General features: G+C 65.7%; 53 protein-coding genes (1 of these 53 cut by a window edge). 16 read left to right on the top strand and 37 right to left on the bottom strand.

The window, feature by feature from the left end:
• From ABY44_RS20260 to ABY44_RS20140, 25 genes are all read right to left on the bottom strand, one after another.
• A protein-coding gene (locus ABY44_RS20260; protein WP_060174951.1) for an AMP-binding protein crosses the window boundary here: on the bottom strand, window positions 1-1,332 show its 5' portion. It extends 396 nt beyond the left edge of the window; the window shows 1,332 of its 1,728 coding nt (coding positions 1-1,332); the start codon lies at window positions 1,330-1,332; the stop codon falls past the left edge of the window.
• A gap of 253 nt (window positions 1,333-1,585) precedes the next feature.
• Window positions 1,586-2,011 carry a F0F1 ATP synthase subunit epsilon gene (locus ABY44_RS20255; RefSeq protein ID WP_006477288.1) on the bottom strand — a complete coding sequence of 142 codons (426 nt, stop codon included), beginning with the start codon at window positions 2,009-2,011 and terminating at the stop codon, window positions 1,586-1,588.
• A 153-nt stretch (window positions 2,012-2,164) separates the two neighbouring features.
• Window positions 2,165-3,559: a F0F1 ATP synthase subunit beta gene (gene atpD / locus ABY44_RS20250; RefSeq protein ID WP_431641671.1), complete on the bottom strand. Its 1,395-nt coding sequence runs from the start codon at window positions 3,557-3,559 to the stop codon at window positions 2,165-2,167.
• A 66-nt stretch (window positions 3,560-3,625) separates the two neighbouring features.
• Window positions 3,626-4,501, bottom strand: a complete 876-nt coding sequence (gene atpG / locus ABY44_RS20245) for a F0F1 ATP synthase subunit gamma (protein ID WP_060174950.1) — start codon at window positions 4,499-4,501, stop codon at window positions 3,626-3,628.
• A 69-nt stretch (window positions 4,502-4,570) separates the two neighbouring features.
• Window positions 4,571-6,112 carry a F0F1 ATP synthase subunit alpha gene (atpA, locus tag ABY44_RS20240; protein ID WP_031397081.1) on the bottom strand — a complete coding sequence of 514 codons (1,542 nt, stop codon included), beginning with the start codon at window positions 6,110-6,112 and terminating at the stop codon, window positions 4,571-4,573.
• Between the two features lie 44 nt (window positions 6,113-6,156).
• Window positions 6,157-6,696: a F0F1 ATP synthase subunit delta gene (locus ABY44_RS20235; RefSeq protein ID WP_006482713.1), complete on the bottom strand. Its 540-nt coding sequence runs from the start codon at window positions 6,694-6,696 to the stop codon at window positions 6,157-6,159.
• 2 nt (window positions 6,697-6,698) lie between these two features.
• Complete coding sequence (locus ABY44_RS20230) at window positions 6,699-7,169, bottom strand: F0F1 ATP synthase subunit B (RefSeq protein ID WP_021160443.1); 471 nt, start codon at window positions 7,167-7,169, stop codon at window positions 6,699-6,701.
• 129 nt (window positions 7,170-7,298) lie between these two features.
• Window positions 7,299-7,571: a F0F1 ATP synthase subunit C gene (gene atpE, locus ABY44_RS20225; protein WP_021160442.1), complete on the bottom strand. Its 273-nt coding sequence runs from the start codon at window positions 7,569-7,571 to the stop codon at window positions 7,299-7,301.
• A 75-nt stretch (window positions 7,572-7,646) separates the two neighbouring features.
• A complete protein-coding gene (gene atpB / locus ABY44_RS20220) occupies window positions 7,647-8,498 on the bottom strand; it encodes a F0F1 ATP synthase subunit A (RefSeq protein WP_012492242.1) in 852 nt (283 codons plus the stop codon).
• Between the two features lie 109 nt (window positions 8,499-8,607).
• The gene (locus ABY44_RS20215; protein WP_021160441.1) at window positions 8,608-9,132 is read right to left on the bottom strand and encodes an ATP synthase subunit I; all 525 of its coding nucleotides are present in this window, start codon (window positions 9,130-9,132) and stop codon (window positions 8,608-8,610) included.
• Window positions 9,133-9,700: 568 nt separating this feature from the next.
• Window positions 9,701-10,831 (bottom strand): SLC13 family permease, encoded by a 1,131-nt coding sequence (locus tag ABY44_RS20210; protein ID WP_027788712.1) that lies wholly within the window; start codon window positions 10,829-10,831, stop codon window positions 9,701-9,703.
• 10 nt (window positions 10,832-10,841) lie between these two features.
• The gene (locus tag ABY44_RS20205) at window positions 10,842-11,735 is read right to left on the bottom strand and encodes a ParB/RepB/Spo0J family partition protein (RefSeq protein ID WP_027788713.1); all 894 of its coding nucleotides are present in this window, start codon (window positions 11,733-11,735) and stop codon (window positions 10,842-10,844) included.
• A gap of 31 nt (window positions 11,736-11,766) precedes the next feature.
• Complete coding sequence (locus tag ABY44_RS20200; protein ID WP_027788714.1) at window positions 11,767-12,546, bottom strand: ParA family protein; 780 nt, start codon at window positions 12,544-12,546, stop codon at window positions 11,767-11,769.
• A gap of 56 nt (window positions 12,547-12,602) precedes the next feature.
• On the bottom strand, window positions 12,603-13,289 hold the full coding sequence (gene rsmG / locus ABY44_RS20195) for a 16S rRNA (guanine(527)-N(7))-methyltransferase RsmG (RefSeq protein ID WP_048023976.1): 687 nt from the start codon (window positions 13,287-13,289) through the stop codon (window positions 12,603-12,605).
• On the bottom strand, window positions 13,286-15,256 hold the full coding sequence (gene mnmG, locus ABY44_RS20190; RefSeq protein WP_060174949.1) for a tRNA uridine-5-carboxymethylaminomethyl(34) synthesis enzyme MnmG: 1,971 nt from the start codon (window positions 15,254-15,256) through the stop codon (window positions 13,286-13,288). Before mnmG ends, rsmG begins: the two co-directional genes overlap by 4 nt.
• A gap of 578 nt (window positions 15,257-15,834) precedes the next feature.
• Window positions 15,835-16,590: an ABC transporter ATP-binding protein gene (locus ABY44_RS20185; protein WP_027788717.1), complete on the bottom strand. Its 756-nt coding sequence runs from the start codon at window positions 16,588-16,590 to the stop codon at window positions 15,835-15,837.
• Window positions 16,590-18,374, bottom strand: a complete 1,785-nt coding sequence (locus tag ABY44_RS20180; protein WP_060174948.1) for a branched-chain amino acid ABC transporter ATP-binding protein/permease — start codon at window positions 18,372-18,374, stop codon at window positions 16,590-16,592. Before ABY44_RS20180 ends, ABY44_RS20185 begins: the two co-directional genes overlap by 1 nt.
• A 4-nt stretch (window positions 18,375-18,378) precedes the next feature.
• On the bottom strand, window positions 18,379-19,434 hold the full coding sequence (locus ABY44_RS20175) for a branched-chain amino acid ABC transporter permease (protein WP_027788718.1): 1,056 nt from the start codon (window positions 19,432-19,434) through the stop codon (window positions 18,379-18,381).
• 200 nt (window positions 19,435-19,634) lie between these two features.
• Complete coding sequence (locus ABY44_RS20170) at window positions 19,635-20,792, bottom strand: ABC transporter substrate-binding protein (protein WP_021160432.1); 1,158 nt, start codon at window positions 20,790-20,792, stop codon at window positions 19,635-19,637.
• Window positions 20,793-21,921: 1,129 nt separating this feature from the next.
• Window positions 21,922-22,896 (bottom strand): branched-chain amino acid ABC transporter permease, encoded by a 975-nt coding sequence (locus ABY44_RS20165; protein ID WP_027788719.1) that lies wholly within the window; start codon window positions 22,894-22,896, stop codon window positions 21,922-21,924.
• Window positions 22,896-23,780 (bottom strand): branched-chain amino acid ABC transporter permease, encoded by an 885-nt coding sequence (locus ABY44_RS20160; protein WP_021160429.1) that lies wholly within the window; start codon window positions 23,778-23,780, stop codon window positions 22,896-22,898. The genes ABY44_RS20165 and ABY44_RS20160 overlap by 1 nt, the downstream gene beginning before the upstream one ends.
• A 130-nt stretch (window positions 23,781-23,910) precedes the next feature.
• Window positions 23,911-25,110 carry an ABC transporter substrate-binding protein gene (locus ABY44_RS20155; RefSeq protein ID WP_027788720.1) on the bottom strand — a complete coding sequence of 400 codons (1,200 nt, stop codon included), beginning with the start codon at window positions 25,108-25,110 and terminating at the stop codon, window positions 23,911-23,913.
• A 76-nt stretch (window positions 25,111-25,186) separates the two neighbouring features.
• Window positions 25,187-25,942 carry an ABC transporter ATP-binding protein gene (locus ABY44_RS20150; protein WP_021160427.1) on the bottom strand — a complete coding sequence of 252 codons (756 nt, stop codon included), beginning with the start codon at window positions 25,940-25,942 and terminating at the stop codon, window positions 25,187-25,189.
• On the bottom strand, window positions 25,939-26,718 hold the full coding sequence (locus tag ABY44_RS20145) for an ABC transporter ATP-binding protein (protein ID WP_021160426.1): 780 nt from the start codon (window positions 26,716-26,718) through the stop codon (window positions 25,939-25,941). The genes ABY44_RS20150 and ABY44_RS20145 overlap by 4 nt, the downstream gene beginning before the upstream one ends.
• A 447-nt stretch (window positions 26,719-27,165) precedes the next feature.
• Window positions 27,166-28,851, bottom strand: coding sequence for a GMC family oxidoreductase (locus ABY44_RS20140; RefSeq protein WP_060174947.1), 1,686 nt, complete (start codon window positions 28,849-28,851; stop codon window positions 27,166-27,168).
• A 183-nt stretch (window positions 28,852-29,034) separates the two neighbouring features.
• Here ABY44_RS20140 and ABY44_RS20135 point away from each other — a divergent pair, with 183 nt between their 5' ends.
• Together ABY44_RS20135 and ABY44_RS20130 are read left to right on the top strand one after the other, a co-directional pair.
• Window positions 29,035-29,934: a LysR family transcriptional regulator gene (locus ABY44_RS20135; protein WP_059694483.1), complete on the top strand. Its 900-nt coding sequence runs from the start codon at window positions 29,035-29,037 to the stop codon at window positions 29,932-29,934.
• Between the two features lie 170 nt (window positions 29,935-30,104).
• Entirely contained in the window at window positions 30,105-30,638 is a 534-nt protein-coding gene (locus ABY44_RS20130) for a class IV adenylate cyclase (protein WP_027788723.1), read from the top strand.
• 74 nt (window positions 30,639-30,712) lie between these two features.
• Here the strand turns inward: ABY44_RS20130 and ABY44_RS20125 are convergent, their stop codons facing one another.
• Window positions 30,713-31,198, bottom strand: coding sequence for an Lrp/AsnC family transcriptional regulator (locus ABY44_RS20125; protein WP_006408082.1), 486 nt, complete (start codon window positions 31,196-31,198; stop codon window positions 30,713-30,715).
• Window positions 31,199-31,337: 139 nt separating this feature from the next.
• On the opposite strand from ABY44_RS20125, the gene phhA reads away from it, so the two are divergent.
• Window positions 31,338-32,231 carry a phenylalanine 4-monooxygenase gene (gene phhA, locus ABY44_RS20120; RefSeq protein ID WP_059676020.1) on the top strand — a complete coding sequence of 298 codons (894 nt, stop codon included), beginning with the start codon at window positions 31,338-31,340 and terminating at the stop codon, window positions 32,229-32,231.
• A gap of 65 nt (window positions 32,232-32,296) precedes the next feature.
• Window positions 32,297-32,674, top strand: a complete 378-nt coding sequence (locus ABY44_RS20115) for a 4a-hydroxytetrahydrobiopterin dehydratase (RefSeq protein WP_260433370.1) — start codon at window positions 32,297-32,299, stop codon at window positions 32,672-32,674.
• A gap of 92 nt (window positions 32,675-32,766) precedes the next feature.
• Here ABY44_RS20115 and ABY44_RS20110 read toward each other — a convergent pair whose 3' ends face one another.
• On the bottom strand, window positions 32,767-32,997 hold the full coding sequence (locus ABY44_RS20110) for a DUF3717 domain-containing protein (protein WP_021160419.1): 231 nt from the start codon (window positions 32,995-32,997) through the stop codon (window positions 32,767-32,769).
• Window positions 32,998-33,119: 122 nt separating this feature from the next.
• Here ABY44_RS20110 and ABY44_RS20105 point away from each other — a divergent pair, with 122 nt between their 5' ends.
• Both ABY44_RS20105 and ABY44_RS20100 read left to right on the top strand, forming a co-directional pair.
• Complete coding sequence (locus ABY44_RS20105; protein WP_006401494.1) at window positions 33,120-33,812, top strand: response regulator; 693 nt, start codon at window positions 33,120-33,122, stop codon at window positions 33,810-33,812.
• Between the two features lie 118 nt (window positions 33,813-33,930).
• Complete coding sequence (locus ABY44_RS20100) at window positions 33,931-35,415, top strand: sensor histidine kinase (RefSeq protein ID WP_060174946.1); 1,485 nt, start codon at window positions 33,931-33,933, stop codon at window positions 35,413-35,415.
• Window positions 35,416-35,542: 127 nt separating this feature from the next.
• Here ABY44_RS20100 and ABY44_RS20095 read toward each other — a convergent pair whose 3' ends face one another.
• From ABY44_RS20095 to mnmC, 7 genes are all read right to left on the bottom strand, one after another.
• A complete protein-coding gene (locus ABY44_RS20095) occupies window positions 35,543-36,076 on the bottom strand; it encodes an SET domain-containing protein (RefSeq protein WP_027788727.1) in 534 nt (177 codons plus the stop codon).
• A 178-nt stretch (window positions 36,077-36,254) separates the two neighbouring features.
• A complete protein-coding gene (locus ABY44_RS20090; RefSeq protein ID WP_060174945.1) occupies window positions 36,255-37,367 on the bottom strand; it encodes an NADH:flavin oxidoreductase/NADH oxidase in 1,113 nt (370 codons plus the stop codon).
• A gap of 215 nt (window positions 37,368-37,582) precedes the next feature.
• The gene (locus ABY44_RS20085; RefSeq protein WP_027788729.1) at window positions 37,583-38,293 is read right to left on the bottom strand and encodes a glutamine amidotransferase; all 711 of its coding nucleotides are present in this window, start codon (window positions 38,291-38,293) and stop codon (window positions 37,583-37,585) included.
• A 28-nt stretch (window positions 38,294-38,321) separates the two neighbouring features.
• A complete protein-coding gene (locus tag ABY44_RS20080) occupies window positions 38,322-38,960 on the bottom strand; it encodes a MarR family winged helix-turn-helix transcriptional regulator (RefSeq protein ID WP_027788730.1) in 639 nt (212 codons plus the stop codon).
• A 508-nt stretch (window positions 38,961-39,468) separates the two neighbouring features.
• The gene (locus ABY44_RS20075; RefSeq protein WP_021160413.1) at window positions 39,469-40,584 is read right to left on the bottom strand and encodes a YbdK family carboxylate-amine ligase; all 1,116 of its coding nucleotides are present in this window, start codon (window positions 40,582-40,584) and stop codon (window positions 39,469-39,471) included.
• A 14-nt stretch (window positions 40,585-40,598) separates the two neighbouring features.
• Window positions 40,599-41,813, bottom strand: coding sequence for a cation:proton antiporter (locus ABY44_RS20070; RefSeq protein ID WP_027788731.1), 1,215 nt, complete (start codon window positions 41,811-41,813; stop codon window positions 40,599-40,601).
• 670 nt (window positions 41,814-42,483) lie between these two features.
• Window positions 42,484-44,454 carry a bifunctional tRNA (5-methylaminomethyl-2-thiouridine)(34)-methyltransferase MnmD/FAD-dependent 5-carboxymethylaminomethyl-2-thiouridine(34) oxidoreductase MnmC gene (gene mnmC, locus ABY44_RS20065; RefSeq protein WP_060174944.1) on the bottom strand — a complete coding sequence of 657 codons (1,971 nt, stop codon included), beginning with the start codon at window positions 44,452-44,454 and terminating at the stop codon, window positions 42,484-42,486.
• 388 nt (window positions 44,455-44,842) lie between these two features.
• Between mnmC and ABY44_RS20060 the strand changes: the two genes are divergently transcribed.
• Window positions 44,843-45,121 (top strand): HU family DNA-binding protein, encoded by a 279-nt coding sequence (locus ABY44_RS20060; RefSeq protein ID WP_006401505.1) that lies wholly within the window; start codon window positions 44,843-44,845, stop codon window positions 45,119-45,121.
• A 118-nt stretch (window positions 45,122-45,239) separates the two neighbouring features.
• Here the strand turns inward: ABY44_RS20060 and ABY44_RS20055 are convergent, their stop codons facing one another.
• On the bottom strand, window positions 45,240-46,553 hold the full coding sequence (locus ABY44_RS20055) for a GTP-binding protein (RefSeq protein ID WP_027788733.1): 1,314 nt from the start codon (window positions 46,551-46,553) through the stop codon (window positions 45,240-45,242).
• A 159-nt stretch (window positions 46,554-46,712) separates the two neighbouring features.
• Complete coding sequence (locus tag ABY44_RS20050; RefSeq protein WP_027788734.1) at window positions 46,713-47,162, bottom strand: lytic transglycosylase domain-containing protein; 450 nt, start codon at window positions 47,160-47,162, stop codon at window positions 46,713-46,715.
• 367 nt (window positions 47,163-47,529) lie between these two features.
• Between ABY44_RS20050 and gspD the strand changes: the two genes are divergently transcribed.
• From gspD to gspF, 3 genes are read left to right on the top strand one after another with little or no spacing between them, the layout of a single operon-like run.
• On the top strand, window positions 47,530-49,875 hold the full coding sequence (gene gspD, locus ABY44_RS20045) for a type II secretion system secretin GspD (protein WP_027788735.1): 2,346 nt from the start codon (window positions 47,530-47,532) through the stop codon (window positions 49,873-49,875).
• Window positions 49,872-51,371, top strand: coding sequence for a type II secretion system ATPase GspE (gene gspE / locus ABY44_RS20040; RefSeq protein WP_027788736.1), 1,500 nt, complete (start codon window positions 49,872-49,874; stop codon window positions 51,369-51,371). The genes gspD and gspE overlap by 4 nt, the downstream gene beginning before the upstream one ends.
• A 4-nt stretch (window positions 51,372-51,375) precedes the next feature.
• Window positions 51,376-52,593, top strand: coding sequence for a type II secretion system inner membrane protein GspF (gspF, locus tag ABY44_RS20035; RefSeq protein WP_021160406.1), 1,218 nt, complete (start codon window positions 51,376-51,378; stop codon window positions 52,591-52,593).
• 30 nt (window positions 52,594-52,623) lie between these two features.
• Here gspF and ABY44_RS20030 read toward each other — a convergent pair whose 3' ends face one another.
• A complete protein-coding gene (locus tag ABY44_RS20030) occupies window positions 52,624-53,034 on the bottom strand; it encodes a type II secretion system protein N (protein ID WP_027788737.1) in 411 nt (136 codons plus the stop codon).
• A gap of 175 nt (window positions 53,035-53,209) precedes the next feature.
• Between ABY44_RS20030 and gspG the strand changes: the two genes are divergently transcribed.
• The 6 genes from gspG to gspL form a co-directional block, all read left to right on the top strand.
• Window positions 53,210-53,662, top strand: a complete 453-nt coding sequence (gene gspG, locus ABY44_RS20025; RefSeq protein WP_027788738.1) for a type II secretion system major pseudopilin GspG — start codon at window positions 53,210-53,212, stop codon at window positions 53,660-53,662.
• A gap of 39 nt (window positions 53,663-53,701) precedes the next feature.
• Window positions 53,702-54,271 carry a GspH/FimT family pseudopilin gene (locus ABY44_RS20020; protein ID WP_060174943.1) on the top strand — a complete coding sequence of 190 codons (570 nt, stop codon included), beginning with the start codon at window positions 53,702-53,704 and terminating at the stop codon, window positions 54,269-54,271.
• 2 nt (window positions 54,272-54,273) lie between these two features.
• Entirely contained in the window at window positions 54,274-54,708 is a 435-nt protein-coding gene (gene gspI / locus ABY44_RS20015; RefSeq protein ID WP_027788740.1) for a type II secretion system minor pseudopilin GspI, read from the top strand.
• The gene (locus ABY44_RS20010) at window positions 54,686-55,375 is read left to right on the top strand and encodes a PulJ/GspJ family protein (RefSeq protein ID WP_080982182.1); all 690 of its coding nucleotides are present in this window, start codon (window positions 54,686-54,688) and stop codon (window positions 55,373-55,375) included. Before gspI ends, ABY44_RS20010 begins: the two co-directional genes overlap by 23 nt.
• Window positions 55,376-55,377: 2 nt before the next feature.
• A complete protein-coding gene (gene gspK, locus ABY44_RS20005; RefSeq protein WP_059694514.1) occupies window positions 55,378-56,511 on the top strand; it encodes a type II secretion system minor pseudopilin GspK in 1,134 nt (377 codons plus the stop codon).
• Between the two features lie 26 nt (window positions 56,512-56,537).
• Window positions 56,538-56,965, top strand: a 428-nt coding sequence (gene gspL, locus ABY44_RS20000; protein ID WP_431641654.1) for a type II secretion system protein GspL, incomplete at its 3' end; no start/stop codon positions are given.

Below are 56,965 nucleotides of genomic sequence, written 5' to 3'. Positions count from 1 at the left end.
ATGCATCCAGCCGTCCACGAGCACCTCGCGCGTCTTCGTGTCATCGTCCCAGTAGCCGAGCATCACCGAATAGCCCTTCGTGCACAGCTCGCCCGTCGCGCCGACCGGCACGATATCGCCGCCCGGATCGACGATCTTCACTTCCAGGTGCGGCTGGATGCGGCCGACCGTCGTCGTGCGCTTCTCGAGCGGGTCGTCGGTCGAGCTCTGGAACGATACGGGGCTCGTCTCCGTCATCCCGTACGCGATCGTGATCTCGGACAGGTGCATCTGCGACACGACGCGCTTCATCGTCTCGATCGGGCACGGCGAGCCGGCCATGATCCCGGTGCGCAGCGTCGACAGGTCGAATTGCGCGAATGCCGGATGATCGAGCTCCGCGATGAACATCGTCGGCACGCCGTGCAGCGCGGTGCAACGCTCGTCGGCCACCGCCGCGAGTGTCGCGACCGGGTCGAATGCTTCGCCCGGGAACACCATCGCCGCCCCCTTCGACACGCACGCGAGCACCGCGAGCACCATCCCGAAGCAGTGATACAGCGGCACCGGGATGCACAGCGTGTCCTGTTCGGTGAAGCGCATCGCGGTCGCGATCGAGCGGCCGTTGTTGACGACGTTGCGATGCGTGAGCGTCGCGCCCTTCGGGCTGCCCGTCGTGCCGCTCGTGAACTGGATGTTGATCGGCTCATGGGCCTCGAGCGTCGCGCCGATCGCATCGAGCAGCGCGGGATCGACGGCCTGGCGGCCGCGCGCCATCACGTCCGCGAAGCGGAACATGCCGGCCGGCGCGACGTCGCCCATCGACACGACCGTGCGCAGGCTCGGCACGCGCGCCGCATGCAGGTCGCCCGGCGTCGCGGTCGCGAGTTCCGGCGCGATGGTCTGCAGCATCTCGACGTACGCGGACGTCTTGAAGCGCTCGGCGGCGATCACGGCTTTACAGCCGACCTTGTTCAGCGCGTATTCGAGCTCCGCGAGCCGGTAGGCCGGATTGATGTTGACGAGCACCGCGCCGATCCGCGCGGTCGCGAACTGCGTGAGCAGCCATTCGCTGCGGTTCGGCGACCAGATGCCGACGCGATCGCCCTTCACGATGCCGAGCGAGGCCAGCCCGGCCGCCAGCACGTCGACCTCGTTCGCGAACTCGCGCCAGGTCCAGCGCACCTGCTGCTCGCGGAACACGACGGCCGGCCGATCGGGAAAGCGGCCTGCCGTGTCGAGCAGGAACCGGCCGATCGTCGCTTCGGAGAGCGGCACGTCGGTCGTGCCGCGCACGTACGACAATCCGTTTTCGGGCGCGATCAGCGCCCCCACGCCAAGGTCTGCTGCCATGAATGTCTCCGTCCGTTTTTGTCTGACCGGCCCGACATGCGGCTCACGCGTGTCTGCTCCGCCGCCGTCGCGACGGATAGCCTCTCCGGGATGATGCCGTGCGCGGCTGACGACACTCTGACATCGAATTACTGCGGACGGGTGAAATAGCACGACCGGACGGTATGATCCGACCCGTAAAAACAGACGAAAACGACGGGCGAAAAAAAAGCAGCCCGAAGGCTGCTTTCTTTCGCGGGACACGCGGCGCGGCTCAGTGCCGGCTGCGGATCTTCGCCAGACGCTGGATCGCTTCGAGCTGCGCCATCGCGGTCGCGAGCTCGGATTGCGCCTTCGCGAGGTCGAGATCCGACTTCGCGTTCTGCAGCGTTTCCTCGGCACGCTTGCGTGCTTCCTCGGCTTTCGCCGCGTCGAGGTCCTTGCCGCGGATCGCGGTGTCGGCGAGCACCGTCACGGCACCCGGCTGCACTTCGAGAATGCCGCCCGCGACGAACACGAATTCGTCGTTGCCGCCCTCGACTTCGATGCGCACCGCACCCGGACGAATCCGCGTGATCAGCGGCGTGTGACCCGGCAGAATACCCAGCTCACCCGTTTCGCCCGGCAGCGCGACGAATTTCGCCTCGCCCGAGAAGATCTGCTCTTCCGCGCTGACGACGTCTACTTTGATGGTTGCCATATCGACTCCTGTCGATCGGAACGAGCGCTTCAGCGCCTGCTCCGATCCCATGCACGGCGGGTTGAGCGTATTACGTGAGCGCCTGTCCGCGAACGGATACCATCAAGGTATCCCTCACGGACGTAGCGGCGCCCGCTGCGTTACGCCTGACCCTTACGAGATCTTCTTGGCCTTTTCGAAGGCTTCGTCGATCGTGCCGACCATGTAGAACGCCTGTTCCGGCAGGTGGTCGCACTCGCCGTCGACGATCATCTTGAAGCCACGGATCGTTTCCTTCAGCGGCACGTACTTGCCCGGCGAGCCCGTGAACACTTCAGCGACGTGGAACGGCTGCGACAGGAAACGCTGGATCTTACGCGCGCGTGCGACCGACAGCTTGTCTTCCGGCGACAGTTCGTCCATGCCCAGAATCGCGATGATGTCGCGCAGTTCCTTGTAGCGCTGCAGCGTCTGCTGAACACGGCGGGTGATCGAGTAGTGCTCTTCACCGATCACGTTCGGGTCGATCTGGCGCGACGTCGAGTCGAGCGGGTCGACCGCCGGGTAGATACCCAGCGAAGCGATGTCACGCGACAGAACGACGGTTGCGTCCAGGTGGCCGAAGGTCGTAGCCGGCGACGGGTCGGTCAAGTCGTCCGCAGGGACGTACACGGCCTGGACCGACGTAATCGAGCCCTTCTTGGTCGACGTGATGCGCTCTTGCAGCTTGCCCATTTCTTCAGCCAGCGTCGGCTGATAGCCCACTGCCGACGGCATACGGCCGAGCAGTGCCGACACTTCGGTACCGGCCAGCGTGAAACGGTAGATGTTGTCGACGAAGAACAGCACGTCGAGGCCTTCGTCACGGAAGTGCTCGGCCATCGCCAGGCCGGTCAGCGCGACGCGCAGACGGTTGCCCGGCGGCTCGTTCATCTGGCCGTACACCAGCGCGACCTTGTCGAGAACGTTCGAGTCCTTCATTTCGTGGTAGAAGTCGTTCCCTTCACGGGTACGCTCGCCCACGCCCGCGAACACGGAGTAACCGCCGTGCTCCTTCGCGATGTTGTTGATGAGCTCCATCATGTTGACGGTCTTGCCCACGCCAGCACCGCCGAACAGGCCAACCTTACCGCCCTTTGCGAACGGGCAGATCAGGTCGATAACCTTGATACCCGTTTCGAGCAGTTCGGTCGACGGCGACAGTTCGTCGAACGCCGGAGCCTTCTGGTGGATCGAACGCGTCGTTTCGCTTTCGATCGGGCCGGCTTCGTCGATCGGACGGCCGAGGACGTCCATGATTCGGCCGAGGGTCGGCTTGCCGACCGGCACCGAGATCGGCTTTGCCGTGTTCTTCACGGTCAGGCCGCGGCGCAGGCCGTCGGATGCACCCAGACAAATGGTACGGACCACGCCGTCGCCCAGCTGCTGCTGGACTTCGAGCGTCAGTTCCGAGCCATCGAGAATGAGCGCGTCGTAGATCTTCGGCATGCTGTCGCGCGGGAATTCCACGTCGATAACGGCGCCGATGCACTGTACGATCTTGCCTTCTACCAAAGCAGCAGTACTCATCGCTTTTCCTTTAAATACCTGATTCTTTACTCGCGCAAAGGCGCAGTTGTCGTCCGTGGCGCGCGCTTAAACAGCGGCTGCGCCGCCGACGATCTCCGACAGTTCTTTCGTGATCGCGGCCTGGCGGCTCTTGTTGTACACGAGCTGCAGTTCGCTGATCACCGTCTTCGCGTTGTCGGACGCGGCCTTCATCGCGACCATGCGCGCCGATTGCTCGGACGCCATGTTTTCCGCGACGGCCTGGTACACCAGCGCCTCGACGTAACGCACGAGCAGTTCGTCGACGACTGCCTGCGCGTCCGGCTCGTAGATGTAGTCCCACGACGTGGCCGGCGTACCGTCATCGGCTTCGAAGTGTTCCGACGACAGCGGCAGCAACTGCTCGATCACGGCTTCCTGCTTCATCGTGTTGACGAAGCGCGTGTAAGCGATATAAACCGCCGACAGCTTGCCTTCCGAGTACAGATCGAGCTGCGTCTTCACGGCGCCGATCAGCTTGTCCAGATGCGGGGTGTCGCCGAGGTGAACGACCTGCGACATCACCTTCGCGCCGAAGCGGTTCAGGAACCCGAGGCCCTTGCTACCTATCGCGGTGGCTTCGACCTTCTGGCCCTTCTCTTCCAGCTCCTTGAACCTCTGAACCGTCGCACGCAGCACGTTGGTGTTCAAACCGCCGCACAGACCCTTGTCCGTCGTGACGAGAATGATGCCGGCCGTGTTCGCGCCTTCGTTCGCCACCATGAACGGGTGACGGTACTCCGGGTTCGCGCGGCTCATGTGCGCGGCGATGGCACGGACCTTGTCCGCATACGGACGAGCGGCGCGCATGCGTTCCTGCGCGCGACGCATCTTCGATGCGGCCACCATCTCCATCGCCTTCGTGATCTTGCGCGTGTTCTGCACGCTCTTGATCTTCCCGCGAATTTCCTTCATTCCAGCCATAGCTTGCTCCTTGACCGAAGCGGCGCGGGCGCATCAGCACCCGCGCGGCCTCAGTGTGTCACTCGCGGATCAATAGGCACCGGACTTCTTGAAGGATTCGATCGCCGAGCGCAGTGCGCCTTCGTCGTCCTTCGAGAGATCCTTGGTGTCTTCGATGCGCTTGATGAGGTCAGCGTGGCTGGTCTTCAGGTATTCGCGCAGGCCCTTCTCGAACGACAGCACTTGCTTGACGTCGAGGTCGTCGAGGTAGCCGTTGTTCGCGGCGTACAGCGACACGGCCAGTTCCCAGACCTGCAGCGGCTGGTACTGCGGCTGCTTCAGCAGTTCCGTCACGCGGCGGCCGCGCTCGAGCTGCTTGCGGGTCGCTTCGTCGAGGTCCGATGCGAACTGGGCGAATGCCGCCAGTTCACGGTACTGCGCGAGGTCGGTACGGATACCGCCCGACAGCTTCTTCACGACCTTCGTCTGAGCGGCGCCACCGACTCGCGACACCGACACGCCGGCGTTGATTGCCGGGCGGATGCCTGCGTTGAACAGGTCGGTTTCCAGGAAGATCTGGCCGTCGGTAATCGAGATCACGTTCGTCGGAACGAACGCGGTCACGTCGCCAGCCTGCGTTTCGATGACCGGCAGTGCCGTCAGCGAGCCGCTCTTGCCCTTCACTTCGCCGTTCGTGAACTTCTCGACGTACTCTTCCGACACGCGAGCCGCACGCTCGAGCAGACGCGAGTGCAGATAGAACACGTCGCCCGGGTACGCTTCACGGCCCGGCGGGCGGCGCAGCAGCAGCGAGATCTGACGGTATGCCCAGGCCTGCTTGGTCAAGTCGTCATAGATGATCAGCGCGTCTTGGCCGCGGTCGCGGAAGTATTCGCCCATCGTGCAGCCGGCGTACGGTGCGAGGTACTGCATCGCTGCCGAATCCGAAGCCGAAGCGGCGACGACGATCGTGTATTCCATCGCGCCCGTTTCTTCGAGCTTGCGAACCACGTTCATGATCGACGAAGCCTTCTGGCCGATCGCGACGTAGATACAGATCAGGTCCTTGCCCTTCTGGTTGATGATCGCGTCGAGCGCCACCGCGGTCTTGCCGCACTGACGGTCGCCGATGATCAGCTCACGCTGGCCACGGCCGATCGGCACCATCGCGTCGATCGACTTGATGCCCGTCTGCACCGGCTGCGACACCGACTTACGCCAGATCACGCCCGGGGCGATCTTTTCGATCGCATCGGTCAGCTTCGCATTGACCGGGCCCTTGCCGTCGATCGGGTTGCCGAGCGCATCGACCACGCGGCCGACGAGTTCCGGGCCAACCGGGACTTCGAGAATGCGGCCCGTCGTCTTGACGATGTCGCCTTCCGAGATGTGTTCGTATTCGCCGAGAATCACCGCGCCGACCGAGTCGCGCTCGAGGTTCAGCGCGAGGCCGAACGTGTTGCCCGGAAACTCGAGCATTTCGCCCTGCATCACGTCCGACAGGCCGTGGATACGCACGATACCGTCGGTCACGGAGATCACGGTGCCCTGGTTGCGAACGTCTGCGCTCGCTTCAAGGCCCTGGATCCGGCTCTTGATCAGCTCGCTGATCTCAGAGGGATTGAGTTGCATTATTCGCTCCTGATAGTCAATTCTGTTGCGTGCCGGCGTGGCGCTCAGGCGGTCAAGGCAGCCTGCATCGATGCGAGGCGCGCGCGAACCGAGGTGTCGAGCACTTCGTCGCCGACCGTCACGCGCACGCCGCCGATCAGCGACGAATCGACTTCGACCGTCGGTTTCAGCTTGCGCTTGAACTTGCGTTCGAGGCCCGAGACGAGACTGTCGAGATCCGCGCCGTTCAGCGGGAACGCGCTCACGATCTCGGCGTCGGCGGCACCTTCACGTTCGTTCTTGAGCGCCTCGAACTGCTCGGCAATTTCCGGCAGCAGCGCGATGCGATGATTGTCGACCAGCATCTGCACGAAGTTCTTCGCTTCGGCGCCGGCCGCGAGCGGCGACTTCGCAGCAGCAAGCAGCAACTCGGCTACTTGCGTGCGCGTCACCTTCGGGCTCGACGCGACCGACAGCACTTCCGGCAGACGCGCAACCTGGGCCAGCTCTTGCACGAGCGTGGACCAGGCGGCGATGTCACCGCCCTCGGCCACGCGGAACAGCGCTTCTGCGTAAGGGCGGGCGATGGTTGCAAGTTCGGCCATGATCAGAGCTCGGCTTTCAGTTGATTCAGCAGTTGGGCGTGGGCCGTTTGATCGACTTCGCGCTTCAGGATCTGCTCGGCGCCCTTCACGGCCAGCGTAGCGACTTCGCCACGCAGCGCTTCGCGCGCCTTCACGATTTGCTGTTCTGCTTCCGCCTTCGCCTGGGCGACGATGCGGGCGGCTTCAGCCTGGGCGTTGGCCTTGATTTCCTCGGCGACCGCCTGGGCACGCTTTTCAGCGTCGGCGATGCGCTGCTGGCCGTCATTGCGGGCCTGCGCGAGTTCCTGGTCCACGCGCTTGTGCGCTGCGTCGAGTTCTGCCTTGCCCTTCTCGGCGGCGGCGAGGCCGTCGGCGATCTTCTTCGAACGTTCGTCGAGGGCGTTGATCAACGGCGGCCACACGAACTTCATCGTGAACCACGCGAGGACCAGGAACACGACCATTTGCGCAAACAGAGTTGCGTTGAGATTCACGGTGTTTCCTTATCTGCTATTCCGGAAAAATGAAACGGTAAGGCGCTCATCGAGTTGCATTCGATCAGCGCCCCAAGTCTCCGTTCCGCCCTGCGCCGGCTCACGCCGGACGCATATTTCCGAGGAACCTTAGCCTGCGACGAGCTTCGACAGGAGCGGGTTCGCGAACGCGAACAGCATTGCAACACCCACGCCGATCAGGAATGCCGCGTCGATCAGACCAGCCAGCAGGAACATCTTCGTTTGCAGCGGGTTGATGAGTTCCGGCTGACGTGCGCAGGCTTCGATGTACTTACCACCCATCAGCGCGATACCGATACAGGCGCCGATTGCACCCAGGCCGATGATGATGCCGATACCGATGGCGGTCAGACCCTGGATGTTGGCGATGTAAGCTTGCATGATCACTCCTTTGTGAAAAGACTTGGAACTGAGATTTAAAAAACTAAAACGGAAACTCTTTTTTGCACGCCGCGCTTAGTGCTTGTCGTGCGCCTGGCCGAGATACACCAGCGTCAGCATCATGAAAATGAATGCCTGCAACAGAACAATCAGGATGTGGAAGATTGCCCAGACGCTGCCCGCGATCACGTGGCCAACGAAGCCGAGGAACGTTGCGTCGCCACCGAAGCTCCACATGCTGCCGAGCAGGGCGATCAACAGGAACAACAGCTCACCCGCGTACATGTTGCCGAACAGCCGCATACCGAGGGAGACGGTCTTGGCAAGATATTCGACGATGTTGAGCGCGAGGTTAGGGATCCACAGCAGCGGGTGGGCGCCGAACGGTGCCGACAGCAGCTCATGCACAAAGCCGCCCGCGCCCTTGATCTTGATGCTGTAGTAGATCATCAGGACGAACACGCCGAGCGCGATGCCGAGCGTGCCGTTCAGGTCGGCCGTCGGGACGATGCGATGGTGGGAAATCACGTCCGACAGACCGAGCAGGCCGATCACGCGGCCCGGCAGGTCGACCGGGAGGAAGTCGAGGGAGTTCATCAGCGCGACCCACACGAACACCGTGAGCGCGAGCGGAGCGATGAAGGTACGATTGCCGTGAACGATGGCCTTCGATTGGTCTTCGACCATCTCGACGAGCATCTCGATCGCGCACTGGAAACGGCCCGGCACGCCCGACGTCGCCTTGCGGGCAGCCAGACGCAGCAGGACGATCGTCACGATGCCGCAAACGATCGACCAGAACAGCGTGTCGAGATTCCAGACGTGGATGTCGAAAATCGACGTCTGATGCGAGGTGGAGAAATTCTGCAAGTGGTGCGCAATGTACTCGGACGGATCCGGACCGCGCGTGCCTTCGCTAGCTGCCATATCGTTAATGCCACCCAAATTGTCGAAAATCGTTTTGCCAGTTCCGCAACACGCTATTGCGGGAACGGGCCGGCGCGGTTCGTTGTCGAAACCGCACGCTGCTTGTTCCTTACCGCCAGGCCAGTGCGATCCAGTACGTCTTCAGCACGACGAGGTACGTGACGAGGAACGGCACCCAGTGCACGCCGGCCCAGCCGAACGCCACTGCAGTGAACATCCCGATCGTCAGAGCGAGCTTCAGGGCTTCGCCCATCACCCAGCTCATCACGGTGGCCGAACCACCTGCCTTCAGTCGTGCCACGAATACCGCACTTGGCACCCAGCCGATCGCTCCGCCCAGAAACGCGGATTGCGCAGCGGCGCCCGGCGACTTCGAAAACAGCCACCACGCCAGCGTTGCAACCAGGGACAGAACCACTTGCGCGAATACCACCTTATAGGGGGTCACGCGCGAGGGCTTGCTCACGTTCGGGCCGAACAGCTTTTCGGCTTCTGCCCGCGTGAGCGGAACGATGTTGTTATCTTGCTGCTCGGCGTCCCAGTCATCGTCGGATTCGCGCCGCTCGCCGGCCGCCGAAGCGGTGCGTTGCGTGCGCTGATCATCGTGCCTGTCGTCCGGCGCCTGACCCGCCATCGCAATCTTCCGCAAAATCCTTGAACCCGGCCCCAAGCTTTCTGAAAGCTTTCAGGGGTGCCTAGCTAACAAATCCGGGCGATTGTAAGCGATAGTTGCAAGTGATTCAAGGCTTTAGACGCGACAAAAACCTGCGTAAAACGACGCCTCATCATGTGAAAAAACACGCGATTCGACGACGTACGATGACAGTTGTAAGGTCGCTTTTTTGCGCCGGTATTTCTTGCTCGAAAAAATCCGGCGACGAGGAAATGACAAGGAAACGAGGCCCGATGCGGATGCCGGCGGGACGGCTCGAACGCCATCCGGAATCCACGCCGTGACGCGGCCCCGGGCTCACGCCAAGCACGAAGCGCCGAGCAGGAAAAACCTGTGACCATCCGGCGGCATCGGATGCCCGAAATCGGGGCCGACGCCGACGCGTCGAATCATCCAATCAGTTGTCATGCCACCACAGGCGATCGACTGTGAATTGCCGGACTTATCAACAGCCCCGCAGCCAGCGCGAATACTGTGCACCTGCCCCGCCACCCGAATCGCACGGCTGTGCCGCGCGCAGCCGCGTCACTCAACCGTGAACGAGCAGCCACGCACCGACCGCCGCGCTGGCGAGTGCGAACGGAATCGAAACCAGATGGAACGGCAGCCACATGCGCGGCTCCTTCGCGAGACGCACCGCGATCAGGTTCGCAAGCGAGCCGATCGCGAAACCGAAGCCGCCGACCGATACGCCGAACGCGAGCGCACGCCAGTCGTGCGTGAATTCCGACAGCAGGATCGCGGCCGGTACATTGCTGATGACCTGTGACAACAGCGCGCCGGCCGCGTAGACGCGCAGCGGCGAATCGAGTTGCGCATTCGCAATCGTGTCGTGCACGACGGGCAGCGCAGCCGCGGTACGCAGCACGACGAACATCAGTACGAAGATCAGCAGCAGCAGCCAGTCGATCTTCAGGACTGCGTCGCGTTTGACGGCGAGCAGCACGATGGCGACACCGACGAGACCGGGCAGCGGATGATGCGCATCGGCGAGCAGCACGAACGCGGCGAACAGCACCGCCGCGATCAGCGCGTGCATGCGTTGCACGGGCAGCGCTGTGACGTCGCCGGACAAGTCGAGCGGCTTCGCGCGAAACGCGCATGCGGTCAGCACGAGCAGCAGCGCCATCAGCGCGATCGCGAGCGGCCCGAGCGTGACCACGAAGCGGCCGAACGACGCACCGCTCAATTGCCACAGGAATAGATTCTGGGGATTGCCGAGCGGCGTCGCGACGGACCCCGCGTTGACCGCCAGCGCGACGACGATCACGAGCCGCCGGAACGGCAGTGGCGTCAGCGCACGCAGCGAGACCATCAACGGCACGACGACGAACAGCGCGACGTCGTTGGTGAGCCACATCGACAACAACGCGGCGAACCCCACGAGCAACAACGCGAGCCCGCGTTCGGAATGCACGTGATGCACGATGCGGTGTGCGAGCCACATCAGGCAGCCGGACAACTCGAGCGCCTTGGTCAGCATCAGCAGGCCCGCCAGCGTCGCGACCGTCTGCCAGTCGACGCGACCGGCCAACACGGAAAATGGTTGCGGACGCACCCATTGCAGCACGATCAGGCCAAGCACAAGAACCGACAGCACCGGCTCCTGCGCAAGCCATCCCAGCCACCGGCGCGGCGTCGGCGCGCCCGTCTTCTCCATCGGCACCGCGTTACTCTTCGGTCGCGACGTTGCCGCGCAGCCGCACGAGAATGCCCTCGAGCGCGTCGAGGTTGCCGAAGTCGATCGTGACCTGCCCTCGTCCGCGGCGGCCGAGCTTGATCTTCACCGTCGACGCGAGCAGGTCGGACAACTCCTCCTCGAGACGGCGCGTATCGCGCCCGCCGTCGTCCTTCGCGCGCGCCTTCACGGCCGGCGCTTCCTTCGTCGTGTGCGTGACGAGCTTCTCGGTCTCCCGCACCGACATGCGCTTGTTGACGACCTGATGGGCGAGCGTGATCTGCGTGGCCGCATCGACGGCGAGCAGCGCGCGCGCATGCCCCATGTCGAGATCACCGGCCAGCAGCATCGTCTGCACCGGCGAAGCCAGGTTCAGCAGGCGCAGCAGGTTCGACACTGCGCTGCGCGAACGGCCGACCGATTCGGCCGCCTGTTCGTGCGTGAAACCGAACTCGTCGAGCAGGCGCTGGATACCGTGCGCCTCTTCGAGCGGGTTCAGATCCTCGCGCTGGATGTTCTCGATCAGCGCCATCGCCGCGGCGGCCTGGTCGGACACATCCTTCACGAGCACCGGCACTTCATCGAGGCCCGCGAGGCGTGCCGCGCGGAAACGGCGCTCGCCCGCGATGATCTCGTATTTGTCTGACGAAATGGGCCGTACCAGGATCGGCTGCATCACGCCCTGCGCGCGAATGCTCGCCGCGAGCTCCTGCAGGCTGCCTTCGTCCATCCGCGTCCGCGGCTGGTACTTGCCGGCCTGCAGCTTGCCGAGCGCGAGCGTGTTCGGTGCCCCTTCGATCTTCACCGCTTCGGTGATATCGGCACTGCCGCCGAGCAGCGCTTCGAGGCCACGTCCCAAGCCCTTCTTCTTTGGTACCGCGTTCATGTCTTTCTTCCTCGCTTCGCTCATGTCCGGATCACGACACCTCGAACGCGCGAACGCGGTCGATCATCTCGGCACCGAACTGGAGATACGCTTGCGCACCGCGCGAGCTGCGGTCGAACACGACGCCAGGCAGCCCGTAGCTCGGCGCTTCCGCCAGGCGCACGTTGCGCGGAATCACCGCGTCGAACACCTTGTCGCCGAAGTGCGCTTTCAGTTGATCGGAGACTTGCTGCTGCAGCGTGATGCGCGGATCGAACATCACACGCAGCAAGCCGATGATCTTCAGGTCGCGGTTCATGTTCGCGTGAACCTGCTTGATCGTGTTGACGAGGTCCGACAACCCCTCCAGTGCAAAGTATTCGCACTGCATGGGGATCACGACGCCATGCGCCGCGCACAAGCCGTTCAGCGTCAGCAGCGACAGCGTCGGCGGGCAATCGATCAGCACGAAATCGTAATCGTCGGCCACGTGCTCGAGCGCGGCCTTCAGCCGGCGCTCGCGGTTGTCGATGCTGATCAGTTCGATCTCGGCACCGGACAGCTCGCGGTTCGCGGGCAGCACATCGTAGGTGACGCCGTCCGGCCGGATGCGCGCGTCGGTCACCGACACGCCGTCGACCAGCACCTCGTACACGGTCGCTTCGCAAGCAGCCTTGTCGATCCCGCTGCCCATCGTCGCGTTACCCTGAGGGTCGAGATCGATCAGCAGGACTCGTTGCTCCTGCGCTGCAAGGCTTGCGGCGAGATTGACCGATGTCGTCGTCTTGCCGACGCCCCCCTTCTGGTTCGCAACGCAGAAGATCTTTGCCATCGTTGGTGTGTTCCCTTTACCTTCAAACAAACGGCGCGCCATCGCGCGCCGGCCCTTCAATTCGCTTCGTCGACGGCCACTTCGATCAGATGCCGTTCGGCATCGAGCAACGGCACCGCCAGCCGTATCGTCTGCTTCACGCGGCTGCCTTCCGGCAACCGCGCAATCTCGTCGTCCGGATGAACGCCCTTCATTGCCCAGATCGATCCGCCCGGCGCAACCAGGTGTCGAGCAAGTTTAACGAAGTCGGACAGATCCGCGAAAGCGCGGGATACGATCATGTCGAATTTTTCCGGCACTTCGACACCCGGCTGCAGCGATTCGACCCGCCCCGTGACCACCGACAGGTTCGCGAGCTTCAGCTCCGCACGCATCTGGGTCTGGAATGCAGACTTCTTCTGCACGATATCGTTCAGCGTGATCTGCCAATCCGGCTCGACGATCGCCAGCACGATACCGGGCAATCCGCCGCCCGAGCCGACGTCGAGCACGCGGGCCGATGCACGGCCACGCAGATGCGGAACGATGGAAAGCGAATCGAGGATGTGCTGGATCAGCATCTGCTTCGGGTCGCGGATCGCGGTCAGGTTGTAGACCGCGTTCCACTTGCCGAGCAGCGCGACATAGTCGAGCAGCTGGTTGCGTTGTGCATCCGTCAGCGTGAGGTCGAGCGCCGTCGTGCCTTCGACGAGCATCTGTTCCAGTACGTCCCGATTAACCGCCGGCGCGCGACGCGCCGTCATTGTTGCGTCGGGACGGCGCCGTCCCCCTGCTCCGCTGCCGCTTCGGCCGTGCCATTACGGCGGCCCAGGCCGCGACGCTTCAGGTGCACCATCAGCAGCGAGATTGCCGCCGGCGTGACACCCGAGATGCGCGACGCCTGCCCGATCGTTTCCGGCCGGAACTCGTTGAGCTTCTGGCTCACCTCGAACGACAGGCCGCGGACTTCGCGGTAATCGATACCGTCGGGCAGGCGCGTGTTCTCGTTCGCATCGTTGCGTTCGATTTCCGATGCCTGGCGCTCGATGTAGCCCTGATACTTGATGCCGATCTCGACCTGCTCCTTGATCTGCTCGAGCAGCACCGGATCGTCGGCCAGCGGCTCAGCGGGGCCGCACTCGCCGCCCTTCAGTCCGCACACACCGTCGTAGCTGATACCCGGACGGCGCAGCAGTTCGGCGAGGCTGTATTCGTGGTCGATCGCCTTGCCGAGGAGCGCGGTCGCCTCTTCCGGCGGCAACGTCTTCGGCGTGACCCACGTCGACTTCAGGCGTTCGGTTTCACGTGAAACAGCGTCGCGCTTCCGGCTGAATGCGTCCCAGCGTGCGTCGTCGACGAGCCCCAGTTCGCGGCCGATCTCGGTCAAGCGCATGTCGGCATTGTCTTCACGCAGGCTGAGGCGATACTCGGCGCGGCTCGTGAACATCCGGTACGGCTCGGCCACACCGCGCGTCACGAGATCGTCGACCAGCACGCCAAGGTAGGCCTGGTCACGGCGCGGGCACCATGCGTCCTTCTGCTGCACGTAGCGGCCAGCGTTGAGACCGGCCAGCAGACCCTGCGCGGCCGCTTCTTCATAGCCCGTCGTCCCATTGATCTGGCCCGCAAAGAACAGCCCGTTGATCGCCTTCGTTTCGAGCGACGCCTTCAGCGCACGCGGGTCGAAGTAGTCGTACTCGATCGCGTAGCCGGGGCGCAGGATATGCGCGTTCTCGAGGCCGCGCATCGAGTGCACGAGCTCGAGCTGGACGTCGAACGGCAGGCTCGTCGAGATCCCGTTCGGGTAGAACTCGTTGGTCGTCAGCCCTTCCGGCTCCAGGAAGATCTGGTGCGATTCCTTCGAAGCGAACCGGTGAATCTTGTCCTCGATCGACGGGCAATAGCGCGGCCCGACGCCTTCGATCACGCCTGTATACATAGGCGAACGGTCGAGGCCGCCACGAATGATGTCGTGCGTGCGCTCGTTCGTATGTGTGACCCAGCACGGCAGTTGCTGCGGATGCTGCTCCGCACGGCCCAGGAACGAGAAGACGGGGATCGGATCGAGATCGCCCGGCTGTTCATCCAGCTGCGAGAAGTCGATCGAGCGACCATCGATACGCGGCGGCGTACCGGTCTTCAGGCGGCCCTGCGGCAGCTTCAGCTCCTTCAGGCGCGACGATAGCGACACGGCCGCCGGATCGCCCGCACGACCACCCGTATAGTTGTTCAGGCCGACGTGAATCTTGCCGTCGAGGAACGTACCGGCTGTCAGCACGACCGCACGCGCACGGAAGCGTATGCCGATCTGCGTGACGGCGCCCACCACGCGGTCGCCTTCGACCATCAGGTCGTCGACAGCCTGCTGGAACAGCCACAGGTTCGGCTGATTCTCGAGCCGGTGGCGAATCGCGGCCTTGTACAGGATGCGATCGGCCTGCGCACGCGTCGCGCGCACGGCAGGCCCCTTCGACGAATTGAGGATCCGGAACTGAATACCGCTCTCGTCGGTCGCGGCTGCCATTGCGCCACCCAGCGCATCGACTTCCTTGACCAGATGGCCCTTGCCAATGCCGCCGATCGACGGATTGCAGCTCATCTGCCCGAGCGTTTCGATGTTGTGGGTCAGCAGTAATGTCTTTGCGCCCATGCGGGCGGACGCCAGCGCGGCTTCCGTGCCGGCATGACCGCCACCGACGACGATGACGTCAAATTCTGTGGGAAAAAGCATGGTGGATTCCGTACGCAGGACTGCGCACGAACCTATCTGAGAAATGTATGGGCCGAATTATAGCGGGTTCGCTTTTCACCCGAAGGCCGTCCGAATGGTAGGGTCTGTGCATTTCGGCGATTTTTCTGTGCTCGGCCGCGGAATCCGTGGCGCAGAGCCCGCTCCGGCAACGCTTCCGGCCCGCCGGCAGCACATCGTTGTGCCTGTGCAAAAAAATTCGCTTGCCGGGAAATTTCACGTGGAACACACCCGTTCGATGCCTGTGCCCGGCACAGCAACCCGGACGGAACACCCTGTGCGACCGCGCCCACCCTCTCCCTCACAGAATTTCGGACGGTTAGCTCGACACTTATCCCCTGTGACCCGGCACAACATCCCCAGTGGGTGGAACAGGCGACAGCCACCGGCGAACGATGCTCCGGATCGTCGTCCGCGCTGCACAGAGCTTCCGATTGTTTCCCTTGCACTTATCCCCCGGCCGCTAGCCGTCGCGTGTCGGGGTCGCATCTCACCCAAAAACAAAAACGGCGTGTTTCACGTGAAACACGCCGCCCGTTTCCCGCCCATCACGCCACCGATCAGGCCGTTTTCTTCACTAGTCCGAGGTACGTCTCGATCACGCGTGGATTCTGCGCGAGTTCGGCCGCCGGCCCTTCCAGCGCAAATTCGCCTGTCTCCAGCACATAGCCGTAATCGGAGATCTGCAGTGCAGCCCGTGCGTTCTGCTCGATCAGCAGCGTAGCTACGCCCGTACCGCGCAACGCGCTGATGATATGAAAAATCTCCTTCACGATCAGCGGCGCCAGCCCGAGGCTCGGCTCGTCGAGCATCAGCAGATCGGGCTTGCCCATCAGTGCGCGTCCAACCGCGAGCATCTGCCGCTCGCCGCCGGATAGCGTGCCAGCCGCCTGCTTGCGGCGCTCCTTCAGCCGCGGAAACAGGGCGAACACATGATCGAGCTGGTCGAGGAAGTTCGCTTCACCGGCCTGCTTGCGCCGATACGCGCCCAATACGAGGTTGTCTTCGACCGTCATCGTGCTGAACAGCTCACGCTTTTCCGGTACGAGGCACATCCCGCGTGCGACGCGCTGTTCGACCGGCAATGCGCCGACGTCGTGCCCGCGGTACACGATCGCACCCGATGCATGCCCGGTCACCGGCAGCGCGCCCATGATCGCGTTCAGCAGCGTCGATTTGCCGGCGCCGTTCGGGCCGATCACGCTGACGATCTGCCCCGCGCCAACCTTGATCGCCGCGCCGTGCAGCGCCTCCACCTTCCCGTACCGGACCGCCAGCCCGCGCACTTCGAGAATCGGCATCGTCGTGTCCGTCATCACTCCACCCCGCCCAGATACGCTTCCAGCACCGCCGGATCCTGCTGCACGTCTTGCGGCAGTCCTTCCGCGATCCGCGTGCCGAACTCCATCACCACCAAACGGTCGGTGAGATTCATCACGAAATCCATGTCGTGTTCCACGAGCAACACGCTCATGCCTTCCGCCTTCAGCCGTCGCAGCAGATCGGCGAGTTGCTGCTTCTCCTGGTAACGCAGCCCGGCGGCCGGCTCGTCGAGCAGCAGCAGCGTCGGATCGCAGCACAGCGCCCGCGCGATTTCGAGAATTCGCTGCTGCCCCAGCGCGAGGCTGCCCGCTTCGTCGTACATGTGCTTTTCAAGCCCGACGCGGCGAATCTGGCGTGCGGCCTCAGCCAGCAACTGCGCTTCCTCATGTGCATTGAGCCGCGCGACGCTGCGCCACACGCCCGTACGGCCACGCAGGTGCGCACCGATCGCGACGTTCTCGAGCACCGTCATCGCCGGCAACAGCTTCACGTGCTGGAACGTCCGGCCGATGCCGCGGCGGACGATCTGGCGCGATGTGAGCCCGTCGATACGCTCGCCACGGAACCTGATCGTGCCGCCCGTCGGCTTCAGCACACCCGTCACGAGGTTGAACGTGGTCGACTTGCCGGCGCCGTTCGGGCCGATCAGCCCGATGATCTGCCCCGCTTTCACGTCGAAGCTGACGTCGTTGACGGCCACGAGCCCGCCGAACTGCTTGCGCGCATTGTCGACGACGAGCAGCGGCTCGCCGGCCGTCGGCTTCGCGCGTTGCGGCAACGGATCGGCGTGCTCGGGCACATGCGCGCGCGGCCCACGCGGGAACAGCCTCGCGACGAACGGCCACACGCCCTGACGCGCGTACTGCAGCAGCAGCACCATCAGCACGCCGAACACGATGATCTCGAAGTTGCCTTCCGAGCCGAGCAGCTTCGGCAGCAGCGTCTGCAGATAGTCCTGCAGCACGGTCAGGATCGCGGCGCCGAGCACCGCGCCCCACACGTGCGACACGCCGCCGACCACGGCCATGAACAGAAACTCGATCCCGTGGTTCAGCCCGAACGGCGTCGGGTTCACCGCGCGCTGCAGGTGCGCGTACAGGAAGCCCGATACGGCCGCGAGCACGGCCGCATAGACGAAGATCACGACGCGCATCCACGCGGTGTTCACGCCCATCGCCTCGGCCATCACGCCGCCGCCGCGCAGCGCGCGGATCGCACGGCCCGGGCGGCTGTTCAGCAGGTTCTGCACCGACACGATCGCAGCCAGCACGACGGCCCAGATCAGGAAATACAGGCTGCGCCCGCTTCCAAGCTCGATGCCGAACAGGTTCAGCGCCGGAATCCCGTTGATGCCGTCGTACTTGCCGAGCAGTTCGAGGTTGCCGAACAGGTAGAACAGCGCGAGGCCCCACGCGATCGTGCCGAGCGGCAGGAAGTGGCCGGACAGCCGCATCGTGACCGCGCCGAGCACGAGCGCGACGAGCGCCGTCAGTACGACGCCGACGATCAGCGCGAGCCACGGCGACACGCCGTATCGCGTCGTCAGGAACGCGGTCGCATAGGCGCCGATGCCGACGAACGCGGCCTGCCCGAAGCTCGTCATCCCGCCGACGCCCGTCAGCAGCACGAGCCCGATCGCGACGATCGCGTAGAGGCCGATGTAGTTCAGCAGCGTGATCCAGTATTCGGGCACCTGCAGCGCACCAGGCAGCACCGGCAGCGCGAACAGCACCACGAGAAACACCCAGAAGGTCTTGTTGCGTACCATCGTCTTCATCGTGTCACTCCTCTTCCTCTTCCGCGTGCGGCGTCGCGAAGCTCCGCCACAGCAGCACCGGAATGATCAGCGTGAACACGATCACCTCCTTGTACGCGCTCGCCCAGAACGACGAATACGATTCGAGCACGCCGACGAGCAGCGAGCCGGCGGCCGCGAGCGGATAGCTGACGAGCCCGCCGATGATCGCGCCAACGAAACCCTTCAGGCCGATCAGGAAGCCCGAGTCGTAGTAGATCGTCGTCAGCGGGCCGACGAGGATCCCGGACAGCACGCCGAGCCCCGCCGCGAACGTGAACGCGAGCCGCCCTGCCTCGGTCGTGCCGATGCCGACGAGCCGCGCGCCGAGCCGGTTCACCGACGTCGCGCGCAGCGCCTTGCCGGCGATCGTGCGGCCGAAGTACACGTAGAGCGCGCCGATCAGCACGAGTGCCGTCACGACGACCAGGATGCTCTGCACCGACACGGTCATGCTGCCGATCGCGAGCGACGCATCCGAAAACCCGTTAGTGCGCGAACCTTCCGCGCCGAACATCACGAGCCCGAGGCCAACCATCGCGAAGTGGACGGCGACCGACACGATCAGCAGCAGCAGCGTCGTGCCTTCGGCGATCGGCTGGTACACGAGCCGGTAGACGAACGGCCCCATCGGCACGACGATCGCGAGTGTCAGCGCGATCTGCGCGAGCATCGGCAGCGGCTGTGCGGCAAAGCTGCGCGTGATCGCGAACACCGCGAGCGGCAGCAGGACGTAGCGGCTGCCGAGTGTCGCGAGTGTGCGGCCGAGCTGATGGCGACGTTCGCGATGCCGGATCAGGCCGCCGACTTCGAGCAGGAAGCACGCGATGCCCATCACGAACAACAGCCAGCAGGTGGCGGGAAATTTCTGCGCCTGCAACGCGGCAAGCGTCAGCGCACCGTAGGCGACGAATTCGCCCTGGGGAATGAAGATCACCCGCGTGACGGAAAACACCAGCACGAGCGCCAGCGACAGCAATGCATATATGGCGCCGGTCGTGATGCCGTCTTGCGCGAGGATCGCTGCAATCGAGAGATCCATACGTTTCGTGTATCGAGAATGCTGCGGAGAAACGAAAGACGGAAACGGCCGGGGCGCGCGGACGGCAAGACCGGTGCGCAGGCACCCGGCGACGGGCCCCGGCGGTTCCAGGCGGCATGGGCGCGACCCGTCGGGCCGCGCACCCTGCCGACGGCACGCACGGCGCCGTTCGCGCCGCGCACGCCGGTTTCACGTGATGCTTACTCGGCCTGCAGCTTCCACTTGCCGTCGACGATCTGCACCATCACGCGCGCACGCGTATCGAAGCCGTTGTGATCGGTCGGCGTCATGTTGATCACGCCGTGCGACACGGGCAGGTCCTTCACGCTTTCGAGCGACGCGCGCAGCGCTTCGCGGAACGCCTCGGTGCCCGGCTGGCCCTTCTTCAGCGCTTCCGGAATCGCACGCTGCAGCAGCAGCCCCGCATCCCACGCATGGCCGCCGAACGTCGCCAGCGAGCCCGCGCCGTAGGCCTTCTCGTACGCGGCCTTGTACCCGAGCGCCGGCTTCTTCACCGGATTCGAATCGGGCAGCTGGTCGGTCACGAGCACCGGGCCGGCCGGCAGGATCTCGCCTTCGCAGTCCTTGCCGCACACACGCAGGAAGTCGTTGTTCGCGACGCCGTGCGTCTGGTACACCTTGCCCTTGTAGCCGCGCTCCTTCAGCGTCTTCGCCGGCAGCGCCGCCGGCGTGCCCGAGCCGGCGATCAGCACCGCATCGGGATTCGAGCCCATCAGCTTCAGCACCTGCCCCATCACCGACGCGTCGGTACGGTTGAAGCGCTCGTTCGACACGACCTTCAGGCCGTTCTTCGCGGCCGCCGCGTTGAACGTGTTGTACCAGCTGTCGCCGTACGCATCGGCGAAGCCGATGAAGCCGACCGTCTTCACGCCGTGCTTCGCCATGTAGCCGGCGATCGCGTCGGCCATCAGCTGGTCGTTCTGCGGCACCTTGAACATCCAGGCGCGCTTCGCATCCATCGGCGAGATGATCTGCGCGCTCGCCGCGAGCGAGATCGTCGGCGTCTTGCCCTGCGACACGGGATCGAGCATCGCGAGCGAGTTCGGCGTGACGGACGAACCGATGATCGCGTCGACGTGATCCTCGTCGATCAGCTTGCGCACGTTCTGCACCGCGCGGCTCGTGTCGGATGCGTCGTCGAGCACGATGTACTGCACGCTCTTGCCGGCGATTTCCTTCGGCAGCAGCGCGATCGTGTTCTTTTCCGGAATCCCGAGCGACGCGGCCGGCCCGGTGGCCGACAGCGTCACGCCGATCTTCACCTGCGCCGACGCCGTGGCGGCCGCGCACACGAGGCCCGCGGCAAGCAGAACTTCCATCCATCGATTCATCTTCATTTATGTCGTCTCCAAACGCTGCTCGAAAAAGCCACGGGTCGCTCGGGCGGCTCCCGGTCTCCAAACAAGTTAATAATTTAACTATCTCGCCTTGCCCCGCCTACACTCGTTTTCCCGTGAAACGCCGGCGCCGCCATCGAGCCCCGGCGATACCGCACATGCACGCGCCGCAGCGCGTGCCGAAACGGTCGTTCGACCGCCACGATGCGCGGCGGCAATGTCGTCAGGATGAAGGAAACGGAGAAAAGCGGCGCTGTGCGAAACGCGATCGATGCGGGCGCAACGATCGCCGGAAGGTCCGCCGGCCGGGCCTGATACGGCTCCATGCGCGGGCAATGCAGGATCGGAAAAACGGCCGTTCATGCGAATGCGAACGACGCATCGGATGCGAACGCAACGACCGGACAGACCATCGTGCCGGCAAATTGCATCGGAACGCACATGTCGGCCGCAGAGCGGCTCGTGAAAGCCGGGGCATACCGATGCACGTCCGCCCCCGAACGAGCGGCGCCAGCCGCCCCTCCCGCCCCGATCCTTCGTCCCGCGCTTCTCATCCAACCGCACTCCCTCTTCTGCATTTTGCTTGTAGGAGAACTGCCGACCGTTTTCCCGACCGCACGGTCGGCGAAAGCTGAGTGTAACGGACGCTTTTTGCGCACGCCAACCGGGTAAGCCCGGACGGCATGCGCACGGCTGCGCGCCGGCGGCGATCGACCGGCAGGAACGGATGAAATCGGGGGGACGGGATGACGCGCGAGTGACGCGAGGCAAAACACGGGCGCGCGGAACGCAGCGCGATTCGCCTGCACCATCGATGAAAATTCGTGCACCAAATGAAAAAGCGCTGTTGGATTCCGTCCAACAGCGCTTTAGGGTCCGGGCACTTTGTGCCTCGATTGTCTCCTCGTTCTCCACCTGCAAATTCGTTTCGCGGTGCATCAGAACTAGGGTGAATCTTAAAGAGGCTTAAGCACCACGGCAACTTAGCATTTACCCCTATGGTGCATCGCCGCACGAAAATGGGGCAGCAGCCAGCCGCGCGGTGCCACCCCGAGCGCGCTGCGACGCGCTTCACGAGCATGCCGGATGGTGCTTCGCATCAACCGGCGGCGACGTGCGCGGCATGCGCTCAGGAGGCCCTGAGCGGCTTGATCCGCGCGACCATCTCGCCGACGATGCCGCGCCGGAACGCGAGCACGCACACGATGAAGATCAGCCCCGTGACGATCGTCGCCGATTCGCCGAGCGAATGGAACCACGCGACGCCCGTCGCCGATGCGAGCCCTTCGCCGATGTCGCCGAGCCGGTCTTCGAGCGCGACGATCAGCGCCGCGCCGAGCAGCGGCCCGAACAGCGTGCCCATGCCGCCGACGAGCGTCATCAGCACGACCAGGCCCGACATCGTCCAGTACGCGTCCGACAGCGTCTCGAAGCCGAGCACGAGCACCTTCAGCGAGCCGGCCAGTCCCGCGATGCCCGCCGACAGGATGAACGCGAGCAGCTTGAAACGGTCGGTGTCGTAGCCGAGCGAGATCGCGCGCGCCTCGTTCTCCTTGATCGCGACGAGCACCTGGCCGAACGGCGAATGCACGACACGCACGATGAACGCGCACGCGGCAACGACCACCGCCACCACGACGTAGTACAGCGCGACGTCGTTCGACAGGTCGAGCAGCCCGAACAGGTGACCGCGCGGCACGCCCTGCAACCCGTCTTCGCCGTGCGTGAACGGCGCCTGCAGGTAGATGAAATAGACCATCTGCGCGAACGCGAGCGTGATCATCGCGAAGTAGATGCCCTGCCGGCGGATCGCGAACAGCCCGACGACGAGCCCGAGCAGCGTCGCGGCAACGGTGCCGACGAGCACCCCGAGTTCCGGCGTGAAGCCGAGCGTCTGCATCGAATAACCGGTCGCATAACCGGCGGTCGCGAGGAACATCGCATGACCGAACGACAGCAGCCCCGTATAGCCGATCAGCAGGTTGAATGCGGCCGCGAACAGCGCGAACGTGAGCACCTTCATCACGAACACCGGGTACGCGCCGATGAACGGCGCGGCGAGCAGTGCGGCAAGCAGCACGCCGTAGAGCACTTTTCTCTGCATCATTTTTCCTTGCCGAAGAGGCCCGCCGGGCGGAACAGCAGCACGATCGCCATGATCACGAACACGACGGTGGCCGACGCTTCGGGGTAGAACACGCGCGTGAAACCCTCGATCACGCCGAGCATCAGGCCCGTGACGATCGAGCCGAGGATCGACCCCATCCCGCCGATCACGACCACCGCGAACACGGTGATGATCATCGGCTGGCCCATCAGCGGCGACACCTGGATCACCGGCGCGGCCAGCACGCCCGCGAACGCCGCGAGCGCGACGCCGAAGCCGTAGGTGAGCGTGATCATCATCGGCACGTTCACGCCGAATGCCTCGACGAGCTTCGGGTTCTCGGTGCCCGCGCGCAGGTAGGCGCCGAGGCGCGTCTTCTCGATCACGAACCAGGTCACGAGACACACCGCGAGCGACGCGACGACCACCCACGCACGGTAGTTCGGCAGGAACATGAAGCCGAGGTTGGTGGCGCCGGACAGCTGCGACGGCACGTCGTACGGCTGGCCGGACGAGCCGTAGATCGACCGGAACACGCCTTCGACGACCAGCGTGAGCCCGAACGTGAGCAGCAGCCCGTACAGGTGATCGAGCTTGTACAGCCAGCGCAGCATCGAGCGTTCGATCAGGATCCCGAACGCACCGACGACCAGCGGCGCGATCACGAGCATCGCCCAGTACGGCAGCCCGAAGTACGACAGGCCCATCCACGCGAGCATCGCGCCCAGCATGAACAGCGCGCCGTGCGCGAAGTTGATCACGTTGAGCAGCCCGAAGATCACCGCGAGCCCGAGGCTCAGGATCGCGTAGAACGAGCCGTTGACGAGCCCGAGCAGCAACTGGCTCAGCATCGCCGGCAACGGAATGCCAAAGATTTCCATCGACTTAGCCGTCAGTATGAGTTTCGTTGCGCGCGCAACCTTCTCGGGATACGCACGCGGGCGGCGCAGCGGGGCACATCGCTGCGGCCGCCACCGTGCGGCGCGCAACTCGCGCGCCGCCAAGCCCCGCTTACTTCCACAACGCGCAGCGCGATTCCTGCTTGGTCCCGAACGCCTGTTCGCCCGGAATCGTCGCGAGCACCTTGTAGTAATCCCACGGCTCCTTCGATTCAGCAGGCTTCTTCACTTCCATCAGGTACATGTCGTGGATCATGCTGCCGTCCGTGCGGATGTAGCCCTTCGCGTAGAAGTCGTTGATCTTGATCTTCTTCAGCTCGGCCATCACCTTGTCGGAATCGGTCGTGCCGGCAGCCTGGACCGCCTTCAGGTAGGTCGTCACCGACGAGTAGTCGGCCGCCTGCAGGCTCGACGGCATCTTCTTCATCTTGCCGAAGTAGCGTTGCGCCCACTGGCGCGACGCCGCATCGCGGTTCCAGTACCAGCTGTCGGTCAGCACGAGGCCCTGCGTCGTCTCGAGGCCGAGGCTGTGCACGTCGTCGATGAACATCAGCAGCGCGGCGAGCTTCATCGTCTTCGTGATGCCGAACTCCTTCGCGGCCTTGATCGAGTTGATCGTGTCGCCGCCCGCGTTCGCGAGGCCGAGGATCTGCGCCTTCGACGCCTGCGCCTGCAGCAGGAACGACGAGAAATCCGACGCGGACAGCGGGTGACGCACCGCACCGAGCACCTGCCCGCCGTTCGCCTTCACGACATCCGACGTGTTCTTCTCGAGCGCCTTGCCGAACGCGTAGTCGGCAGTCAGGAAGAACCAGCTCTTGCCGCCCTGCTTCACCACCGCCGAACCGGTGCCCTTCGCGAGCGCCATCGTGTCGTATGCGTAGTGGACCGTGTACGGCGTGCACTGCTCGTTCGTCAGCGTGTCGGCGCCCGCGCCGATGTTGATGTAGACCTTCTTCTTCTCGGCCGCGACCTGGTTCATCGACAGCGCGGTGGCGGAGTTCGTGCCGCCGACCAGCAGGTCGAGCCCGCCACGGTCCATCCATTCACGCGCCTTCGACGCGGCGATGTCGGCCTTATTCTGGTGATCGGCATAGACGACCTCGATCGGCTTGCCGAGCACCTTGCCGCCGAAATCGGCGACCGCCATGCGGATCGCCTCGAGGCCGCCCTGCCCGTCGATGTCCGCGTAAAGCCCCGACATGTCGGTGATGAAGCCGATCTTCACGGTATCCGCGGCCTGCGCGGCGCCGGTGGTGAACGCGGCCGCCGCGAGCGCGAGACAGGCGTGTGCGAGGGTCTTCATTTTCATTGACGTCTCCTGTTGTTCTGATGCGTTGTGGTTGTTCGAAGCCGCCACGGCTAGCGGCGAAAGAGACGGGGCGGCGTCACACCCCGAGCAGGTCGTGCAGGGTCGGCATCTTGCTTTCCAGTTCCGCCGCCTGGAAATGTTCGACGATGCTGCCGTGCTCCATCACGTAGAACCGGTCGGCGAGCGGCGCCGCGAAGCGGAAATTCTGTTCGACCATCACGATCGTGTAGCCGCGCGCCTTCAGCGCGACGATCATCCGCGCCAGCGACTGCACGATTACCGGCGCGAGGCCTTCGGAGATCTCGTCGAGCAGCAGCAGGTTCGCGCCGGTGCGCAGGATCCGCGCGACCGCGAGCATCTGCTGCTCGCCGCCGGACAGCCGCGTGCCCTGGCTCTGCCGGCGCGATGCGAGGTTCGGGAACATCGTGTAGATCTCGTCGATCGACATCGCGTGATCGCGCGGGCCGATCGGCGGCGGCAGCATCAGGTTCTCCTCGCACGAGAGGCTCGAGAAGATCCCGCGCTCCTCCGGGCAGTAGCCGACACCGAAATGCGCGATGCGGTGTGTCGCGAGGCCGATCGTCTCGTTGCCCGCGACCTTGATCGACCCGCTGCGGCGGCCCGTGAGGCCCATGATCGCGCGCAGCGTCGTCGTGCGGCCCGCGCCGTTGCGGCCGAGCAGCGTGACGACCTCGCCGCGATGCACCGTCAGGTCGACACCGTGCAATATGTGGGATTCCCCGTACCAGGCCTCCAGGCCCGTGATCTCCAGCGCGGGCGTACCGCTTTCGACGCCGCTCAATTCGCGTTCCTCCCGTTCGCTGTGCTTCATGCGTGCGCCCCCGCGAGCGCCGCGTCGGCGCTGCCCATGTAGGCTTCGATGACGAGCGGATTCTTCGACACTTCCGCATACGAGCCTTCGGCCAGCACCTCGCCGCGTTGCAGGACGGTGATCGTGTCGGAGATGCCCGCGATCACGTTCATGTTGTGCTCGACCATCAGGATGGTGCGGCCGCTCGCGACCTTCTTGATCAGTGCGGTCACGCGATCGACGTCCTCGTGGCCCATCCCTTGCGTGGGCTCGTCGAGCAGCATCAGCTCGGGCTCCATCGCGAGCGTGGTCGCGATCTCCAGCGCGCGCTTGCGGCCGTATGCGAGTTCGACGGTCGGCACCTGCGCGAAATCGGTGAGGCCGACCTGCGTGAGCAGATCCATCGCACGGTCGTCGAGCCGCTTGAGCGTGCGTTCGCTGCGCCAGAAATGGAATTCGGTGCCGAGCGCGCGCTGCAGGCCGATGCGCACGTTCTGCAATGCGGTCAGGTGCGGAAAGACGGCCGAGATCTGGAACGAACGGATGATGCCGCGCCGCGCGACCTGCGCGGGCCGCTCGTCGGTGATGTCGATCCCGTTGAAGACGATCTGCCCGGCCGTCGGCGTCAGGAATTTGGTGAGGAGGTTGAAGCAGGTCGTCTTGCCTGCGCCGTTCGGTCCGATCAACGCATGGATCGCACCGCGACGCACACGCAGGTTCACGCCGTTGACGGCCGTGAAACCCCTGAATTCCTTGGTCAGTCCGCGTGTTTCCAGAATCGTGTCGCCGAGAATCATGTTCCCTTCCATACGAAGTCAGGCGAAGCACCGGGAAGATTCGCGCGAAGCGGCCGCGAAACACGTCAGCGGATGAGCAGGCTGCCCCGGGCGCCGTGTTACGCCTCGAGGGTGGTCTCCCGCGCCGACGCGTATGCACACTGCGCCACATTGTCTCGCCGTTGGTGCAGTGCAATCATCGGGATTTGCACTTATAGGGCTGGCCGCCATGTCGCGTGCGGTTGTGCTCGGTTTTTCGCCACGTTTTTTTGACACGTGCATCATCGACCGTTGTCTCTTCGCACGGCGCGGCAGGCACGCAGCAAGAAAGCCGTGCGGCTGCACGGCTTGCATGGATCTTGCCGGTGAAGCGACGCAATCGACACGATCGGCCCCGGCAGCTTGTTTCGCATATCGAATCAGCGGGCGTCATCATGACGGCCCGCTGTCGTGCGTGTCAGCGTTCCGTCACGCGGCCGTCGCCGCGGGCTCCGTTCGCACCGTCGTCGCTTCGCGCGCCGCGCGGCGATCGGCACGGATCATGTCGCTCGCGCGCTCGGCGATCATCAGCGTCGGTGAATTGGTATTGCCCGATGTAATGAAGGGCATCACCGACGCATCGACGATCCGCAGCCCGGCGATGCCGCGTACGCGCAGCCGGCTGTCGACGACCGCACGCTCGTCGTCGGCCCGCCCCATCCGGCAGGTGCCGACCGGGTGGAAGATCGTCGTGCCGACGGCGCCCGCCGCGTCGATCAGCTCGGCTTCGCTGCGGTATTGCGTGCCGGGCAGGATTTCCTCGGGCCGATAACGCGCGAGCGCCGGCGCGGACGCGATCCGGCGCGTGAGGCGCAGCGCGTTCGCGGCGACGTGGCGATCGTGGTCGGTCGACAGATAGTTCGGCGCGATTGCGGGTGCGACACCCGGATCGGCGCTCGCGACATGCACGCTGCCGCGCGACGTCGGCCGCAGATGGCACACGGACGCCGTAAATGCATTGAAGCTGTGCAGCGGCTCGCCGAAACGTTCGAGCGACAGCGGCTGCACGTGGTATTCGAGATCGGGGCGCGTGAGTGCCGGATCGTCGGGATCGGATTTCGCGAATGCGCCGAGTTGCGACGGCGCCATCGACATCGGCCCGCGCTGCAGCAACGCATATTCCGCGCCGATCATCAGCTTGCCCCACCAGTGCGCGGACAGCGTGTTGAGCGTGCGCACGCCTTCGACGCGAAACGCCATCCGCAATTGCAGGTGATCCTGCAGGTTTTCGCCGACGCCCGGCAGATCCTGCACGACGTCGATGCCGAGCGCCTGCAGCCGCCGGCCGTCGCCGATGCCCGACAGTTCGAGCAGCTGCGGCGAATTCACGGCGCCGGACGTCAGCAGCACCTCCGAGCGCGCCCGCGCAACGTAATCGGTGCCGCCGCCGCGATATTCGACGCCGACCGCGCGCCGCCCGTCGAAAATCACGCGTTGCGCGTGCGCGCCGGTGATCACGGTCAGGTTCGGGCGCGCCATCGCGGGCCGCAGGAACGCCTTCGACGTATTCCAGCGCACGCCGCGCTTCTGGTTCACCTCGAAATAACCGACCCCGGAATTGTCACCGCGGTTGAAGTCGTCGGTTGCCGGGATGCCCGTCTGCTGCGCGGCCTGCGCGAACGATTCGAGGATCTCCCAGCGCAGCCGCTGCTTCTCGACGCGCCAGTAACCGCCCGCGCCGTGTGCGTCGCTCGCGCCCGCATGGTGGTCCTCGCTGCGCTTGAAGATCGGCAGCACGCTGTCCCACGACCAGCCGGCGTCGCCGGTTTCCTGCGCCCAGCTGTCGTAATCCTCGCGCTGGCCGCGCATGTAGATCATCCCGTTGATCGACGAGCAGCCGCCGAGCACGCGGCCGCGCGGATACGACAGCGCCCGGCCGTTGAGCGCCGCTTCGGGTTGGGTCTTGTACAGCCAGTCGGTGCGCGGGTTGCCGATGCAATACAGATAGCCGACCGGGATGTGGATCCAGTGATAGTCGTCCTTGCCGCCTGCTTCGAGCAGCAGCACGCGGATGTCGGGATCCTCGGTCAGGCGGTTCGCGAGCACGCAGCCCGCGGTGCCCGCGCCGACGATCACGTAGTCGAATTCGCCTTCGAGCGTGCGTGGAGTACTCACGGCGTGTCCCCTTCTTCGTTGTTGTGCGCCGCGCGGCGCGGTGCCGCGCGCATTTTCAGCATAGTGCGTCGCGGCCCGCGCTGGCGGCCGCGCGACACGACCGATGAAGCGTACTCCCGCTGCCGGCTGCCGATCCAATGAGTTATGCTGAACTGCGTTATAAGCCGCGCTCATATCACGACGATGGATCTCACCCTGCTCCGTGCGTTCGCGACGGTCGCACGTGAAGGCAACCTGACACGCGCCGCCGTGCAGCTGCACCTGACGCAGCCGGCCGTCAGCCTGCAGATCAAGCATCTGCAGGAAACACTCGGCGTCACGCTGTTTACGCGCACGTCGCGCGGGCTCGCGCTCACGCGCGACGGCCAGACCCTGCTGCCGCATGCGGAACGCGCGCTCGCCGCGGCCGCCGACGTGCAGCGCGCCGCTGCTGCGCTGCGGCACGAGGTGCGCGGCCGGCTGCGGATCGGCACGATCCTCGATCCGGGCTTCCTGCGGCTCGGCGGCTTCCTGCGCGCGCTCGTCGAAACCCATCCGCAGATCGAAACGGCGCTGCGGCACGGGATGTCGGGTTGGGTCATCGAACAGGTGCGCACGCAGGCGCTCGACGTCGGCTACTACATCGGCCGGCCGGGCGAGGACGATCCGCTCGACGGCGCACTGTTCCACACCGTCACGCTCACGCATTTCGAGTACCGCGTGCTCGCGCCGGCCGGCTGGAAGGAGCGCGTACAGCGCGTGAACGACTGGCGCTCGCTTGCCGCGCTGCCGTGGATCTGGACGCCGCCGGCATCCGCGCACCACCGGCTGCTGTCGCGGCGCTTCGCCGACGCCGGCGCGCAGCCGCTCAAGGTTGCCGAGGTCGACCAGGAGCAGTCGATGCTCGATCTCGTCAAATCGGGCATCGGATTGACGCTCGCGCGCGATTCGACCGCGCTGGCCGAAGCGCACGCGCATGCGCTGACGATCGTCGAACGCGTGACGGTGCCGACCGAGCTCACCTTCGTGACGCTCGCCGAGCGGCGCGACGAACCGGCGATCGCGGCGGCGCTGCGGCTGATCGAAGCGCAGTGGGCGATATGAGCGGTGCTGATGAAAGTGCGCGTGCCGGGCGTCGGGCCTCGGGCATCCCGCTGCCGGGCACGACTCGCGTCATCGCGCCGCACCCCGCCCCCGCCGTCACGCCACCGTCTCCACGTTTTTGCTAGATTGTGCGTTCGCACACCGCGAGACCCCGATTGAAGGAGACCCGCATGGCCCGCAACATCGAGATCAAAGCCCGCGCCCGCGAATTCGACCAGCTGCGCGAACAGGCGGCCAAACTCGCGACCGAAGCGCCGCTCTTCTATCGCCAGCAGGATTTCTTCTATGACGTGCCGCGCGGCCGGCTGAAGCTGCGCCGCTTCGAGGACGGCACGCCGGCCGAACTGATCTTCTACCAGCGCGACGACCGCGACGGCCCGAAGGCGTCGTACTACACGCGCAGCCCGGTGACGAACCCCGACGCGATGCACGCGCTGCTCGCCACCGCGCTGACCACGCGCGGGATCGTGACGAAGGAACGGCACGTGTACCTGGCGGGCCGCACGCGCATCCATCTCGACCGCGTCGACGGCCTCGGCGATTTCATTGAACTGGAAGTCGTGCTCGGCCCCGACGACGACGAAGCCGGCGGCGAAGCCGAAGCGCACGACGTGTTCGCGAAGCTCGGCGTGTCGCCGGACGATCTCGTCGCGGTCGCATACGTCGACCTGCTGAACGCCGACACGCAGCACGAAGCGGCCTGATCCGGCCCTGCCCCGGGGCGGCGCAACCCGCGCCGCCTTCGACCCTGCCGCGCCGTCGCCGCCCTGCCGCCGTGTCAGGCCGCGCCGGGCGCCAGGTGCGCGAGCGGCAGCGCGCCGTTGCGCTTGAAGGTCGTCAGCACGATGTTCGAGCGCACGCTGTCGACGCCCGGCACGCGCATCAGCTTCTTCATCACGAACTGCGACAGCGCGTTCAGGTCGGGCGCGACGATCCGCAACAGGTAGTCCGCATCGCCCACCACCGCATGGCATTCGAGCACTTCGGGCAGCACGTCGATCTGCTGCTGGAACTGCTCGATGATCGAATCGCCGTGGTGCTTGAGCTTGAGGCTCGTGAACGCGGTGACGCCGAGCCCAAGCTTTTCGGGCCGGAGCATCACGCGGTAGCCTTCGATCACGCCGGCCGCCTCGAGCCGCTGCAGCCGCCGGCCGATCTGCGACGGCGACAGCGGCACCTCCTCGCCGAGCTGCTGATGCGTCGCGCGGCCGAAGCGCTGCAGCACGTCCAGCAGCGCGAGATCGAAGTGATCGAGTTCCAGCATGAGCATTCTCCGCATTGATCCTTTGTTTGATGCGCGATTATCGCATCATCGTGCGAATTAACGCCAATATTGCGCCCATTCCGCGCGCAGCCCGCTCTACACTTGCATGGTTCACAACCGCCGCGTGCAGAGCCAGATCATGTCCACCGTCGTCACCGCGAAACTGCAGGAGCAGTTCGATGCGGGCCTCGAAACCCGCGCCGATTTCACCATCGACCAGCCGCTCGCGCGATACGGCCAGGTCGACCACGCGGTGTGGAAGCAGCTCTATGCACGCCAGTCCGCGCTGCTGCGCGGGCGCGCGTGCGACGCGTTCGTCGCGGGGCTCGGGAAGATCGACCTGCCGGCCGATCGCGTGCCGTCGTTCGCCGACGTGAACCGCCAGCTGAAGCCGGCAACGGGCTGGGAGATCGTCGCCGTGCCGGGCCTCGTGCCCGACCGCGTGTTCTTCGAGCATCTCGCGAACCGGCGCTTCCCGGTCACCTGGTGGATGCGCCGCCCCGACCAGCTCGACTACCTGCAGGAACCCGACTGCTTCCACGATCTCTTCGGCCACGTGCCGCTGCTGATCGACCCGGTGTTCGCCGACTACATGCAGGCGTACGGCCGCACCGCGCTCGCGGTCGCCGACGACGAAGCGGCGCTGGCGCGGCTCGCGCGACTCTACTGGTATACGGTGGAATTCGGATTGATCCGCGATCCGCGCGGCACGAACGGCCTGTCGATCTACGGCGCCGGGATCGTGTCGAGCAAGGGCGAAAGCCTGTACAGCCTCGAAAGCGCGGCGCCGAACCGGCTCGGCTTCGACCTCGAGCGCGTGATGCGCACGAAGTACCGGATCGACACGTTCCAGAAGACCTACTTCGTGATCGACGATTTCGCGCAACTGTTCGCGCTCGCCGACGTCGACGGCCGAGCGCTGGCCGACCGGCTGGCGGCGCTGCCCGAGTTCGCGGCCGGCGCGGTGCTCGATACTGATCGCGTGCTGCATCGCGGCACGGGCGAAGGCTGGCCCGACGACGCCGACGCGTGACCCGCGAACGCGCCGATGGTCGCCGGATGGCCGTCCCCGGATGGTCGTCCCACAACTATGAAACAATGACCGGTGCCGGCTTCGGCGCGCGGCGCAGCCGCGCGCGGGCGCCGTTACCGAACGAGAGGTGCAAGATGATCCACAAGCTCACATCAGAAGAACGCAAGACCCGGCTCGAAGGCCTGCCGCTCTGGTCGGCCGTACCGGGCCGCGACGCGATCCAGCGCAGCCTGCGCTTCGCCGATTTCAACGAAGCCTTCGGCTTCATGACGCGTGTCGCGATCAAGGCGCAGGAAATGAACCACCATCCGGAATGGTTCAACGTGTACAACCGCGTCGACATCACGCTGTCGACCCACGACGCCGACGGCCTGACCGAACGCGACATCGAACTGGCGCTTTTCATCGACCTTGCCGGCGCGCACGCGAAACCGGCCGCCTGACACCTTCCCCTACCGCCGCGCGTCCTTTGATGCGCGGCGCGTCAACTTTTCATTTCGATGAACGTTTTCTAGGATGTAGTCAGCGAAAGCCTTCAGCTTTCCAAGCCATCCTTAAGGCGCACGTAAGTCTCGTACGCATTCCGTGCCTTGGGGTCCAAACCTTCCAGTTGCAGCGCGCCTTGGCGCTGTACAATCAGCAGCGCATACGGCTTGGAAAGCGCGCTGGCCTCTTCGCAGAGTTTGAGTTCGTCGCCGCTCGACGGCGAGCGGGCGCGCCAGAAATTGATCGCGGCTTCTAGGTCGTTGATCGAAATATCGGACATGATTGGATTTAATCGTTCGCTGGCCGCCATGCTTGATGTCAGGTGTCGCGGCACCCCTGTGGAAACGGCGTCGTGCTGTCCGCGTGCCTGAACCGCCAACCCATTGTACTTGAGCGAACTTCATGCGACTCCTTCTGATCGAAGACGACCGCCCCATCGCACGCGGTATCCAGAGCAGCCTCGAGCAGGCTGGCTTCACCGTTGACATGGTGCATGACGGCATCTTTGCCGAACAGGCGCTGGCACAGAATCGCCACGAACTCGTGATCCTCGACCTCGGCCTGCCGGGCATCGACGGGATGACGCTGCTCACGCGCTTCCGCCAGACCAACCGCCACACGCCCGTCATCGTGCTGACCGCACGCGACGAGCTGAACGACCGGATCCAGGGCCTGAACTCCGGCGCCGACGACTACATGCTCAAGCCGTTCGAGCCGGCCGAGCTCGAAGCGCGCATCCGCGCGGTGATGCGCCGCAGCGGCCCGCACAGCGACATGCCGCGCCCGGAAGTGTCGCTCGGCGGCGTCCGCCTGTCGGGCGTCGATCGCCGCATCTTCAACGACGACAAGCCGCTCGAACTGTCGCCGCGTGAATTCGCGGTGCTCGAGATGCTGCTGCTGCGTCACGGCCGCGTCGTCAGCAAGGCCCAGCTGCAGGATCACCTCACGCACTTCGGCGGCGATCTCGGCGACACCGCGATCGAAGTCTACGTGCACCGCGTGCGCAAGAAACTCGAGCAGTGCCGCGTCGAAATCGTCACGGTGCGCGGCTTCGGCTACCTGCTGCAGGAAATCCGCCAGACGGCGAGCGTCTGAACGGCGGTGCGGCGCACCGGCCGGCCTGGCCGCCGGCGCGCCCACCCTGCCCGCATCGCCGCCCGGCGTACGACCGCGCCGCTCCCCGTGAGCGGCGCTTATCCATTTGCCCGTCGAAATGTCACCTGATCCGGCTGTGACCACCAGCCTGCGCCGCTCGCTGCTTCGGCGCCTCGCCGCCCCGTTGTCGATGCTCGCACTGATGAGCGGCCTGATCGCCTACTGGCTCGCGTGGCAATACACGCAGCACGTGATCGACCGCTCGCTCGCCGATCTCGCGACCGCCATTTCCAAACAGATCCAGATCGCCGGCCCCGACGCGCCGTTTACGGTGCCGCCGCTCGCGCAGGCGATGTTCTCCGATCCCGCCGAAGCGCTGATCTACCGGATCAGCGACGGCGAACAGGAACTCGCCGGCGATCCGAAGCTGCCGCTGCGGGGCATCAACGTGCGCCGCATGCATCACGCGTACGTGTTCGAGGCCGAATACGACAATCGCGCGGTACGGGTCGCGCAGGTGCGCGTCGACAACGTCGAAGGCGGCAAGCCGATGGTCGTCGAGGTCGCGCAGCCGGTGCGGCACCGCTACCGGATCGCAGCCGAATTCCTCGTCGCGATCATGATGCCGCTGCTGCTGCTGCTGCTCGCGGGCTGGGGCATCGTGTGGCGCGTCGTCAACCAGCAGCTCGGCCCGCTCACGCATCTGGCCGATTCACTGAACCGGCAGACCCACACGTCGCTGGAACCGGTCGACGAAACCGAGGTGCCGCTGGAAATCCGGCCGCTGACGAGCGCGATGAACGCCCTGCTCGGCCGCCTGAAAACCGCGCTCGACGCGCAGCGCAAGTTCATCGCCGATGCCGCGCACCAGTTGCGCACGCCGCTCACGGCCGTGAAGCTGCACGCGGAGCAAGCAGCCGTGGCACGCGACCCGCACCAGACCTTCGCCGCGGTGCGCGAGCTGCGCGCGGCCGCCGACCGCGCGGTGCGACTGTCGAACCAGTTGCTGTCGCTCGCTCGCGCGGAACCGGGCGAACAGGCCGCGCGGTTCGTCGACGTCGACCTCGCGGCGATGGCATTCGAGACGGGCGCCGAATGGGTGCCGCGCGCACTCGCGTCGCACGTCGACCTCGGCTTTCAGCGTACCGACGATCCGGGTGACGACGAGAAGCTGGTCGTGCGCGGCAACCCCGTGCTGTTGCGCGAGGTGATCGCGAACCTGCTCGACAATGCGCTGAAGTACGTGCCGCTCGCGCGGCCGGACGGTGCGCGGATCACGGTGAACGTCGCGCGCGGCACGCTCGAGGGCGGCCAGCCGGCCGCCGAGATCGTCGTCGAGGACAACGGCCCCGGCGTGCCCGCCAACCAGCAGGCCGACCTGTTCAAGCGCTTCTTCCGCGGCGACGCGCAAAACGGCAACGGCGTCGAGACGGGCGCCGGGCTCGGCCTCGCGATCGTGCACGACATCATCGCGATGCACGGCGGCACCGTATCGTACGAGGATGCGTCGGAAGGCGGCTCGCGCTTCGTGGTGAGGGTGCCGCTGGCTGCACGCACGGACAAGCCGGCCAGCGAAACCCCGGCCACCGCGTCGACGCACTGAGCGATTCGCGGCGGGCGGCCCCGGGCCGGGTCGCACGCCGGATGACGAAGGCGGAAAACCCGGCCGCATGATGCAGCAGCCGGGCGCTGAAACGGCAGCGGCAGCGCACGATGCGCCGCCGCCTGCGTCACTTCCTGTTTTTCTTGTCCTTCGAACGGGACTCGGACTTGCCGTCCTTCTTGTCCTTCTTCTTTTTCTTCTTCTTGCCGCCGTCGTCGGACGTCGCGAGCAGCGTGCCGCGGCACGACGATGCGCCGCAATGGCACGCGTATTCGCGCTTGAGCGACTTCGTCAGCTTCGCATCGATCACGAGGCCGTAGTCGTAGAACAGTTCCTCTTCCGGCCCGATGTCGCGCAGCGCGTGGATGTACACGCGGCCTTTGACTTCCTCGGCTTCGCAGTTCGGTGCGCACGAGTGGTTGATCCAGCGCGCGCTGTTGCCGTCGATCTTGCCGTCGATCACCCCGCCCTCGTCCAGTGCGAAGTAGAACGTATGGTTCGGTTCGCTCGGGTCGTGCGGATGGCGACGCAGCGCTTCCTTCCACGAAATTCGTTCGCCCTTGTATTCCACTACGCGCTCGCCGGCCTTGATCGGCGCCACGGCGAACACGCCCTTGCCGTGTACTCCCGAGCGGCGCACCGCGATCCTGCGTGAACTCATCGAACGAATCCTTGTGAAAACGACTTGAATGGGGCGGCCGCGATCGCGGCCTGGCGTCGCGCAAAACGAAAACGCGGCACCGGTCGGTGCCGCGTCGGGACATGCGGCGAATCACCCGCATCCTACACGTTCACGATTGCTTCGTTCAACATCACGCGCAATATTGCGCGTGCGATGCTCAACGCTGGCCGAAGGCGACGTCGCCGAACAACGCCTTGTGCTCGCGCGGCTGCGAACGCCAGTACTGCGGCGGCGCCGTCACCTGCGCACCGAGCTCGGCCGCCGCGTGCCACGGCCAGCGCGGGTCGTACAGCATCGCACGCGCCATCGCGACGAAATCGGCATCGCCGGCCTCGATGAGCCGGTTCGCATGCGCGGGTTCGTTGATCAGCCCGACGGCAACCGTCGGCATGCCGACCGCGCGCTTCACCGCCTGCGCGAACGGCACCTGGTAGCCGGGCGACAGCGGGATTTTCTGCAGCGGCGACACGCCGCCGGACGACACGTCGATCCAGTCGCAGCCGCGGCGCTTCAGTTCGTGCGCGAACGCGATCGTATCGTCGAGCTCCCAGCCGCCTTCGACCCAGTCGGTGGCCGACACGCGCACGCCGACCGGCCGGTCCTCCGGAAACGCCGCGCGCACGATCTCGAAGATCTCGAGCGGAAAGCGCATCCGGTTTTCGAGCGAGCCGCCGTATTCGTCGGTGCGCAGGTTCGCGAGCGGCGACAGAAACTGGTGCAGCAGGTAGCCATGTGCCGCATGCACCTCGATCGCATCGATACCGAGCCGTGCGGCACGCTTCGCCGAGGCCGCGAACGCTTCGCGGATCCGGTTCAGGCCGGCGGCATCGAGGGCGAGGGGCGGCGTCTCGCCGTCCTTGTGCGGCACCGCCGACGGTGCATGCGGCAACCAGCCGCCGTCGGCGACCGACACGAGCTGACCGCCCTGCCACGGCACGTTGCTCGACGCCTTGCGCCCCGCATGCGACAACTGCATCGCGACGCGGATCGGCGAATGCTTGCGGATCGCGGCCAGCACGGGCTTCAGCGCGGCTTCGGTCACGTCGTCCCAGAGGCCGAGGTCGCCATGCGTGATGCGCCCGTCGGGTTCCACCGCGGTCGCCTCGATGCAGAGCAGCCCCGCGCCCGACAGCGCGAGATGGCCGAGGTGAATCATGTGCCAGTCGGTCGCTTCACCGCGCTCGGCCGAATACTGGCACATCGGGGAGATCACGATCCGGTTCGGAAGAGTCACGCCGCGCAGCGTGAACGGGGAAAACAGCGCAGTCATGGAGGCCGCTCGCCAGGAAAGGAAAGAGCGAACGAGCGTAGCACGCAGGCCGCAAGCGTGCTGACGGTGCACGCGGCAGTAAGCGGATGGTCAGGTACGGCCCGCGGCGGGTTGCGGGCGACGCGGCAAACAGCGCGCATACGGCGATGCGCCAGCCTGCAACGGACGCGGGCCGGGCAACCGCTTCGCGGCATACGGCAGTGCCGCTTGCCGCGTCAGAGTCCGACGCCGTCGAGCCACTCCGCAAACATCCGTCGCGCGGCCGCCTCGAGCGCGGGGCCGTGCTGCGCGGTATCGGCGCGCAACTGGCGCGCGTCGATGCCGGGCGTGGCCGCGATTTCGCCGGCGTTGGCGATCAGCCACGGTTCGAAGCGGTCGGTGCGGATTTCCGGATGGCATTGCAGCGCCAGCACGTGCTGGCCCCACGCGAATGCCTGGTGGCGGCAGGCCGGTGTGGACGCGAGATGAATCGCGCCGCCCGGCAGGTCGAACGTGTCGCCATGCCAGTGCAGCATCGACGTCGCCGCGCCATCGAGATGGCGCAGCGGCGATGCGCGGCCGGCATCGGTGAGCGTCAGCGGCGTCCAGCCGAGTTCGTGCTGAGCGGCCGGGTAGACGCGCGCGCCGAGCGCCCGGGCGATGAACTGCGCGCCGAGGCAGATGCCGAGGATCGGCAGCCCGGCGTCGATGCGCGTGCGCACGAGCGCCGCGAGCGGCGCGATCGTCGGATACTGCGCGTCGTCGTACACGCTGAGCGGCCCGCCGAGCACGACGATGAGCGACGGTTCGAGTACGTCGAGCACCTCGAAGCGCGACGACCCGACGTCGACGTAGCGCACCCGCCGGCCCCGTTCGCCGAGCACCTGCTCGAAACTCCCGAGATCCTCGAAGTGCACGTGGCGGATCGCCACGACTTCAGCGTTCATCATCGGCCTCCCGGTCGATCGACGGACGTCAGCCGGCGAAAATCTTCCAGGTCTTCTTCTGCGTCGCCGCGTCGGCTTCTTCCTGCACCGAGCAGTCGAGACGCAGATCGCTGTCGGACATCGAGATGTCGAGCGCCGCGCAATGATGCACGGTCTTCTTCGACAGCTTGCCCGGCTGGAAGTGGGCGCACGTCAAACACATGCGCTGCGGCGGCGTCGCACCGGCCACCTGCAGTTCGCGCAGCGTCTTCAGCAGCGCGCGATACAGTGCGCCCTGCTCGTCCGCGCCGAGCTTGCCGACGGCTTTCGTCAGGAATTCAGGCCATTGCAGCGCCTTCTTCGCTGCCGTGCGGCCACGAGCCGACAGGCGCACGGCCAGTGCGCGGCCGTCGTCCAGCGCGCGGCGCTTCTCGACGAGCCCCTTCGTCTCGAGCGTGCTGACCGCATCGCTCGTGGTCGCCGCGGTCAGCTGCGTCTCGCGCGCGATCTCGCCGAGCCGCATCGGGCCCTTGCGCTGCAGCAGCAGCACGAGAATCTCGCCCTGCGTCGGCGTGAGGCCAGCGCCTTCCGCCCAATCCCATGCCTGGCTTCGCATGGCCGTACTCAACCGCAGCAGGCTGTGGGTCACACGTCCCGAAGCCTGATTCCCGTAAACGCCTTCGCTCATAGTCTTTTCGCTTTGCCGCCGCCCGGTTTGCCGAGCGGCCGTAGTGTGGAGATCGAATGTCTATCTCAAAACAGACACGCTCTTGCGAGTGCGTCAGCACGGCCGTCGCGAGGGCACACGCGGCGGTCGCGTTCGCGGCGACCGGTAAGACACGCATCGTTCCGGTGTCCGCAAAGCCGACATTCTAAGCGAGAGCGGAAAATCGCACAGCTAAGTTATCCCCTTCATTCTGTGGAAAATCACTGGATAACCAAAATTTTTCGTTGTGCCTGCAATGCCGAACGCCCGCGCAGCGGGGTGTCGGGACATTTTCCTGTTCGGATCGGCCATCGGGCCGAACGCAATGATCCACCGGGTTATCCCGCGCACAGATCATTGACTTTGCAGCGGAATATCGGGTTATCCACAGATTTTCAGGACAACCGGCAACGATTTCGGCGTCAATCGAGGCCGCCAGCCGTTCAGTGAATCGCGACTCGGTCGACCCCGTAATCTGCAAAACATTTTTTCATTCGCGCCAACGTAAGCACTGCTGGCGGACCGTCTCGTTGAGCGATTTTTCCTGTTTGAAAACGGTTCTCAACCACGAGGCGTCGTTCACGCGCGCCTGGGCCAGTGCGCCGATCTCGTCGAGCGCCGCGCGCGAACCGAGCGCGGCCGCATGCGGCGCAATCCGGTCGAGCGTGTCGAGGATGTCCTCGGCGATGGTACGGCGCTCACCCGTCTGAGGATTCACGCAGGTGCCCTCGAGCCCGAAGCGGCACGCCTCGAAACGGTTGAACGTGTAGACGAGGTAGTCGTCCTCCGACAGCTTCAGCGGCCGGTCGGTCAGCAGGTAGCGTGCGAGCGTCTGGATGTAGCAGGCGATCGCCGCCGCGCGGTCGACCGACAGCGGCGTGTCCATCACGCGCACCTCGATCGTCCCGTAGCCGGGTTTCGGGCGGATGTCCCAGTAGAAGTCCTTCATCGAGTTGACGACACCCGTGTTCACCATCTTCGTGAAGTACTCCTCGAAGCTATCCCAGGTCAGCACGAACGGCGCGCGGCCCGACAGCGGGAACGCGAACACTGAATTCAGGCGGGCCGAATGGAAGCCGGTGTCGACGTTCTGCACGAACGGCGACGACGCGGACAGCGCGATGAAGTGCGGAATGAAGCGCGACATCGAGTGCAGCAGGAACAGCGCGCTGTCGGGATCGGGGCAGCCGATGTGCACGTGCTGGCCGAACACGGTGAACTGTTTGGCCAGGTAACCGTACAGTTCGGAGATGTACTGGAAGCGCGGCGCATCGTAGATCTGCCGGTCGCTCCATTGCTGGAACGCATGCGTGCCGCCGCCGGCCAGCCCGACGTTGAGCTGGTCGGCCGCCTTCACGAGCACGTCGCGGATCGCGTGCAGCTCGCTCACCGCCTGCTCGTGCGAATGGCAGATGCCGGTCGACAGCTCGATCATGCTCTCGGTGATTTCCGGCGTGATGTTGCCCGGAAAGGTCTCGCCCTGGATCAGGCGCATCAGGTCGGATGCCGCTTTGGTCAGGTCGTAGTTGTGCGTGTTGACGACCTGGATCTCCAGTTCGACGCCGAACGTGAACGGCTCGGAATTGACGAAGGTTTCGAGTGCCATGGCAGGTTCCGGAATCAGTTGCTGTCGCTGCGCTCACCGACCGCCGACAGGCAGCGGTAGACGATGAACGGGCTGACGAGCTGCAGGATCACGATCGTGCACATCACGATCGCGCGCAGGTGCGGGTCGAAATTCGGATAGAGCTGGTAGGTGTCGTCGACGAGCAGGTACGACAGCGCGGACATCGGCGTGAGCGCGATGCCGAGCGCGATGCCCTGCTTCATCCCGATGCCGCTCGGCTTCGCGAACGCGACGACACCGGCCAGCTTCGCGACGAGCCGCGTGACGATCAGCACGATCGCGAGCAAGCCGCCGAGCGCGATGTCGCCCCATGTGAACGACGTGAGCGTGAGCACGAACAGGACCACCGTCAGCAGCCAGCCGGCCGTGCCGAAATGCTCGGGCCACAGCTGCGGGCGCGCCTCGAGGTTCTTCACGATGATGCCGGCGAGCAACAGCGTGAGCAACGTCGACAGCTTCAGTGCCTGGGCCACCGCGATCGCGAGCATCACGAGCCCGAACAGCGCGACGAACGAATGCTCGTCGCGCATCGTCGACGTCATGTGGCGGAACAGGAAATTGCACGAACGCGCGACGAGATACGCGACGATGAACGAACCGGCGAGCAGGTAGAGCGGCTGCAGGATCGTCGCGAAAACGTTGCCGTACGCTTCCTGGTGGAGCCAGCTCGTCACGAGCTTGGTCAGCACGATCGCATAGACGCTGTTGAGCGCGGTGAGCGTGATGAGGCGTTGCGACACCTGCCCTTCCGCGCGCAGTTCGGTCTTCAGCTGGATCACCATCGATGGCGATGTCGCGATCGCGATCGCCGACAGCACGAGCGCGACCATCCCCGATACGCCGAGCGCCAGCATCACGAACAGCACCAGCACGAACGTCAGCGTGGCTTCGGCGAGGCTCGACGCGACGAGCCACGGATTGCGCCGGATCCAGCGCAGGTCGAGACGGCTGCCGAGCTCGAACAGCAGCAGGCCGAGCGCGACGTCGATCAGCAGCCGCGAGGTTTCGTCGGTGCTTGCATCGATCACGCCGAATCCGAACGATCCGGCGACGAGACCGATCACCGCATAACCGGTTATGCGCGGCAGCCGCCATGCGCGATAGCACAGCTCGCCGCACAGGCCGGCCGCGAACAGCGCGAGCCCGGCCCAGAACACGGCATCCGGCGTAAGCGGCCAGTTGGGCAGGAATGAGAACGCCGACTTCATCGTGGTGACTTCTCCTTTGGAAGCGACCGCCAGCGACACAGGGTCAAGCGTCAGAAATGGATGCGCGCCGGCTGGGTATCGCCCCGAATGTGATTGTTGTGTCGACGACGGCGGGACATGGGATCCGCCTGCTCCGCCACAGGGCGGAAAGTCGCTCAGGTTGCCGATCTGGATTGTCGGCCTGGTGTGTGAACGGACTGCGCAGTCTCGAAGATTCAGATTCGAAATCGTGCCGACCGTTCCATTGAAGCATGTCCGGCGCCTGGCCGGATGAACGCGAAGGAAACCGATTGTGCCACAGCTTTTTCGGTCTGGAACCCATTGATTCGACTCGCGGCGCTGTGCGGCACCCCAGGTCTTTGGTTTCAAAGGTTTACTTGTATATATACGTAGTAGAAGTTAACAAGGCGCGCACAGTTCTGTGGATAACTTCAGTTTACGTCGACGGATCAAGGTGTTGGAGAGTCCATAACCCGTTGCACAGGCTGTTCGTGCACAGAAGTTTCGATTGAGCAACTTTCGGGCCGTTTCACAGCTGTGCCGAGTTGCCCAGTTTACGTCCACAGTGATTGCACACGAAGTGCGCGCGGATTCCGCGCAGTTATCCACAGCATCGAGTGGATAACCTTGCGCGAAAAAATCGGGAAACTGTGATCGGCTCGGGGGCCGGTCAGCCGGCCTGGCTGACGCGGCGCGCGCGCAATGCGCGGATCAGGAAGCGTGCGGGATCGACGGCGTCGGCGAGTTCGCGTTCGAGCGGCCATGGCTCGCCTTCGAGTTGCGATGCGATCAGTTCGGCGCCGAGTGCGGCCCATACGAGGCCGCGCGAACCGAAACCGAATGCGCCGTAGAGTCCGGGCATGCGCGGCAGGTCGCGCGCCTGCGCGCCGCTCAGCGCGCGTGCTTTGGCGACGGCTCCGGCTTCGTCCGCGAGCGGGCCGATGAGCGGCAGTCGATCGCCGACGACCCAGCGGAACGCAACGCGGCCGCGCAGCGTGCCGGGATCCGGCACGTCGCCGATCAGGCCCGGCAGCAGACGGCGCACGCGCTCGAGGTTTTCGGCGTGACCGGCCGCGCGCATCGCGGGATCGACGTCGTCGGGCTCGAACGTCGCGCCGATCAGCAGCGTGCCGTCGTCGAGCGGTACCGCGTAACCGTCGCCGATCGCCGGGCACGGCAGCGGTGCCGTGCTGCCGGGGGGCAGCAACGTGAGCTGGCCACGCACCGGTTGCAGCGCGACGTGCTGCAGCCCGGCGAGGCGCACGGCATCGCCGGCATTCGCGAGCACGACGACGGGCGCTTCGGCCAGTGTGCCGCCCGCATCGTCGAGCGCATGCCAAGCATCGCCCCGCCGTTCGAGTCGTGCCACGGCGGTGGACGCGAGCAAGCGCACGCGCTCGCCGGCCGCCTCGCACTGGGCCGCGCAAAGGCCGGCTGGCCAGACGGCGCCGCCGTGCGGAAACAGCAGGCCGCCGTGCGCGACCGGCAGGTTCAGATGGGCGCGCGCGGCATCGGTGTCGAGCAGCGATACGTAGTCGGACGGTGCGCCGAACGCATCGAAAGCATCACGCATCCGCGCGAAGTCGTCGGCCGATTCGGCGAGATGAATCATCCCGTGCGTGCTGCGCGCGAATGCATGGCCCGCGCGTTCGAGTGCGCGCCAGCGTGCGATCGCGTGCAGGAAGCCGCCGCGCGTGAGCCGGCTCGCGACATTGTCGTCGCGCGTCATCAGCGGATGGAATACGCCGGCTGGATTGCCTGACGCCTCGCTCGCGATCCGCTCGTGCCGTTCGATCAGCGTGACCTCCCAGCCGCGCGCGGCGAGACGTTCGACGACCGCGCAGCCCGCGAGGCCCGCACCGATCACGATCGCGCGGCGTGCCGCAACGGGCAATGCGAGCGGCGGCTCGTGCCGGCGCGCGCGCCAGCGCGGCGCGTACTCACCGACGAGCATCACGAACTTGCCGGCAAACCCGTCGACCTTGCGATACGTGAAACCCGCGTCGGTGAGTGCTTGTTTCACGACGCCCGAACTCGAATACGTCGCGAAGGTCGCGCCTTCGGCAGCGAGGCGTCCGAGGGCGCGGAACACGTCGGCCGACCACATGTCCGGGTTTTTCGCCGGCGCGAAACCGTCCAGATAAAACGCATCGGCACGTGCAACGAGTTTCGGCAGCATCTCGCGCGCGTCGCCGAATGCAAGCGTGAGCACGACCCGCCCATCGTCGAATTCGAGCCGGTGCAAACCCGGCACGAGCGTCGGCCACGCATCGGCAAGCATCGCGGCTTCGGCCGACATGGTTGTGTTCGCAACGATATGGGAAAGCGCCTTGCGCAAGTCGTCGCGCGAGAACGGGTGCTTCTCGACCGACACGAAATGCAGCCGCTCGCAGCGTGCGGGATCCTCGCGCCACGCGGCCCAGGTCGCGAGGAAGTTGGCGCCCGTGCCGAATCCCGTCTCGACGATCGTGAACGTGCGGCGGCCTTGCCAGCGCGCCGGCAGCCGGTTGCCCGCGACGGACACGTAGTTCGCCTGCGCGAGCGCGCCCGCGACGTTGTGATAGATGTCGCCGAACTCGGGCGACACGAGCGTGCCGTCGTCGCGGATGGCGAACGTGGCGGGAACAAGTCGGTCGGTCATGCGAAACAAAAAACGTGGCAGCCAAGCCTGGCAAGGGATTGCGCGGGGCCGTCCGTCCGGCCGTTGGAAAAAGCCAACGGGGCGGCGCACGGGCGGACCGCGCTGCGTATCCTGTCCGGTTGGCGCTGGTCAAAAAATGGGCAGTCCGTGATTCATTCGGCGAAATACCGATGAAAATCTTTGAAACCCTTGTCGTTATTGGGTTTGCGCTGCGCTATCATAGCAACGCCGTACCGCGGGGTGGCCGCCGGCATACCGGAGGGCGCGTCGCGCGGGCCAGGATTCGGCGCTGTGTCGTCGGAGTCTGACTCTCGACGGCACGGTTCGCGCACGTATAATCGGCGCGTTCGCGCTGTTCGTGTCAACCTAACCTGATAAAGGAACCTTAATGAACAAACAGGAACTGATCGACGCCGTCGCCGCCCAAACGGGCGCCAGCAAGGCTCAAACCGGCGAAACGCTGGACACGCTGCTCGAAGTCATCAAGAAGGCCGTGTCGAAGGGTGATGCGGTTCAGCTGATCGGCTTCGGCAGCTTCGGTTCGGGCAAGCGCGCAGCACGTACGGGCCGCAACCCGAAGACGGGCGAAACCATCAAGATCCCGGCAGCCAAGACGGTCAAGTTCACGGCTGGCAAGGCGTTCAAGGACGCCGTCAACAAGCGTTAATCCAGCGCCTGTTCCAAGAAAAACCCGCCTTTCGGCGGGTTTTTTGTTGGGCGCGCGCGGCATTTTCGCCACAGTCCGCGCCACTCTTGCAAGATTTAACGGTTGTTTTTACAACGCGTTACACGTGCACGATCTGCGTGTCGCCGTGATCGTCGTCGTCGTGCGAATCGATATCCCACACCGGGAACGGATCGTCGAACGCGTGCCATCCCGCCGCGCCGAGCGCGAATTCCGCATCGGTCAGCAGGCACGCATCGAGTTTCTCGCGCCACGCATCCGCGTCGAGCGCGATGCCGATCAGCACGAGTTCCTGCCGGCGATCGCCCACTGCGCGATCGTCGAGATCGCCGTGCCATTCGGCGCGGATTTCCGCGAGCAGTTCGTCGTCGTCCGGCCATTCCGCGCGATCCTGCGCCGCCCACCACAGACCCGCCGGGCCATGCCGGCATACGCCGCCCGCCTGCGACAGCGAGCCCGCGATGTCGTTGCGCGTCGCGAGCCAGAAGAAGCCCTTGCTGCGCAGCACGCCCGGCCACTCCTGGTGCAGCAGCGCCCAGAGCCGTGCCGGATGAAACGGCCGGCGCGCACGGTAAACAAAATTGCCGATGCCGAATTCGTCGGCTTCGCCGTGCACGTGCGCATGATGTTCGTCATGGCAGTCCGGGTCGTCGCAATGCGTGTGATCGTGATCGAGCGATGCGAGCCAGCCCGGCGCGTTCGCGGCCTCGTCGAAATCGAAACGGCCCGTGTTCAGCACTTCGTCGAGCGGCACGTTGCCGAACGTCGACACGACCTGGTGCGCGCGCGGGTTCAGGCGCGCGAGGATGTGCTGCAGGCGTGCGAGTTCGTCGGCGCCGACGAGGTCGGCCTTGTTGATCACCAACACGTCGCAGAATTCGATCTGCTCGATCAGCAGTTCGACGAGCGTGCGGTCGTCCTCTTCCGAGGCGGCGATGCCGCGGGTTGCGAGCGCGTCGTCCGAGCCGTAGTCGCGGAGGAAGTTGTACGCGTCGACCACGGTGACGAGCGTGTCGAGCCGCGCGATCGCGGACAGCGACGTGCCGTCGTCGTCGACGAACGTGAAGGTTTCGGCGATCGGCATCGGCTCCGCGATACCGGTCGATTCGATCATGATCGCGTCGAAGCGGCCTTCGGACGCGAGATTGCGGATCTCGACGAGCAGGTCGTCGCGCAGCGTGCAGCAGATGCAGCCGTTCGACATCTCGACGAGGCGTTCCTCGACGTGCGACAGCGCTTGCGCGTCGCGCACGAGCGATGCATCGATGTTGACCGCTGCGAGATCGTTGACGATCACGGCGACTTTCAGGCCCGCGCGGTTCGCGAGGACATGGTTGAGCAGCGTGGTCTTGCCGGCGCCGAGGAAACCGGACAGCACGGTGACGGGCAACGGCTGGTTCATAGCCGGATTCATAGCGATACGCACCAACGGAAAAATTGAACAAGCGGCCGCGGCGCCCTTCCGGGGCGCGATCGTCCCGCGGACGGGCGAAATTGCGGCGTGAGATCCGCATTGTGCATCAAACGCGCGCCGGCCGGCCTGTACGGCGTCAGGCCGCGCCGGGCAGCAGCGTCATTGCACGGGCGGCAACAGCTTCCACTGCGTCAGGATGGCGGCGATCTGCCGAGCGTACTTGTCGCGCAGCGACGGTGTTTCCGAATGATAGGCGCCGACGGCCTGCCACGTGTTGCCGTAGCGGTTCATCTTCTGCTTGAGATGCCACGCGGCGATGTAGACGTTCTTGCACGGCTCCATCAGCGTGTCGCGGCCGATCCCGTAGCGCGACAGCGTCGGGAGGTGGATCGAATTGATCTGCATCAGGCCGTAGTCGACCGAGCCGTTCGTGTTCTTGTTCAGCGCGCCGGGCCGGTTGCGCGACTCCTGCCACGCGATCGCGCGCAGGATCAGCGGATTGACCTGCTGATATTTTGCCGCCTCGTCGAAACAGTCCGCGCGAGCGTTCGCGCTGGCGAAACACGCGCCGGCGGCGATCAACGCAATCGAGGCGAACCGTCTGTTCATGGTGCGGAATCGATAATAAATTGCGTGAAGGTCGGGAAAACCCGTGCCTGTTATTCGTGCGATGAGAAACGCGCCGCCCGTATCATACCGACAGTCCGTCAGCTTGCGACATACAGGAATACGGCAGCCCGGTTATACCGCATTTCCGTGTCGGTTCATCGTGAAACGGGGGCGATGGCCGGGATGCAGAGCATAGCGCCGAACATTACATATTGCATACGGCTCGCAGAATACATGTCGTATGTGAGACAGTCCTCGGGTCAATGTGATATTTCGGACATGAAAAACTGCTAATGTCGCCTCTTTAGGACTTGGATCCCAGCACTACCGCCGGAAGTGGCCTGAGCCGGCATCGACCCATTCATCCATGACAAGAAATCGCTTCGTTATGCGGCGTGTCGCCACGACCCTGATCGTCGCCGGCCTCATCGTTTCGCAGGCCGCCTACGCTCAGGTCACGCTCAACTTCGTGAATGCGGATATCGACCAGGTCGCCAAGGCGATCGGCGCCGCAACCGGCAAGACCATCATCGTCGACCCCCGCGTGAAGGGGCAGCTCAACCTCGTGGCCGAACGGCCGGTGCCGGAAGACCAGGCGCTGAAGACGCTGCAGTCCGCGCTGCGGATGCAGGGCTTCGCGCTCGTGCAGGATCACGGCGTGCTGAAGGTCGTGCCCGAGGCCGACGCGAAGCTGCAGGGCGTGCCGACCTACGTCGGCAACGCGCCGCAGGCGCGCGGCGACCAGGTGATCACGCAGGTGTTCGAGCTGCACAACGAATCGGCGAACAACCTGCTGCCCGTGCTACGGCCGCTGATCTCGCCGAACAACACGGTGACGGCCTACCCGGCGAACAACACGATCGTCGTCACCGACTACGCGGACAACGTGCGGCGCATCGCGCAGATCATCGCCGGCGTCGACAGCGCCGCGGGCGCGCAGGTGCAGGTCGTTCCGCTGCGCAACGCGAACGCGATCGACCTCGCCGCGCAGCTGCAGAAAATGCTCGACCCGGGCGCGATCGGCAACAGCGACGCAACGCTGAAGGTGTCGGTCACTGCCGACCCGCGGACCAACTCGCTGCTGCTGCGCGCGTCGAGCGCGTCGCGCCTCGCGGCCGCGAAGCGGCTCGTGCAGCAGCTCGACGCGCCGAGCGGGGTGCCCGGCAACATGCATGTCGTGCCGCTGCGCAATGCCGATGCGGTGAAGCTGGCGAAGACGCTGCGCGGCATGCTCGGCAAGGGGAGCGGCAGCGACAGCGGCTCGTCGGCATCGTCCAACGATGCGAACAGCTTCAACCAGAACGGCGGCTCGTCGTCGAGCGGCAACTTCTCGACCGGCACGTCGGGCACCCCGCCGCTGCCGTCGGGCGGCCTCGGCGGTTCGTCGTCCTCGTCGGGGTACGGCGGTTCGTCGGGCAGCGGCGGCGGTCTCGGCAGCGCCGGCCTGCTCGGCGGCGACAAGGACAAAGGCGACGACAACCAGCCGGGCGGCATGATCCAGGCCGACGCGGCGACCAACTCGCTGATCATCACCGCGTCGGATCCGGTGTACCGGAACCTGCGCTCGGTGATCGACCAGCTCGACGCGCGGCGCGCGCAGGTCTATATCGAAGCGCTGATCGTCGAGCTGAACTCGAATACGTCCGGCAACCTCGGTATCCAGTGGCAGGTCGCGAGCGGCCAGTTTCTCGGCGGCACGAACCTGAACCCCACTGGCGGTCTGGGCAACAGCATCATCAACCTGACGGCGGGCGGCGTGGCCAACGCCGCCGGCGGCATCACCGGCGGCGGGCTGGCCAACAATCTCGGGGCGCTGAGCCAGGGGCTCAACATCGGCTGGCTGCACAACATGTTCGGCGTGCAGGGGCTCGGCGCACTGCTGCAGTATTTCTCGGGCGTGAGCGACGCGAACGTGCTGTCGACGCCGAACCTGATCACGCTCGACAACGAGGAAGCGAAGATCGTCGTCGGCCAGAACGTGCCGATCGCGACCGGTTCGTATTCGAACCTGACGAGCGGCAACACGAACAATGCGTTCAACACCTACGACCGTCGCGACGTCGGCCTGACGCTGCACGTGAAGCCGCAGATCACCGACGGCGGGATCCTCAAGCTGCAGCTCTATACCGAGGATTCGGCGGTGGTTGCCGGCACGACCAGCGCGCAGACCGGCCCGACCTTCACGAAGCGCTCGATCCAGTCGACGATCCTCGCGGACAACGGCGAGATCATCGTGCTCGGCGGCTTGATGCAGGACAACTACCAGGTGTCGAACAGCAAGGTGCCGCTGCTCGGCGATATTCCGTGGATCGGCCAGCTGTTCCGTTCCGAAACGAAGCTTCGCCAGAAAACCAACCTGATGGTATTCCTGCGCCCGGTGATCATTTCCGATCGCAATACCGCGCAGGAAGTCACGGCCAATCGTTACGACTACATCCAGGGCGTGACGGGCGCGTACAAGTCCGACAACAACGTGATGCGCGACAAGGACGATCCGGTCGTCCCGCCGATGCCGATCGGCCCGAGCCAGGGTGGCACGGCCGCGGGCAACCTGTTCGATCTCGACAAGATGCGTCGCCAGCAGGTACAGCGCCAGGTGGTGCCGGTCCCGGCCCAGCCGTTGCCGGAGGCGACGCCCGCGCAGCCGCAGAGCGTGCCGCAGCAGGCGGTGCCGCAACAGCCGCTGACGGCCACGCCGGGAGCCTCGCAGTGAGCGACGTGCTCGCCTCTTCCGCCCACGACGGCGCGCCGGGCGAACGCCAGCCGCCGTCGCCGCTCGCCGCGCGGCTGCTGCCGTACGGCTTCGCGAAGAGCGGCCAGGTGCTGATCGCGCACCAGCTCGACGATACGCTCGAGGTGTGGATCAGCGAACGCACGAGCGATGCCGCGCTCGCGGAGATCGCGCGCAACTTCGGCTCGATCTCCGTGCATCGCGTGCCGGCCGACGAGCTCGCGCAGGCGATCAACCACGCGTACGCGCGCCAGGACGGCAGCGCCGCGCAGGTGGTCGGCGAGGTCGAAGGCGAAGTCGACCTGTCGCGGCTGATGCAGGACATCCCCGAAGTCGAGGATCTGCTCGAATCGGAGGACGACGCGCCGATCATCCGGATGATCAACGCGCTGCTCACGCAAGCGGCGCGCGAACAGGCGTCGGACATCCACATCGAGCCGTTCGAGAACGCTTCCGTCGTGCGCTTTCGCGTCGACGGCACGCTGCGTGACGTCGTGCGGCCGAAGAAAGCGCTGCACGGTGCGCTGATCTCGCGGATCAAGATCATGGCGCAGCTCGACATCGCGGAGAAGCGCCTGCCGCAGGACGGCCGCATCACGCTGCGCGTCGGCGGCCGGCCGGTGGACGTGCGCGTGTCGACGCTGCCGACGGGCCACGGCGAGCGTGCGGTGCTGCGTCTGCTGGAAAAGGATGCGCAGCGGCTGAACCTCGAAGCGCTCGGGATGGGCCGCGACACGCTCGTCCAGTTCGACAAGCTGATCGCGCGCCCGCACGGCATCGTGCTCGTCACGGGCCCGACCGGTTCGGGCAAGACGACCACGCTGTATGCGTCGATGTCGCGGCTCGAAACCGCGACGACCAACATCATGACCGTCGAGGACCCGATCGAATACGACCTCGGCGGCATCGGCCAGACGCAGGTGAACGAGCGGATCGGGATGACCTTTGCCCGGGCGCTGCGCTCGATCCTGCGCCAGGATCCGGACGTGATCATGATCGGCGAGATTCGCGACCTCGAAACCGCGCAGATCGCGGTGCAGGCGTCGCTGACGGGCCACCTCGTGCTCGCGACGCTGCACACGAACGATGCGGCATCGGCCGTCACGCGTCTGACCGACATGGGTGTCGAACCCTACCTGCTCGCCTCGTCGCTGCTCGGCGTGCTCGCGCAGCGGCTCGTGCGCCAGCTTTGCCCCGTCTGCAAGGAAGAACGCCAGGAGGAAGGCCGCACCGTGTGGCATCCGGTCGGCTGCGACAAGTGCGGGCATTCGGGCTATGCGGGCCGGCGCGGGGTGTACGAACTGCTGCTGGTCGACGAGTCGATCCGCTCGCTGATCCACCGCAACGCGGCCGACGCGGAGATTCTCGCCGCCGGTCGTGCGGAAGGGATGCGCACGCTGCGCGACGACGCCGAGCGCTGGCTCGCGTCCGGCGCGACGTCGCTCGAGGAAGTGTTGCGCGTGACGGGAGGCGCATAGCGCGATGCCGGCATTCCGTTTCGAAGCAATCGATTCGGCGGGACGCGCGCAGAAGGGCGTCATCGACGCCGACAGCGCGCGTGCCGCGCGCGGCCAGCTGCGTACGCAGGGGCTGACGCCGCTCGTCGTCGAGCCGGCCGCCAGCGCGACGCGCGGGGCGCGGTCGCAGCGGCTCGCGTTCGGCCGCAAGCTGTCGCAGCGCGAACAGGCGATCCTGACGCGCCAGCTCGCGAGCCTGCTGATCGCGGGGCTGCCGCTCGACGAGGCGCTCGGCGTGCTGACCGAGCAGGCCGAGCGCGACTACATCCGCGAACTGATGGCCGCGATCCGCGCGGAAGTGCTCGGCGGCCATTCGCTCGCGAACGCGCTGGGCCAGCATCCGCGCGACTTCCCCGAAATCTATCGCGCGCTCGTCGCGGCCGGCGAGCACACCGGCAAGCTCGGCATCGTGCTGTCGCGCCTCGCCGACTACATCGAGCAAAGCAACGCGCTGAAGCAGAAGATCCTGCTGGCGTTCACGTATCCGGGGATCGTCACGCTGATCGCATTCGGCATCGTCACGTTCCTGCTGAGCTATGTCGTGCCCCAGGTCGTCAACGTGTTCGCGAGCACGAAGCAGCAGCTGCCCGTGCTGACGATCGTGATGATGGCGCTGTCGGATTTCGTGCGGCACTGGTGGTGGGCGATCCTGATCGCGGTCGTGCTCGTCGTGTGGTTCGTGAAGGCGACGCTGTCGCGTGACGGCCCGCGGCTGCGCTTCGACCGCTGGGTGCTGACCGCGCCGCTGGCAGGCAAGCTCGTGCGCGGCTACAACACGGTGCGGTTCGCGAGCACGCTCGGCATCCTCACCGCGGCGGGCGTGCCGATCCTGCGCGCGTTGCAGGCGGCCGGCGAGACGCTGTCGAACCGCGCGATGCGCGCGAACATCGACGACGCGATCGTGCGCGTGCGCGAAGGCTCCGCGCTGTCGCGCGCGCTGAACAACGTGAAGACGTTTCCGCCGGTGCTCGTGCACCTGATCCGTTCCGGCGAAGCGACGGGCGACGTGACGACGATGCTGGATCGCGCGGCCGAAGGCGAAGCGCGCGAGCTCGAGCGCCGCACGATGTTCCTGACGAGCCTGCTCGAGCCGCTCCTGATCCTGGCGATGGGCGGCATCGTGCTCGTGATCGTGCTGGCCGTGATGCTGCCGATCATCGAGCTGAACAACATGGTGCAGTAACGGCCCGACAGTCGATCGGGCCGCTGCCGTTCAGCGCATGTAGATCGCGGGGGACGGCGTGTTCGCCGGCAGCTGGATTTCGGCGCGGGCGCCGTTGCGGTCGACGACGATCGAGCGGGGGCGGACTTCGGCGAGCTTCGCGCCGGGCGTGACCTCCGCACCGAGCGACACGGCGCGCGGCGGTTCGCCGCCGACGCCGACGATCGCGGCGGCACCGCGATCGAGCGAGAGGATGCCGAACAGGTGGATGTCCTGCACGGGATTCTTGTCGAGCTGACCGCCGAAGAGCGCCGCGGCGTCCTCGGTACGGATCGGCAGCCGCGCGGCGGCGGCGGGCAGCGGCGCTTCACGGGCTGACAGCGTGACGACCCAGTAAGTGGCCGTCGCGCACAAACCCGCGAAGAGGGCTAGGGAGAGGATCCGGATCGAGAGCGCGTTCATGCGCGCTATTGTACGGATCTATGTGAAATTTGCGTTGGGTGAAAGCCCTCGGCAATGCGCGCCTTACAATGCGTGCTCCGCGCCCGCGGGTCCGGAAGGTTGCCGTCAGGCAATCGTCCGGTGCACCGGGCGCGTCACGCAACCAACGACATTTTTTGGAAAGAGGTAGTCAGTCATGCAAACGTGGATCACTCGCCGCAACGCGGCCGTGCGTCGTCAGCGCGGTTTCACGCTGATCGAGATCATGGTGGTGGTCGCGATCCTCGGGATCCTCGCGGCGCTGATCGTGCCGAAGATCATGAGCCGCCCGGACGAGGCGCGCCGCATCGCCGCGAAACAGGACATCGGCACGATCATGCAGGCGCTCAAGCTGTACCGTCTCGACAACGGCCGCTACCCGACCCAGGATCAGGGCCTGAACGCACTGATCCAGAAGCCGTCCACCGATCCGATCCCGAACAACTGGAAGGACGGCGGTTATCTCGAGCGCCTGCCGAACGATCCGTGGGGCAACGGGTACAAGTACCTGAACCCGGGCGTGCACGGCGAGATCGACGTGTTCAGCTACGGCGCCGACGGCAAGGAAGGCGGCGACGGCAACGATACCGACATCGGTTCGTGGCAATAAGCGCTCACTGACCGGCCCGACGCTTCGTTCCCGTTCTTCATGCTCGCCATTCGCACGACCTCCCGCTGCGGTCGCGACCGCCGTGTGCGTCGCGGCGCGGCTTCGTCCGTGCCGGCGCATGCCGACGGCGGGCCGACGAAGCACGGTGCGCGGCGGCGTCGCACGCGCGGCTTCACGCTGCTCGAAATGCTGGTCGTGCTCGTGATCGCGGGCCTGCTCGTGTCGCTCGCGTCGCTGTCGCTCACGCGCAATCCGCGTACCGACCTGCGCGAGGAAGCGCAGCGCATCGCGCTGCTGTTCGAGACCGCCGGCGACGAGGCGCAGGTGCGTGCCCGGCCGATCGCATGGCAGCCGACCGCACACGGCTTCCGTTTCGACGTGAGCTCGCCCGACGGCTGGCGCACGCTGCGCGACGACCTGCTGCGCCCGCGTGACTGGGACGGCGGCGTTACGGGCGCCGACATTGACTATCCGGGGTCCGACACGCGCGCGAGCCGCGTCGTGTTCGGCACCGAGAGCATCGACACGCCGGTGCGCGTGACGCTGCATTCGGCCGCCGGCAGCGCGACGATCGTCGGCACCGGCAACGGCCGCTACGAGGTGCAATGACGATGCGTCGTCGCCTGCCCTTCCCCGTTGCTTCATCGCACCGCCATGCCCCAACGGGACTGCATGCGCGGCGCGGTTTCACGATGATCGAGGTGCTGGTCGCGCTCGCGATCATCGCGGTCGCGCTCGCCGCGTCGATCCGCGCGGTCGGGACGATGGCGACCAACGCCTCCGATCTTCATCGCCGGCTGCTCGCCGGCTGGAGCGCCGACAACGCGCTCGCGCAGATGCGGCTCACGCATGCGTGGCCGGAGATCGGCGAGCAGAGTTTCGACTGCTCGCAAGGCAACGTGCAGCTCGTCTGCACGCAGCGCGTGAGCACCACGCCCAACCCGGTGTTCCGGCGCGTCCGGATTTCGGTGAGCACGCCCGGGCAGGCCGGCGTGCTCGCGCAGATGGTGACGGTGGTCGCGAATGAAACCAGCCGTCCGCTCTGACGCGCCGATGCGACGCCCGTTCGCCCGCCCCGCCCGCGGCTTCACGCTGATCGAGCTGATGATCGCGATCGCGATCCTCGCGGTGGTCGCGATCCTCGCGTGGCGCGGGCTCGACCAGATCATGCGCGGTCGCGACAAGGTCGCGGCCGCGATGGAAGACGAACGCGTGTTCGCGCAGATGTTCGACCAGATGCGCATCGACGCGCGGCTCGCCGCGACCGACGACGAAGCCGGCCAGCCGGCGATCGGCGTCGCCGGCAACACGCTGCAGATCGTCCGCGAACTCGAGGTGCCGGGCGTCGCGCCGCGGCTGCAGGTGGTCCGCTACCGGATCGCCGGCGGGCGGGTCGTGCGCTACGCGTCGCCGCCGATCGACGACGCGAACCGGCTGCGCGGCATGCTGAAGGACAGCAGCGTCGAAGGCTGGAGCTGGGTCGCGCTGATGGGCGGCGTCGGCGCGATCGACGCGAAGCTGTACGTGCCGCGCGTGGGCTGGACCACCAACCTGCAGACGGCCGACGACGCGCTCGCGCAGAACAACGATGCGCTCAAGGTGCCGCAGCTCGGCAACGCGCCGCCGACGCGCGCGGTGACGGGGCTGCAGGTCAGCATCGGTGCGACGTCGCTGCGCGTGCCGGTCACGCGCATCTTCCTCGTCGGGGAATGACGATGCGCGCGCGCCCTCCCCGTTCATTGCCTGCCGCCCGTGCTGCCGGTCACGCACGGGCACGCGGCCGCCAGCGCGGCGCGGCGATCATCACCGCGCTGCTCGTCGTCGCGCTGTCGGCGATCCTCGTCTCGGGGATGCTGTGGCGCCAGCAGGTGCAGATCCGCCGCATCGAGAACCAGCGCGAGATCGCGCAGGCGCAGTGGGTCGCGCGCGGCGCGCTCGACTGGACGCGGATGATCCTGCGCTCCGAAGGCGATACGGCGCCCGGCATCACGTACCTCGGCGGCATCTGGGGCGTGCCGATCGCGAAGACGAAACTGTCGGACTTCCTCGGGCGGATCGGCGCGCCCAACGACACCGGCGGCGAAGACACCTATATCTCCGGCTCGATCGAGGACGCCCAGGCGAAGTTCAACCTGCGCAACCTCGTGGCGTCGCCGGCGCCCGGCGTGCTGCAGTTGAACGTCACGCAGGTCCAGGCGTTCCAGCGCCTGCTGACGACGCTCGGCTACGACGGCGCGTTCGCGAAACGCGTCGCGCTGCAGGTGCGCGCGGGCCTGTTGAATTCGGCGACGCGTTTCCAGATGCCGACGCTGCCGGGCGGCGGCACGGCGCCGCCGGTCACCGCGCCGGTGGCGACCGATCAGCAGGGCGGCGGCGGCTTCACCGACGATCCCGGCATGACGGGCGGCGACCGCGGGCCCGCGCCGCTGATGATGACGGGGGTCGACAGCCTGCTCGACGTCGACGGCGTGACGCCCGAGATGGTCGCGCGGCTGCGCCCGTTCGTCACCGTGCTGCCGACCACGACGCCCGTGAACATGAACACCGCGCCGGCCGAGGTGATCGCGGCGCTGATCCCGGGGATGAGCGTGTCGTCCGCGCAGGCGCTCGTGTCGCGCCGCGAGACCGTGTTTTTCCGCAACGTCGCCGATGTGCAGCTCGCGCTGCGCGGCGCCGGTGCACCGCCGAACGTGACGCTCGACTCGAGTCTCGTCGACGTCAATTCGAGCTATTTCATCGTGCATGGCCGGATCCAGCACGAACGCGCGGAGGTCGATCGCACCTCGCTCGTGTATCGTGATCCGACCACGCATTCGACACGGGTCGTGCGCATTCGCGACCAGCTATAACGACGCCATTCGGGAGAGGAGCTCTTGTGAGCACGTTGATTGTTTCTTTGCCGCCGCGCGAGCCTGCCGTGCCGTTGCAGGAATGGCAGTGGCCCGAGCTGCCGTTCACGCTCGTCGACAAGGCCGGCCACGTGCAGCGCGCGGGCCGCGCCGCGCTGGCGCTGCTGCCGCGCGCGAATGCGACGGTGCTGATCGTCGCCGCGCGCGACGTGCTGCTGCTGGCTGCGACCGTGCCGCCGCTCAAGGGTCCGAAGCTGCGCCAGGCGCTGCCCAATATCGTCGAGGATCAGCTGATCCAGGATCCGCTCGGCTGTCACATCGCGCTCGATCCGGATGCGCTGCCCGACGGGCGCCGCGTGCTGGCCGTCGTCGATCGCGCGTGGTTCCGCACGATCTGCGAAGCGTTCACGGCGGCCGGCCACCGGCACCTGAGCGCGGTGCCCGCGACACGCTG

Origin of the sequence: Burkholderia sp. ZZQ-2, from assembly GCF_050768715.1 — a bacterium.
In the GTDB taxonomy this organism is placed as follows: domain Bacteria; phylum Pseudomonadota; class Gammaproteobacteria; order Burkholderiales; family Burkholderiaceae; genus Burkholderia; species Burkholderia cepacia.
The sequence above is the reverse complement of the archived record's forward strand: the minus strand, read 5'-3'. Positions and strand labels throughout refer to the sequence as shown.

Coding starts and splice junctions, on each gene's coding strand:
- gspK (WP_059694514.1), top strand. CDS start 55,378: ATGCGCGCGCGCCCTCCCCGTTCATTGCCTGCCGCCCGTGCTGCCGGT.
- ABY44_RS20235 (WP_006482713.1), bottom strand. CDS start 6,696: ATGGCCGAACTTGCAACCATCGCCCGCCCTTACGCAGAAGCGCTGTTC.
- ABY44_RS20130 (WP_027788723.1), top strand. CDS start 30,105: ATGGCCCGCAACATCGAGATCAAAGCCCGCGCCCGCGAATTCGACCAG.
- ABY44_RS20110 (WP_021160419.1), bottom strand. CDS start 32,997: ATGTCCGATATTTCGATCAACGACCTAGAAGCCGCGATCAATTTCTGG.
- ABY44_RS20145 (WP_021160426.1), bottom strand. CDS start 26,718: ATGATTCTCGGCGACACGATTCTGGAAACACGCGGACTGACCAAGGAA.
- ABY44_RS20135 (WP_059694483.1), top strand. CDS start 29,035: ATGGATCTCACCCTGCTCCGTGCGTTCGCGACGGTCGCACGTGAAGGC.
- ABY44_RS20060 (WP_006401505.1), top strand. CDS start 44,843: ATGAACAAACAGGAACTGATCGACGCCGTCGCCGCCCAAACGGGCGCC.
- mnmC (WP_060174944.1), bottom strand. CDS start 44,454: ATGACCGACCGACTTGTTCCCGCCACGTTCGCCATCCGCGACGACGGC.
- ABY44_RS20095 (WP_027788727.1), bottom strand. CDS start 36,076: ATGAGTTCACGCAGGATCGCGGTGCGCCGCTCGGGAGTACACGGCAAG.
- ABY44_RS20205 (WP_027788713.1), bottom strand. CDS start 11,735: ATGAACGCGGTACCAAAGAAGAAGGGCTTGGGACGTGGCCTCGAAGCG.
- ABY44_RS20170 (WP_021160432.1), bottom strand. CDS start 20,792: ATGAAGATGAATCGATGGATGGAAGTTCTGCTTGCCGCGGGCCTCGTG.
- rsmG (WP_048023976.1), bottom strand. CDS start 13,289: ATGACGGCGCGTCGCGCGCCGGCGGTTAATCGGGACGTACTGGAACAG.
- atpA (WP_031397081.1), bottom strand. CDS start 6,112: ATGCAACTCAATCCCTCTGAGATCAGCGAGCTGATCAAGAGCCGGATC.
- ABY44_RS20070 (WP_027788731.1), bottom strand. CDS start 41,813: ATGAAGTCGGCGTTCTCATTCCTGCCCAACTGGCCGCTTACGCCGGAT.
- ABY44_RS20180 (WP_060174948.1), bottom strand. CDS start 18,374: ATGAAGACGATGGTACGCAACAAGACCTTCTGGGTGTTTCTCGTGGTG.
- atpG (WP_060174950.1), bottom strand. CDS start 4,501: ATGGCTGGAATGAAGGAAATTCGCGGGAAGATCAAGAGCGTGCAGAAC.
- ABY44_RS20080 (WP_027788730.1), bottom strand. CDS start 38,960: ATGAGCGAAGGCGTTTACGGGAATCAGGCTTCGGGACGTGTGACCCAC.
- ABY44_RS20030 (WP_027788737.1), bottom strand. CDS start 53,034: ATGAACGCGCTCTCGATCCGGATCCTCTCCCTAGCCCTCTTCGCGGGT.
- ABY44_RS20100 (WP_060174946.1), top strand. CDS start 33,931: ATGTCACCTGATCCGGCTGTGACCACCAGCCTGCGCCGCTCGCTGCTT.
- ABY44_RS20155 (WP_027788720.1), bottom strand. CDS start 25,110: ATGAAAATGAAGACCCTCGCACACGCCTGTCTCGCGCTCGCGGCGGCC.
- mnmG (WP_060174949.1), bottom strand. CDS start 15,256: ATGCTTTTTCCCACAGAATTTGACGTCATCGTCGTCGGTGGCGGTCAT.
- ABY44_RS20200 (WP_027788714.1), bottom strand. CDS start 12,546: ATGGCAAAGATCTTCTGCGTTGCGAACCAGAAGGGGGGCGTCGGCAAG.
- ABY44_RS20175 (WP_027788718.1), bottom strand. CDS start 19,434: ATGGATCTCTCGATTGCAGCGATCCTCGCGCAAGACGGCATCACGACC.
- gspF (WP_021160406.1), top strand. CDS start 51,376: ATGCCGGCATTCCGTTTCGAAGCAATCGATTCGGCGGGACGCGCGCAG.
- ABY44_RS20050 (WP_027788734.1), bottom strand. CDS start 47,162: ATGAACAGACGGTTCGCCTCGATTGCGTTGATCGCCGCCGGCGCGTGT.
- atpD (WP_431641671.1), bottom strand. CDS start 3,559: ATGAGTACTGCTGCTTTGGTAGAAGGCAAGATCGTACAGTGCATCGGC.
- ABY44_RS20020 (WP_060174943.1), top strand. CDS start 53,702: ATGCTCGCCATTCGCACGACCTCCCGCTGCGGTCGCGACCGCCGTGTG.
- ABY44_RS20150 (WP_021160427.1), bottom strand. CDS start 25,942: ATGAAGCACAGCGAACGGGAGGAACGCGAATTGAGCGGCGTCGAAAGC.
- ABY44_RS20185 (WP_027788717.1), bottom strand. CDS start 16,590: ATGACGGACACGACGATGCCGATTCTCGAAGTGCGCGGGCTGGCGGTC.
- ABY44_RS20160 (WP_021160429.1), bottom strand. CDS start 23,780: ATGGAAATCTTTGGCATTCCGTTGCCGGCGATGCTGAGCCAGTTGCTG.
- ABY44_RS20125 (WP_006408082.1), bottom strand. CDS start 31,198: ATGCTGGAACTCGATCACTTCGATCTCGCGCTGCTGGACGTGCTGCAG.
- ABY44_RS20215 (WP_021160441.1), bottom strand. CDS start 9,132: ATGGCGGGTCAGGCGCCGGACGACAGGCACGATGATCAGCGCACGCAA.
- atpE (WP_021160442.1), bottom strand. CDS start 7,571: ATGCAAGCTTACATCGCCAACATCCAGGGTCTGACCGCCATCGGTATC.
- atpB (WP_012492242.1), bottom strand. CDS start 8,498: ATGGCAGCTAGCGAAGGCACGCGCGGTCCGGATCCGTCCGAGTACATT.
- ABY44_RS20075 (WP_021160413.1), bottom strand. CDS start 40,584: ATGGCACTCGAAACCTTCGTCAATTCCGAGCCGTTCACGTTCGGCGTC.
- ABY44_RS20255 (WP_006477288.1), bottom strand. CDS start 2,011: ATGGCAACCATCAAAGTAGACGTCGTCAGCGCGGAAGAGCAGATCTTC.
- ABY44_RS20210 (WP_027788712.1), bottom strand. CDS start 10,831: ATGGAGAAGACGGGCGCGCCGACGCCGCGCCGGTGGCTGGGATGGCTT.
- ABY44_RS20010 (WP_080982182.1), top strand. CDS start 54,686: ATGAAACCAGCCGTCCGCTCTGACGCGCCGATGCGACGCCCGTTCGCC.
- ABY44_RS20085 (WP_027788729.1), bottom strand. CDS start 38,293: ATGAACGCTGAAGTCGTGGCGATCCGCCACGTGCACTTCGAGGATCTC.
- ABY44_RS20055 (WP_027788733.1), bottom strand. CDS start 46,553: ATGAATCCGGCTATGAACCAGCCGTTGCCCGTCACCGTGCTGTCCGGT.
- gspI (WP_027788740.1), top strand. CDS start 54,274: ATGCGTCGTCGCCTGCCCTTCCCCGTTGCTTCATCGCACCGCCATGCC.
- gspD (WP_027788735.1), top strand. CDS start 47,530: ATGACAAGAAATCGCTTCGTTATGCGGCGTGTCGCCACGACCCTGATC.
- ABY44_RS20090 (WP_060174945.1), bottom strand. CDS start 37,367: ATGACTGCGCTGTTTTCCCCGTTCACGCTGCGCGGCGTGACTCTTCCG.
- gspG (WP_027788738.1), top strand. CDS start 53,210: ATGCAAACGTGGATCACTCGCCGCAACGCGGCCGTGCGTCGTCAGCGC.
- ABY44_RS20165 (WP_027788719.1), bottom strand. CDS start 22,896: ATGCAGAGAAAAGTGCTCTACGGCGTGCTGCTTGCCGCACTGCTCGCC.
- ABY44_RS20115 (WP_260433370.1), top strand. CDS start 32,297: ATGACCGGTGCCGGCTTCGGCGCGCGGCGCAGCCGCGCGCGGGCGCCG.
- phhA (WP_059676020.1), top strand. CDS start 31,338: ATGTCCACCGTCGTCACCGCGAAACTGCAGGAGCAGTTCGATGCGGGC.
- ABY44_RS20105 (WP_006401494.1), top strand. CDS start 33,120: ATGCGACTCCTTCTGATCGAAGACGACCGCCCCATCGCACGCGGTATC.